The organism is Hoeflea prorocentri, from assembly GCF_027944115.1.
Taxonomy (GTDB): Bacteria; Pseudomonadota; Alphaproteobacteria; order Rhizobiales; family Rhizobiaceae; genus Hoeflea_A; species Hoeflea_A prorocentri.
Map to the genome: position 1 here is coordinate 4,067,955 of NZ_JAPJZI010000001.1, position 56,383 is coordinate 4,124,337.

Here is a 56,383-nt window from a genome sequence, read left to right on the forward strand (position 1 = left end):
TCATGGATTCGCGCGTGGTCGATCAGTCGGCCCTGCAGGCAATCGAAGCGCTGGCCGCCCGTTATTCCGCCGAAGGAATCAAGCTGGAACTCAAGCACCTTTCGCGCGACTGTCACACGCTTTTGTCACGCGCCGGCCAGTTGATGGTGGATTCCGACGACGACCCCGACTACGGCGTTGCCGTTCACTACGGTGTGCGTGTCGGCCGTTTCGGCAAGGCGCACTGAGTGCCTAACGCTCCTGCAGAGCCAACCGGACGCCGAGTGCGCAATAGATTGCGCCGGTGAATTTGCCCTGCCATCGCAGTATGGTGGGGTTGCGCCGCAGGAACCGGCCGACGCCGCCTGCGCAGGCCGCGACCACCATGGTGCTGACAAGCCCCATGGCGACGAACAGCAGACCCAATATCGTCAGTTGCAGCGCGACCGCGCCGTTCTCCGGCTTCACGAATTGCGGCAGGAAAGCGAGAAAGAACATGGCCGATTTCGGATTGAGCACCTCGGCCAGAACGGCCTGACGCATCGCCTGCCTGGCCGTGATCCGCGGAGCGCCTTCCAGCCCCGCGACATGAGGCCTTTCCAGGATCGCGCGGATGCCGAGATAGATCAGATAGGCCGCACCCGCATATTTGATCAGGCTGAAGAGAAAAGCCGATGCGAGGATAATTGCGGAAAGGCCAAGTACGACCATTGCCGTGTGGATGACATCGCCGATGGCGATGCCAAGCCCCGTTGCCATACCAACGCGCGTGCCGGAACTTGATGCCCTCGCAAGCGTCAAAAGAACCGCCGGCCCCGGTATGAAAACGAAGCCAAGCAGAATGGCGAGGTAGGTCAGAAGCGTTGTCTGGTCGATCATCTAGGAAACTGCCGGCTAGACGTGCTGCCCGCCATTGATGTGAATTTCGCTGCCGGTGACGTAAGAAGACGCTTCGGTACACAGAAAATGGATCGTCTCGGCCACCTCCTCGGTCGAACCAAGGCGCCTGAGCGGAATATTCTCGACAATCTTCTCGGTTCCGGGCGACAGGATCGCCGTTTCGATCTCTCCCGGCGCAATCGCATTGACCCTTATGCCATGGGGTCCGAAATCGGCCGCCATCTCACGCGTCAATGATGCCAGCGCAGCCTTTGAGGTCGCATAGGCTGTCCCGGCAAAGGGATGGACACGCGAGCCGGCGATGGAGGTTACATTGACGATCGAGCCGTTTGCTGCGGCCAGTTCCTTGAAGAGGCCACGCGCCAGCAGAATGGGCGCAAAGAAATTCACCTGAAAGACATCGCGCCATGTATGCATCGGCGTTTCCAGCGAATTGAGCCTTTCACCTTCGGCTGTTTTCGGTGATATACCCGCATTGTTGACCAGCGCATGCAGCTGGCCGCCTTCCTTTTCCAGCCGGTGACGGATTTCAGCGACAGCACTGCCAACATCCTCGGGATCGGACAGATCAATCTTGATGTGGTCCTCGGGGCCGGCCGGCCAGGGGCAGTTTTCGGCAAAATCCTGCCGCGAGCAGGTAATGACGCGCCAGCCCGCGGCTGAAAACCGCTTGACGGTCGCGTGACCGATGCCCCGGCTCGCGCCGGTCAGAACCAAGGTCCTGCGGCCCTGCTCCTTACTCATCGTATACCTCCGGACGGAATTGCATTTGATCTTTATGTAACGCAAGCAACCCGCGATAGCGAGGGGCGGTATCAGATTCACCTCACGGCAACGCTTCATTTTTGTCGCCAAAGGCTTTAGAGCGGAGAGCGAAACGATGACCCATATGCTTCCAGAACTCCCCGTCAGCGAAGCCGTTCCGGCGCTGCTTGCCGCGCTTGAGGAGCGCGGCTCTGCCGTCCTTGCCGCACCGCCCGGGGCCGGCAAGACCACCCTTGTGCCGTTACACCTTCTGAATGCATCCTGGCGAAAGGACGGCCGGATCCTGGTGCTTGAACCACGACGGCTTGCAGCGCGGGCAAGCGCCCGGCAAATGGCGCGGCTGATTGGCGAGGAGGTGGGCGAAACCGTCGGCTACCGCACCCGGCTGGATACGCGGGTCAGCGGCAGGACCCGCATTGAGGTCGTGACGGAGGGCATTTTCAGCCGCATGGCGCTTGCCGACCCGGAACTGCCCGGCGTTGCAGCCGTTCTTTTCGACGAGTACCACGAACGGTCCCTTGAGGCCGATTTCGGGCTGGCGCTCGCTCTTGAGGTGAAGTCGGCGCTGCGCGAAGACCTTCGGCTTCTTGTCATGTCGGCAACGCTCGATGTGGCGCGTGTCAGCCAGCTCATGGACGGTGCAACCATTATCGAAAGCCGCGGTCGTGCCTTTCCTGTTGCCATACGATACCGCGAGCGTAAACCGACCGAGCGGATCGAAGCGGTCATGCATGCGGCAATTGTCGAGGCTTTCGGCCGGGAAACCGGATCAATCCTGGCTTTCCTGCCCGGTCAGGGCGAAATCCGCCGCACGGCCGAACTGCTTCAAAATGACAATCTCAAGGCCGTCATCGCGCCGCTCTATGGGGACCTTTCCGCCAAGGAGCAGGATGCCGCCATACGACCGCCGACGAAAGGTCAGCGAAAGATCGTGCTGGCAACGGCAATCGCCGAAACCTCGATTACCATCGATGGCATACGCATTGTCATCGATAGCGGGCTGCAGCGCCTGCCCGTGTTCGAACCGTCGACCGGCATTACCCGGCTGGAAACGGTTCGCGCATCAAGGGCCTCGGCAAACCAACGGGCCGGGCGTGCCGGCCGAACGGAACCCGGCATTGCTGTCCGCCTTTGGCGCGAGGAGCAAACGGCGGCCTTGCCGGAGTTCACCCCGCCGCAAATGCTGGCCAGCGATCTGAGCGGCCTCATCCTCGACTGCGCGGCATGGGGGGTGACGGATCCGGCTTCCATGCGTTTCATCGACCCTCCGCCGGGACCGGCGATTGCCGAAGCACGCAGCCTGCTTCAAACACTCGGTGCACTCGATGAAGCCGGCCATCTGAGCGAAAAAGGCCGGACGATGCGCACACTTGGATTGCCCGTGCGGCTTGCGGCCATGGTCTCGGATGCAGCGCGTCAGGGATCGGCCCATGACGCCGCCGAGCTTGCAGTGCTGATGAGCGAACAGGGCCTTGGCGGCCCGTCCATCGATCTTGACGGGCGCTGGCGGCAATTCCGCCGCGCCAGCGACAAGCGGGCAAAGAGCGCCCGTTCACTGGCAAAACGCATCGCACAAATTGTTGGCGGCAAGAATGAAGGCGAAACCGGGTTTGTGCCGGAGGCCGGGCCCTTTCTTCTGAGCGGATTTTCAGACCGGGTCGCGCGCCGTCGCGGCGATATGGACGGAAAGACGCGGTTTTCGCTCGCCAACGGCAGGGGTGCTTTTGTCGAGGAGCATTCCGGGTTGGCAAAGGAGCCCTATATCGTGGTTGCCGATCTGACGGGAAAGGCTGCTTCGCAACGGATCTTGTCAGCCGCACGGATTGACGCGCAAACCATCGAAACGGAACTCGCCGACAAGATGTCCGAGGCCGAAGAGGTCACCTTCGAGCGGGATACACGCAGCGTACGTGGACGGCGTGTCCGGCGCCTCGGTGCCCTCATTGTCGATCAACAGCCGCTTCAAACGCCCTCGCCCGACGCGGTGGCCGATGCGCTGGCGGACGGCGTGCGCCTTTGCGGCATCGATGCACTCCCCTGGTCATCTTCGGCCAAGCAGTTGCGCGGTCGCCTTGACTGGTTGAGACGAACGCAGGGCGAGCCATGGCCGGACATGTCCGATGGCGCATTGCTTGACTGTCTCGACCAATGGTTCCTGCCCTTCCAACCGGGTTGCATGGCGTTTGGCCGCATTGCGCCGGAAAGCCTTGCCAACGGGCTCATGTCTCTTGTGCCTTTCGACCTGCAGCGCGACATCGACCGATTGGCGCCCAGGCAATTCCAGACACCGGCCGGCTCAAACCTTGCGATCCGATATGAGGAAGACGAGCCGGTGCTGAGCGTGAGGGTCCAGGAGCTTTTCGGCCTGCGTGAACATCCGGCCCTTGCGAACGGCACGGTACCTCTTGTACTGGAACTGCTCTCGCCGGCACAGCGGCCAATCCAGAAAACCCGCGACCTGCCCGGCTTCTGGGCAGGATCCTGGGCAGATGTCAGAGCCGACATGCGGGGCCGGTACCCCAAGCACCCTTGGCCTCAGGACCCGGCAACGGCCGAACCGACACGGCGTGTCAAAAGCAAAAGCAAACAGTAAGATTGCAAAAACCCGAACTGACGGACTGCCATGGACTACTCCGAACACCCCGCTGAAACCCGTTATGCCGACCATTTGAGGATGCGCACGCTCATCCGGTTGCGCACACTGGCCATTATCGGCCAGAGCGTCACCGTTCTGGGCGTTGCCTATGGTTTCGAGTTTCCGCTGCCTGTCGCCTCCTGTTTTCTGCTGATCGCCTGCCTGGCACTGATCAATATCGCGCTGCGCATTCGCTATCCCAAGGCACACCGTCTCAGCCCCACAATGTCGACGGTTGTTCTCGGCCTCGACATGCTGCAACTTTTCGGCCTGCTGTTTTTGACAGGCGGTCTGGTCAATCCATTCTCGGTTCTGGTGTGTGTTCCGGTGATCGTTGCGGCGGCTTCGCTGCCGCCGCGCAACATTGTCGTTCTCGGTGTTATCGCGGTGCTGGCGGTCACGGTGCTTGCGGTCTATCACCGGCCGCTGCCATGGTATCCTGGCCCGCCGTTCGAGCCGCCCTGGGTGCTTATTACGGGAAACTGGATCGCGATCGTATCAATGGCCGCCTTCTCCGCCTTTTACGCCTATCGTGTCTCCGCCGAGGCCGAGGAACTTGCGGACGCGCTGATGGCAACGGAGTTTACGCTGCAGCGCGAACAGCACTTGTCGGCACTGGACGGCCTTGCCGCGGCGGCGGCTCACGAACTCGGAACGCCGCTGGCAACAATTACCGTTGTGGCGCGTGAGATGGAGCGGGCCCTCGGGGACGACGAGCAATATGGCGAAGATGTGCATCTGCTGCGGTCCCAGAGCGAACGGTGCCGTGACATCATGCGCCGGCTTACCACCCTATCCTCGGACGAAGAAGCTCTCATAAGCCGGCTTCCGCTTTCCTCGCTGATTGAGGAAGTCATCGCCCCGCATCGTGAATTCGGCGTCGATATCAAGGTCAGACACACAGCAGACCCGCAGGACGATCCGGTCGGTCAGCGCAACGCAGGCATCCTTTACGGCCTTGGCAATCTTTTGGAGAATGCTGTCGATTTCGCCAAGTCGGAGGTCGAAGTGGAAACCGAATGCACCGCCGACAAGGTCTCCATACGCATCAGCGATGACGGACCGGGTTTCCCCGCCGTTGTGCTGTCGCGGATCGGCGATCCTTATGTAACCCGGCGCAATCACAGCAGCGAGCCAAGCGCAGGCGGGCTGGGGCTTGGCCTCTTCATTGCCAAGACCTTGCTGGAGCGTTCGGGCGCCAGCCTGAAATTCCACAACCGGAATGGCCGCAGCGCAAATGTGACGGTCACCTGGCCGCGAGCGGCGATGGAAGTCGCATAGGGCCGGTGCGAATCCACCTTTGTATATATTGGCTTTTTTTCGCAACAGCTTTATGTGGTAGCCTAGAGCGCGTTTGAGGGATCTCTTCTCAAGATGAACACACAGACTATCAACGAAAGCCAACTCGAACTGATCGGAGACGATCGGTCTCTGCTCATCGTCGATGATGACGGACCGTTTCTGCGCCGCCTCGGGCGGGCGATGGAAATTCGCGGTTTTGCGGTTGAGCTTGCCGAATCGGTTGCCGCCGGCCGTGCCTCGGTCAAAGCGGCGCCACCAAAATACGCGGTTGTCGATCTCAGACTGGGCGACGGCAACGGCCTCGAGCTGATCGAAGATATACGCAAGATGCGCGAAGACACGCGCATCGTCATGCTGACCGGCTACGGCAATATCGCAACGGCCGTGAACGCGGTGAAACTCGGCGCCATCGATTATCTCGCCAAGCCGGCCGATGCCGACGAGGTTTTCGCGGCCCTAACCCGCAAGCCCGGGGAGAAGGCGGAGCCACCGGAAAACCCGATGTCAGCCGATCGCGTGCGCTGGGAGCACATTCAAAGGGTCTATGAAATGTGCGACAGGAACGTTTCGGAGACAGCGCGCCGGCTTAATATGCACCGCCGGACCCTGCAGCGCATTCTCGCCAAGAGAGCCCCTCGCTAGATCGCTTCAGCGTTCCAACTGGCCGTAGGCTGTCTGCTCGGCGATCAGCAGACGATCGGCACCGACGCGTGCAAATCGAAGCGTCAGCGCCTTGCGTGTGGCCGGCGCGAGCTTGTGCTCCGGGGCTTGACGGACAATCTCGGCGCCAAAACCATCCGACAGGATCATGCCGCAATCGGGCGGGAAAATATCCAGCGGCACGTCCGGATGGGTGGCAAAGAACAGCCTGTCGCAATGCTGTCGATAATCCGGCCATTTGCTGTCCGCACGCAAGTCTTCGATCGAGGACTTTATCTCGACTATCCAGATCTCGCCCTTTTCCGACAATGAAATGAGATCCGCGCGCCTGCCGCTTGCAAGACCCAGTTCGGGCAGGACGGCATGTCTCAAGTCGCCGAACAGCCGCTGAACGCCACGGCGTACAAGCAGGGCACGTTCGGACTGGCGCCCATCGACCAGCGTGGGCTCGGGATGCGGCGAGACAATTGGCATTCAAATGACCTGTTTGCTGGTAAGCTGTCATGCGCGGCGGTTCTTGGCAAGGCCGGCAAGGCGTTGCAGGAATGCCATATCCGGCGCCGATCTGGCCGCTCACGAATTATTTACGACGTGACAACTCTTGAAATGGCTGCGGTAATAAAAAATAAACCATAAAAGTAAATTGTCCGTACGGGAATACACCTGTCAAAGGACAGTAGAGGGGCCAAAATGAACTTGCGTAAAGCCATTTCGGGAATTGGTATCGCTGCCATGCTGGCGCTCGCCGGCTGCGTGAGCGGCGGGCCGGAGCTGACCCAGGAAATCTTCACCAGCGAATACGGTTCGGTAAAGGACGGCGGTTACAAGATCCCGGCAGTACCGATCAGTCGGGTGCCAAAACAGTATCACCGTCAGATCGTCACATACTATACGCCTGAAAAACCGGGCACGATCATCGTCAATACGCGCAAGCGTTTCCTTTACTATGTGCTTCCCGGAAACAAGGCGGTACGCTATGGCATCGGTGTCGGACGCGCCGGTTTCGAATGGGAAGGCGAGGCCTATGTCTCATGGAAACAGCCCTGGCCGCGCTGGCATCCGCCGAAAGAAATGATCGAACGCGAACCACGGCTGAAGAAATACGCCAATGGCGGGCAGGCTCCGGGACTGAAAAACCCGCTTGGGGCAAGGGCGCTTTACCTGTTCGACAAGGACGGAAACGACACGCTCTACCGCCTCCACGGCTCACCGGAATGGAATTCCATCGGCACCGCCGCGTCATCCGGCTGCATCCGGCTGATGAACCAGGATGTGATCGACCTCTACAATCGGGTCAAGCCCGGTCGCAGCGCACGGGTCGTCGTGATCCAGTAACAGCCTGAGACCAGTCCAACAAAAAGCCGCCCGGACATACATCCGGGCGGCTTTTTTTTCGGTTCCGTTCGGATCAGGCGGCGGCGGCGTCTACAGCCCGGCGCGCCATGACCTTGACAAGATTTGCACGGTATTCGGACGAGCCGTGCAGATCGGACAGCAGGTTCGACGGGTCCACCGAGACGCTATCGAGCGCGGCGGCAGAGAAGTTGGAGCCAAGCGCCGCCTCCATATCACCGGCGCGGAAAACGCCGTCGCTTCCAGCGCCGGTCACTGCGACCCGCACGCCGCCATTACCGTTCGCCACGAAAACGCCCGTCATCGCATAGCGCGAGGCCGGGTTCGGGAATTTCTGGTAACCCGCCTTTTCGGGCGCATCGAAGGAAATTGCCGTGATGATTTCACCATCGTTCAACGCGGTCTCGAACATGCCGAGGAAAAAATCGTCGGCACTGATTTCGCGGCTGTTGGTGTGGATTGTCGCCTTCAGCCCCAGCATGGCCGCCGGATAGTCGGCGGCCGGATCATTGTTGGCGATCGATCCGCCGATCGTACCCATATTGCGCACATGCGGATCGCCGATACCCGAGGCAAGATGGGCAAGCGCCGGGCAGGCGCCGCGGATATCCGCCGACTCGGCGACTTCGGCATGCGTGGTAGCCGCACCGATCTTCACCTTGCCGCCGTCGACCGATATGCCTTTAAGATCGGCAATGTGTCGCAGATCGACAAGATCGCTTGGTGCGGCCAGCCGCTGCTTCATGGTCGGAATGAGCGTGTGGCCACCGGCCAGCAGCTTGCCGTCGTCGGAACCGGCGATCAGCTTGGCTGCCTCATCGACCGAGGAGGCACGGTGATAGTTTGTCTTATACATGGTTGTGTCCTTTCCTCTCGGTGCTTCAGCGCTTGACCGCCGCCCACACCGCTTGCGGTGTCGCGGGCATGGCCAGATCGTTGTTGCCGATGGCATCCGTAATGGCGTTGATAACCGCTGGCGGAGAGCCGATCGCGCCGGCTTCGCCGCAGCCTTTCAGGCCGAGCGGGTTGGATGGCGACTCCGTCTTGGTGGTTGTGACATTGAACCACGGCAGGTCATCGGCCCGCGGCATGGTGTAATCCATGTAGCTGGCTGTCATGAGCTGGCCGGTCTCCGCGTCATAGGCACAACCCTCAAGCAGTGCCTGGCCGATACCCTGGGCAACACCGCCATGCACCTGTCCGTCGACAATCATCGGGTTGATGATCGTTCCGAAATCGTCGGCGGCGACAAACTGCGTAATCAGTGTGCGACCGGTGTCGGGATCCACTTCCACCTCGCAGATATGGCATCCGGCGGGGAAGCTGAAGTTGGACGGATCGAAGAAGGCGCTCTCCTTCAGGCCCGGCTCCATGCCTTCCGGCAGGTTGTGTGCCGTATAGGCTGCAAGAGCGAGCTGAAACCAGGGCAGCGCCTTGTCCGTACCGGCGACCTTCAGTTCGCCTTCCTCGATCACGATGTCGGCCTCATCGGCTTCCAACTGATGCGCAGCGATCTTCTTGGCCTTGGCTTCGACCTTGTCCAGCGCCACGGAGATGGCGGACATTCCCACCGCGCCGGAACGAGAGCCGTAGGTCCCCATGCCCATCTGCACCTTATCGGTGTCGCCATGGACGATGTTGACGGTATCGACGCTCACACCGAGGCGCTCGGCGACCAGTTGTGCAAAGGTCGTCTCATGGCCCTGGCCGTGACTGTGCGATCCGGTCAGCACTTCAATCGTACCGACCGCATTGACCCGCACCTCTGCCGATTCCCAAAGGCCGACACCAGCGCCAAGCGCTCCGACGGCCTTTGAGGGCGCAATGCCGCAAGCCTCGATGTAACAGCTCATGCCGATGCCGCGCAGCTTGCCGCGTGCTTCGGACTCCGCCTTGCGGGCGGCAAAGCCGTCATAATCCGCCGCCTTCATGGCAGCATCCAGAGAGGCGCCGAAATCGCCGCCGTCATAGGTCATGATGACCGGCGTTTGGTGCGGGAACTCGGTAATGAAGTTCTTGCGGCGCAGTTCGGCGGGGCTGACACCCAGCTCACGCGCGGCGGTCTCCATTGTCCGCTCGAGCAAGTAGCTTGCCTCCGGTCGTCCGGCGCCGCGATAGGCGTCCACCGGCGCTGTGTTGGTGTAGACCGTGCGGACATTGGCGTGGATGTTGGCAATATTGTACTGCCCCGACAACAAGGTTGCATAAAGGTAGGTCGGAACGGACGATGAGAACAACGACATATAGGCGCCGAGATTGGCAACCGTATCGACCTTCAACGCGGTAATCCGATTGTCCGAATCAAACCCGATCTTGATGTTGGAGATATGGTCACGCCCATGGGCATCGCACTGGAAGGATTCGGTGCGGTCGGCAACCCACTTTACCGGTACTCCGGTTCGTTTCGATGCCCACAGGCAAACGATCTCTTCCGGATAGATATAGATTTTCGAACCGAAACCGCCGCCGACATCCGGAGCAATGACCCGTAGCTTGTTTTCCGGCGCGACATTGTAGAAGGCGCTCATCACCAGACGGGCGACATGCGGGTTCTGGGATGTCGTCCAGCAGGTATAATGGTCTTCCGCGGCATCATAGAGGCCAAGCGCTGCGCGCGGCTCCATCGCATTGGGAATCAGCCGGTTGTTGACGATATTCATCTCGGTGACGTGAGCAGCACTCTCAAGCGCGGCATCGGTGGCGGCGCTTTCGCCGATTTCCCAATCATAGATGAGATTGCCCGCCGCTTCGGGATGAATCTGAGGCGCTCCGGACTCAAGCGCATCCATCGCCTCGGTCACAGCCGGCAGTTCGTCATAGTCGACAGCCACCGCTTCCGCGCCTTCACGCGCCTGTGCCCGGCTTTCCGCAACGACGATCGCTACCGCGTCACCGACATAGCGCACCGTGTCTTCGGCCAGCGGACGCCAGGCGCCCATATTCATCGGCGATCCGTCCTTGGAATGGATCATCCAGCCACAGATCAGGTTGCCAATCCCGTCTTCCGTAAGCTGCTTTCCGTCCAGCACGTCGATGACCCCATCGACGGCAAGAGCCGCGGATTTGTCGATACCCTTGATCTTGGCATGCGCATGCGGGCTGCGCACGAAATAGGCATGCTTCATGCCCGGCACAACCATGTCGTCCGTGTAACGACCCTTGCCGGTTATGAAACGCTTGTCTTCCTTGCGCGCAACGCTGGCGCCAATACCTTCAACACCCATCTGATAACTCCTCCGTATGGCGGGTGGCCTTTGCGTCCGCTGCGCGCCCCGTTTTTGAAACGGGTCTCCTCGCGCTCCGACTGATCAGAGGATCAGTGCCCGAACGGCTCCACTCCGCACCAATTGATCTATTCGGCTGCCTGCTGCGCGCCGCCCATTTCCGCCGCCGCGGCAAGAATGGATTTGACGATGTTATGGTAGCCCGTGCAGCGGCAGATATTGCCGTCGAGTTCGGCACGCACCATCTTTTCGTCCAGCGACGCGCCATGCCTGTTGATCATCTCAGTCGCTGCCATGATCATTCCGGGCGTGCAGAAGCCGCATTGCAGGCCGTGATTCTCGTGGAAGGCCTTTTGGACGGGATGAAGTTCCCCACCCCCTGCAAGGCCTTCAATGGTGGTCACATCAGAACCGGCCGCCTGGGCGGCAAGCATGGTGCAGGCTTTGACTGCGGCACCATCGATATGGACGACGCAAGCCCCGCACTGGGACGTATCACAGCCGACATGGGTGCCGGTGAGCCCCAGATTGTCACGCAAAAACTCGACCAGAAGCGTTCGATCCTCGGCGTCTGCGCTGACCTCGCGCCCGTTTACGGTCATCGTTATGCTTGTCATTCAACTCCTCCCAGATACGCTGAAACATATTTGAATATATGTCGGCTTTCTTTTGTCTCAACCGGTGTGCCCGACGGTTTGTTGATCCGCTGACAACCCTGCCGATTTTTAACGGTGGGCACGCGGACCGAAACCCGGTGACCGTTTTGAATTATTCCAGTTCAATGGAGCCAGCCCCGCCATGGACTGTCAAGTCTGAAAGGGGTTGGGAATGATGAAAAGAATGAGAACCGGCCTTCCCCGGGAACGGCTTAGTCGGCCGCTAGACGTGCCTCACGGGCCTTGAGCGCCTCATCCAGAACGGGCGTTGCTGCGAGGAGCTCCCTTGTGTAGCTGTGCTGCGGATTGCGGAACACAGCCTCGGTCGGCCCTTCTTCCACGACCTTGCCGGATTTCATGACGAGCACCCGGTCGGTGATGGCGCGGACCACCGACAAATCATGAGAAATGAAGAGATAGGAGATGGCCAGCCGGTCCGACAGATCGGCCAGAAGATCGAGAATCTGCGCACGAATGGAGACATCCAGCGCGGAGACCGCTTCATCCAAGACAATCAGCGACGGTTCGATGATCAAGGCCCGGGCAATGGCAATCCTCTGCCTCTGCCCGCCGGAAAACTCGTGGATGTATTTGTGCGCATCCGAGGACTGAAGACCGACATTGACCAGCGCGTTGTCGATGCGGCGGTTGCGCTCTTCGCGAGCGGGCTGCTTGTCGAGCAGAAAAAACGGTTCCGAGATAAGCCGGTCGACACGATGGCGCGGATTGAACGAGCTGTAAGGATCCTGAAAGACCACCTGTACCTGGCGGCGCATGTCCCGCCCCGGCCCTTCACCGCCGGTCGAAAAGACGCCGCCATTCAATCTGATCTCTCCACCCTGGACCGGATCGAGGGCAAGGATGGCCCGCGTCAGGGTCGATTTTCCGCAGCCGCTTTCTCCCACAAGACCGACATTTTCGCCGCGCCGGATGGCGAGCGAAACATGATCGACCGCGCGGAAATGACCGGGCGCACGAAACAGCGACCGGCGCGGCAGGGGATAGTCGCGCACGACTTCATGCACATCGACCACCGGCTCGCCCCGCTCCGGCACATGCACCGGATTGCGATTCGGCACGTGGCTGGACGCCTCAAAGAGCGCTTTCGTGTAGGGATGCTCCATGCGGCGAAACAGCGCCAGCGTGTCGCCCGCCTCGACCACGCGGCCGTCTTTCATGATGGTGATATGATCGGCCATCTCAGCGACGACGGCCAGGTCATGGGTGATCAAGATGAGGCCCATCCCGTCTTCATCGACCAGTTGCCTCAGAAGCTTCAGGATCTGCGCCTGCGTGGTCACATCAAGCGCTGTCGTCGGCTCGTCGGCGATCAGCAGCTTGGGGCGAAGCGCGATCGCCATGGCAATCACGACGCGCTGGCGCTGGCCGCCCGAAAGATCGTGCGGGTAACGATCGAGCGGGAAACGGTCCTCCGGCAGACCAACGCGGTTCAAGGCCTCCCTGGCAATGCGCTTGGCCTCACGTCGCGATTTGCCCGAATGAACAAGGATGGTCTCGGCCACCTGATCGCCAATCGTCTGGACCGGGTTCAGCGCCGTCATCGGCTCCTGAAAGACCATGCCGATATCATTGCCGCGCAGGGCACACATGTCCTTCTCTGAAAATGCCTCCAGCGTCTTGCCGTCCAGCCGGATCGAGCCGCCCCACTCGGTGCCGGTCGGCAGGAGCTGCATGATCGCCATGGCGGTCATGGATTTGCCGGATCCGGATTCGCCGACAACGCCGAGAACCTCGCCGGCATCCACCCTGAGATCCACATCATGGAGGATCGGCACGCCCTTGATGGATAAGGTCAGATTTTCCACATCCATCAGCGACATCAGCGTGCCCGCCTGAGCTTGGGATCGAAGATATCACGCAGACCGTCGCCCATCAGATTGAGACCCAGCACCGTGAAAACAATGGCAAGGCCCGGAAAGATCGCCAGATGGGGAGCGATATAGATCATGGTCTGGGCTTCCGAAAGCATACGCCCCCAGCTCGGCAAGGGCGGCTGGGTGCCAAGACCGACATAGGCAAGAGCGGCTTCCGCCAGGATACCAAGCGAAAACTGGATCGTCCCCTGGACGATCAGGAGGTTGGTGATGTTGGGCAGGATATGCTCGGCTGAAATAAGCGTCTTGCCCTTGCCGGCAACGCGAGCGGCCAGAATGTAGTCGCGCTGCCACAGCGACAGCGCGGCGCCGCGCGACAGCCGGGCGAACACCGGAATGTTGAAGATGCCGATCGCGATGATCGCATTGACGGCGCTCGGCCCGAAAACGGCGGTAATCATGATGGCCATGAGCAGGGCCGGAAATGCAAAGACCAGATCGTTGGTCCGCATGACGACCTCGTCGATCAGGCTGCCGTGCCGCGCGGCCGCCAGCAGACCGAGCGGCACGCCGATGACGATGCCGATCCCGACGGCAATGAGGGCGACGGCAATCGAAACACGCGCGCCGACCATCACCATGGAGAAAATGTCCCGGCCGAACGCGTCGGTGCCGAACCAGTGGGTCAAGGACGGCGTCTTCAGTTTGTTGGCAATGTCGAGCTGGGTGACGTCATAGGGTGTCCAGACAAAAGACATCAGCGCCACAAAGACGAACAGCACCGTCAGCACCGACCCGATCATGAAGCTCGGCGAACGCAGCGCGGCACTCACCATGCCGGCGCGCAGGGACGGCTCGACGCGAAGGTCACTCATGCCCGCGCCCTCCGCAGCCTGGGATCGGCAATTGCATAGGTGATGTCGACAATGAATGTGACGAGGATGACCGCGAAGACCAGCAGGAAGATCACGCTTTTAACAACGATCAGATCGCGTTGGGTAATGCTCTGGAACACAAGGCGGCCAAGCCCCGGCAGGAAGAAGACGTTTTCGATGATGATCGCGCCGGCAAGCAGGAAGGAAAACTGCAGACCGATGATGGTCAGGACCGGGATCAGCGCGTTGCGCAGGGCATGGCGCCACAGAGCCTGGCGGCGGGTCAGACCCTTGGCCCGGGCGGTTCGGACAAAATCTTCACTCAGCGTATCGAGCAATGACGAACGCATGACACGCGCAAGGATCGATGCCTGCGGCAGGGCAAGAGCGATTGCCGGCAGGGTCAGCGCCTTCATGCCGGCGAAAAAACCCGCTTCCCAGCCGGGAAATCCGCCAGCGGAAAACCATCTCAGGTTAACGGCAAAAACCAGCACCAGAAGCATGGCGAACCAGAAATTCGGAACCGCAATGCCTAGCTGAGTCACACCCATGATCGAGACATCGGTGGGCGAATTGCGCCGGGCCGCGGCCAGAACGCCGACCGGAAATGCGATCACTGTGGAAAGCAGCAACGCATAGACGGACAGCGGTATCGAGACCCAGATGCGGTCGGCAATGAGCTCACTGACGGGAACGCGGTAGGTATAGCTGGTGCCGAACTCCCCCTGCAGCAGGCCGGTAATCCATTGCCAGTAGCGGACCGGCGCCGAGGCATTGAGGCCAAGGCTTTCGCGCAAGGCGGCAACGGTATCAGGTTCGGCATTGAGCCCCAGCATGAATGAGGCCGGATCACCCGGAACGACTTCGATAACGAAGAAAATCACCAGGCTCGCGGCAAGCAGGCTGAGGGTCAGGGAGACCAGCCGTTTGAATACGAAGGGAAGCATGAAGCCGGCTCAAAATCGCTTCGGTCAGTCGAACTTGCCTGACCTGTTCGGGTTAGCGGGATGCGGGCACCGCAAAAACGGCGCCCGCATCCATGTCGATCAATCTTCCCAGTAGACCGCCGTCATATCGGCTGCCTGTGTCGGTGCATTCTCCCACACACCGCGCAGCTTGGCATTGACGACACCCGTATTTGCGAGCTGGAACAGATAGCCGTTGACATAATCGTCGGCAATCTTCTGCTGTGCGGCCTTCATCAGCTTGTTGCGCTCTTCCGGATCAGTCGAGTTGTTCAGATCCTCGATGATCTTGTTGAAATCGGCATTGTCATACTGAAAGTAATAGTCCGGCCGGGCATAGATGCCGATATCCAGCGGCTCAGTGTGGGAGACGATGGTCAAACCGAAGTCCTTGCCCTTGAACACCTGTTCCAGCCACTGAGCCCATTCCAGATTGCTGATTTCGGTTTCAATACCGACGTTGCGAAGCTGCGAGGCGACAATCTCACCACCACGGCGGGCATAGGACGGCGGCGGCAATTTCAGTGTCGTCGTAAATCCGTCCGGGAAACCGGCCTCTGCCAGAAGCGCCTTGGCTTTCTCCGGATCATGGTTCGATTGCCCGGTCAGGTCGACATAGGCCGGATGATGCGGAGCAAAATGCGTCCCGATGGGCGTGCCGTATCCGAACATTGCGCCGTCGATGATCGCCTGACGGTCAATGGCATGGGCAATCGCCTGACGCACTTTCAGATTGTCGAGCGGCGGCATCTTGTTGTTTGTCGACAGGATGGTTTCGCCTTCCGTCGAACCGGCGATCACGCGGAAACGCGGATCGGCGTCGAACTGCGGCAGGTTCTCCGGTGCGGGAAACGGCATGAAGCTGTCGACATCTTCCGCCATGACGGCTGCAAAGGCCGCATTCGGGTCGGAGATGTACTTGAATGTGACTTTCTCAAGCTTTGCCGGCTCGCCCCAGTAGTCGGGATTGCGCTCAAGCTCGATACGGTCGCCCTGGACCCAGTCCTTGAAGACAAAGGCGCCTGTGCCGACCGGATTGGTTGCGTTGCTGTCCGCCGTCTCCGGCGCAACCATTGCTGCATCACCCCAGGCCAGATTGAACAGCATGTTGCCGTTGGGCTTCGACAGCATCACCTTGACGGTGTGCGGGTCGACGACCTCAACGGAGTCGATATCGGCGTAGAGCGCCTTTTGAGCGTTGGTCGAGCCTTCAGCGCCGATGCGTTCGAGCGAGAACTTGACGTCCTCGGCATCGAAGTCGGAGCCGTCATGGAATTTTACGCCCTTGCGCAGGTTGAATGTGTAGACCTTGCCGTCATCCGATACGGTCCAGGATTCGGCGAGACCGGGATTGATGCTGCCATCCGGACCGAAACGGGTCAGGCCTTCGAAGATATTGGAATAAGTAACCTGATCGATAGCGCCCGCGGCACCCGATGTCGGATCGAGATTTGGCGGCTCAAGCTGCGCGCCGACCGTAATGTCCGTTTTAGCGGCGAAAGCGGGCGACAGAGCGGTGCTTACCGCCAGCGCCCCGGCAATTGCCAGCGCCTTTGCAAATGATTTCATCGTCGTTCCTCCTGTTATGCTTCCCATTTTTATCGGACCTTAATTTTTGCACTGCGGCATATCAAGCGCCGAGCAGGTCCTTTAGCGACAACGCCATGACCTTGGCGCTGTCTATCATGTCATCGACGCCGACATACTCATCGGGCTGATGCGCCAGATCCAGAATACCCGGACCATAGGCGATGCAATCCTTGAGCCGGCCGATACGATCGATGTGCTTCTGGTCGTAGGTTCCCGGCGAAACCACATATTCCGGGCTCTTTTGCAAAACCTGTTCGATCGATCTGGAGACCGAGCGCACGACCGGCGCGTCATTGTCCGTCATGGTCGGGCTGACATGCCACAGCTCCTTGATATCATACGAAAAATCCGGTCGCTGCGCGCTGACCTTTTCGAGAATGTCGACGACTTCCTGGCGCACCTCCTCCGGGTCTTCCTCGATGATGTAACGCCGATCAATGACCATGCGGCAGGAATCGGGCACACAGGCCGACGGAAAGCCAGTGAAATCCTCCTCCGGCTCCGTCTGGCCACCATGCATCGAGTTGATGTTCATTGTCGACTGGCGCGCACCCTCCGGAACAACCGGCATTGCGGTGCGCTTGCCGGCCAGCGCCGGATAGAGACTGGTCTCGAATTCGTGCAGGACCGCGCCCATATGGCGCACCGCGCAATCACCAAGAAACGGCATGGAGCCATGGGCGATATGCCCCTTTGTCTCGATTTCCGCCCACCACACGCCGCGATGGCCAAGGCACACGCGATCCTTGTTCAGCGGCTCGGGAATGATGACATGCTGCACGCGCGACGGGTCGAAATACCCCTTCTCGGCGAGATACGCGACCCCGCCATAGCCGCCGCTTTCCTCGTCCGCCGTCCCGGATATCTCGATAGCCCCGTTAAAATCGGGAAAAGCGTCGATAAAAGCTTCAGCTGCAATGATGGAGGCTGCCAGGCCACCCTTCATATCGCACGAGCCGCGCCCGTAGATCTTACCGTCCTTCAACTCGCCGCCGAAGGGATCGGTCGTCCAGCCGCGGCCGACCTCGACCACATCGGTATGGGAATTGAAATGGACGCAGGCTCCCGGTGCACGCCCCTCCCTGCGCGCGACGATATTCCAGCGCGGATATTTATCGCTGTCGCCGGGCGAGCCATGCGCGCGGATCAGCTCAATCTCGAAATGTCTCGGCCGAAGACGGGCCGCGAGATATTCGCAGATTTCCAGATAAGCTTCACCCGGTGGATTAAGTGTCGGGATGCGGATCAGGTCCTGCGTAAGCGCAATCAGATCGTCGCGACGCGCCTCAATATCTTCAAGCCAAGGCGCCGAGATCATTCCCGCTTCACTCATACAAACCCTACCCTTACGCAAGCTGATGATTTATCAATACTAAAGGGGATTATCCGCGTGCGGCGGCTGACTGCGCAATACCGTAGGACTACGAAGTGAAAGAGGACGGACTCGACAATCGCGCTTTGCGCGACCTGGCATTCGACCATGCGCCCGTCGGGCTGGTTCTCACCGAGAACCGCATCATCAAGGCATGCAACCGCACGTTCGCGGAGATTTTCGGTTATGAGCGCGACGAACTTGTCGGCCAGTCCTTCCGCGTTCTTTATGCTTCAAACGAGGAGTTTCACCAGATCCGCGATGTCGGCCTGACAACGCTGATGGGCGGTAACCGATATACCGATGAGCGCATCATGCCGCGCAAGGACGGAAGCCTTTTCTGGTGCCGGTTCCGCGCCCACAGCCTGACCCCGGACGATCCGCTGCGCCGGGCGATCCTGAGTTATGCGGACATATCGGACCACCGGCCCTATGTCGCGCTCTCACCGAGGGAACGGCAGATCGTGACGCATCTGCTGGGCGGCAAGACAAGCAAGGAGATCGCCCGCCTGATTGATATATCGCCGCGAACGGTTGAATATTACCGCTCGCGGCTTTTAAAGAAATTCGGCGCAAGCAACGTCACCGAACTGCTGGCACAACTCGGAGGCGCGCCAGTTTAAGCCAGATACATCCTAGCGGTTCTCATTGAGCCATTTCAGCGTGGTCGGGATCATCTTGTTATCGAGTGTGGCAGGTCCGGAAAACGCGTCCCAAACGTGATCCGTGTCGAATACGACCAGCTCTTCCTTACCGGAATGATAGTCCATGAGGATCTGACCGGCTGCGGGCTGGGGCGCGACAGTCGTATCGCGCGTTCCGACAATGACCATCAACGGACCCGGATAGGCGGAAACCGCCGCGGCAGCGCTCTTGACGGGCAGTTCCTGGTAAAAGGCACCCTTAAGGGTCGTCTCCACACCCCAGGGAAGCTTGATGGTGTGAGGGGTCTGTGGATCACCGGCGATGGCTTTCATCACCGTTTCCGCGCCAAGCAGGTTGGAGAAGGTAAACATCGGATTGGTGACCGGAGCCCATAATATGGTGGCATTCACCTCGGGCCGCTCCGCCACCGCATGACTCGCCACAAGCCCTCCCTGGCTCCAGCCAAGAACAGAAATCCTGCTGCCATCGACCTGCGTGTTTTGCTTCAACCAGTCAATTGCAGCAACCGCATCCTTGATCTGGCCGCTGAACGTGGTGTCTTCCCAATTGCCGTCGCTTTCGCCCGAACCGCGAAAATCGATCCGAAGGCTGGCATATCCGTTTTTCGACAATTCGCGTGCTGTGCGTGTGAAAACGCCGTCATCGGTATCCTTCACAGCCAGTTCGTCGCGTGTCCCGGTAAACCCGTGCAGCATCAGAACAACCGGGGCCGGAGCGGACGCATTGTCAGGCGTCTCAAGCGTGCCGACAACCGACTGGCCGTCAACCGGAATGGTCACCACCTGTTCCTTGGCCAGCGCATAGCCCGCCGAGGCCGCAACCATGATCAGCGCAGCCGCGCTGCTAAAGGCCTTTGATGCAATTTTCTTCATGTGAACATCCTGTTCTGGTTCATTGCCGGGAGTAGGCGAAGCCGGAATGTTGACACAAAAGGACGCCGGGGGAAAAGCGGAAATACCTGCCGTATCAGCCGCGCCAGGTCTTGTCGCGCCAAAGCGCCGTAAGCGCTGACTGATAGTCAGGGTAACGGAACCGGTATCCGCTTTCCTTGAGTTTTGCATTCGAAACGCGTTTGCATTCGCCGTAAAAGGAGCGCGCCATCGGAGTCAGATCCGCCGTTTCAAAATCCATCTCCGGCGGCGGCTCAACGCCCATGCGCTCCGATGCATAAAGGACGACATCCTGCGGCGGGGCCGGCAGGTCGTCGGTGACGTTCCAAATGCCTGCGGCGCAAGCATTAATAAGATGCGCGGTTGCGCCGGCTATGTCAGCCACATGGATCCGGTTGAAAACCTGGCCCGGTTTGACCAGCCGCCGAGCCCTGCCCTTGTTTATGGTGACAAACGCATTGCGGCCGGGCCCGTAAATGCCAGACAGGCGAAGAACCGCAATCGGAATGCCGCTTGCCTGAGCAGCTTCGAGCCAGGCGCTCTCGGCTTCAACACGCTCAACCGAGCGCTTCGAAACGGGCTTGCAGGACGTTTCCTCATTCACCCAGGCGCCATCATGATTGCCATAGACGCCGACGGTCGACAGATAGGCGGCCCATTGCAGATCGGGCATCACCGACCGCAGATCGGGCCCGGTCAGGCGCAGCAGCGCATCGCCTTCCGCTCCGGGAGCGATTGACTGCACCAGATGCGTAGCGGACGCCAGTTCCTTGCGAACCGGTTCTGACAGGCTTGACCCGTCAAAGATAAAAGGTTGAAGACCGGCATCGACGAGCGCCGGAAAGTTTTCCCGCGACCGGCTGGTGCCGCCGATCCAATCAGCCTTGCCGGCCAGTTCCCGGGCAATCGCCCGGCCGGAAAACCCGGCCCCGAAGATAAAAAGACGCATGTATTTCGATCCCGTTGCTATTGTGGCGCAAGGCCCCACTCTTCGCGAACAGACCGGTCGTCTTCAGCCGCCGCCCTGTCCTTCATCCGCACAAAGTCCGTCTGGTCGAGAAGCCGGGACAGCGCCCAAACCGCTGCCCCGCGCACGAGCGGGTTGGCGTCACCCAGATGCGCCCGGCAGGCCTCGACAAGTGAGCGATCGCCGGAGTTGCCGGTGGCGATCAGCACGTTGCGCATGAAGCGGTCCCGACCGATCCGCTTGACTGGGGAACCGGAAAAAAGCGCCCTGAACGCCGCATCGTCCAATCCCAGCAATTCTTCGAGCGCGGGTTCCTTCAAATCGTCTCTGGCTTTCAATTTTGCTTCCCGCGCAAGGCTTGCGAACTTGTTCCACGGACAGACCGCCAGACAGTCGTCACAGCCGTAGATACGGTTGCCCATGGCAATTCGGAACTCATGCGGGATCGGCTCCTTGTGCTCAATGGTCAGATAGGAGATGCACCGGCGCGCGTCCAGTTGGTAGGGCGCGGGAAAGGCGTCCGTCGGGCAGATATCAAGACAGGCGCGGCACGAGCCGCAATGATCGTCCTCCCCGGCATCGGCGGGCAGCGTCGCCGTCGTAAAGATCGAACCCAGAAAGAGCCAGGAACCGAATTCGCGGCTGACAAGATTGGTGTGCTTGCCCTGCCACCCAAGACCGGCTCTTTCGGCCAACGGTTTTTCCATTATCGGGGCGGTATCGACAAACACCTTGACGTCGGAACCGGCCCTTGACGCAAATCGCCCGGCAATGCCTTTCAGCTTTCCCTTGATCACATCATGATAGTCGCGGTGCCGGGCGTAGACCGATATGGCGGCGCGATCGGGTCTATCCAGAACCTGCAACGGATCGTCTTCGGGACCGTAATTCATGCCGAGCATCAGGATGGAGCGGACGTCGGGCCACAAAACCCGGGGGTCGGCCCGGCGGGCCCTGGTTTCCTCCATCCAGTCCATGGTGCCGTGGCGGCCAGCCTTCAAATAGGCCTCAAGCGCTTCAGGCGCATGTTGCGATATGGCGTCAGGTGCAACGATCCGTGCGACATCGAACCCCGCGGACCGGGCCTCCTGCAGCAGAAAGGCCTTAAGCCGCTCTGCCTTGGAGACCGTTGGCCGGGGCGCGGGCATCGCTCAAAAATCCAGGTCCGCATAGTGCGAGACCGGCGTGACCTTGGCGACGCGGTCGGCAAGAAGCGGACGCATGCTTGGGCGTGACTTGATGCGCTGGTACCAGTCCTTGGCGTTTGGTGTCTCGGACCAGGTGATCTCGCCGAGATAATCCAGGGTCGACAGGGCGCCCGCCGCTGCAAGATCGGCGTAGCTCATCGTGTCGCCGGCAAGCCAGTCGCGGTTTGCGGCAAGCCAGTCCAGATAGCGCATATGCTGGCGGATATTGGCGCGCGCGGCCCGCAGTGCCTTGGAATCGGGCGCACCGCCGCCGGCTTCCTTGGGCATAACCAGCTTGAAGACTCGTTCGCGCATGAGATGCCGCGTGACATCCTGCTCCATCTTGACCAGGAACCACTCGATCAGCCGCCTAACCTCGGCGCGCTCGAACGACTCGTCCGGCAGCAGGCGCCGGTCGCGCTTGAAGACACCGTAAATCTCGTCGATGAATTCGGCGATCACCGATGCGCCGCAGACCGCGTGAAGCGAATCGTCGACATAAACCGGAAGCGTTGCGGCCGGATTGAGCGCCAAAAAGTCGCGGCGGCGCTCCCACGTGCGTTCCTCGGCCAGATCGGTCTGCAGATCGTATTCGTTCAGCATCAGCCGGACAAACCGGGACGCAGCGGACATCGGGTGATGATAAAGGGTTGGCATTCCTGACAAGTCATTTCTATGAAACTGATTCGCCGGATTATTATGGAAAACTCCGACGAATGAGCTATAGGGTTTCGCACGGGCCAAGACAAGCGCGGCACGTTCGGCACAATCGCACACAGGCGGGATACAATACATGGCGGAACAGACGATTACCGGCGCCCTGCTGCTCGGATTGCTGGAGGGGCTAACGGAATTTCTGCCGGTATCGTCAACCGGGCATCTCCTGCTCGCTGGCCATTTCATGGGCTTCGAATCAACCGGCAAGACCTTCGAGGTGCTGATCCAGCTCGGTGCGATCCTGGCGATCCTTTCAGTCTATTTTGCCCGGCTGTGGGCGCTGGCAAAAGCCTTGCCGAACGACGCCAAGGCGCGCCGCTTCGTCCTGTCCATCATCCTTGCCTTCCTTCCTGCGGTGGTGATCGGGGTCCTGGCGTACCAGTTCATCAAGACCGTGCTTTTTGAAACGCCAGTGCTGATATGCATCGTTCTGATAATCGGCGGTTTTGTGCTGATGGCGATCGACCGGCTAAAGCGGGAACCACGCTACACCGATGTCATGGATTTTCCGCCCGGCATGGCTCTCAAAATCGGCATGATACAGTGCCTTGCGATGATCCCGGGAACATCACGGTCAGGCGCGACCATCGCCGGCGCACTGCTTCTTGGCAGCGACAAACGTTCAGCGGCGGAGTTTTCCTTCTTCCTGGCGATGCCGACCATGGCCGGCGCGTTTACCTATGACCTTTATAAAAACTACAGCCGGTTGTCGGCGGACGATTTCACCATCATCGCCGTCGGCTTTGTATCCGCCTTTGTCGCCGGCGTGTTCGTGGTACGCGGGCTGCTGAATTTCGTCTCCCGCCACGGCTTCACCGTGTTTGCATGGTGGCGTATCGTTGTCGGCACCGCAGGGCTCATAGGCCTCTATTTTTATCCATAAGGCATTGTCATGTTTCTCGGGATAGACACCGGCGGCACCTATACCGATGCGGTGCTGTTCAGTCCGGATGACGGCGTGGTCGCCAAGGCGAAAGCGCTGACAACGCGGCACGATCTGACAATCGGCATCGGCGAGGCCGCATCCCGGGTGCTCAAAGACGGGTCGGCTGCGGCAAAATCCATTGAGCTGGTCAGCCTTTCCACGACGCTCGCCACCAATGCACTGGTCGAGGGACAGGGCGACCGGGCCGCGCTCATCATGATCGGGTTCGATGAGAACGATCTTCAAAAAGACGGGCTGGCCGATGCGCTGGGCAGCGATCCGGTGATCTTCCTGCCCGGCGGGCACGACGTACACGGACGGGCAAGAACGCTCGATCTTTCAGCTCTCGAAGAACAGCTCGAAGAGCTTGGTGAAAGTGTCGCGGCCTTTGCGATTGCCGGTTACTTCGCGGTGCGCAATCCCGAACACGAAATTGCCGTGCGCGACCGCGTGCGCACTAAAACCGGATTGCCCGCAACCTGCAGCCACGAACTTTCGTCGCGGCTCGGCGGCCCACGGCGTGCCCTGACGACACTGCTGAATGCGCGGCTCGTCGCCATGATCGACCGGCTAATCGATGCAACACAGGCGCATTTAAGCGCAAGCGGCATTGCGGCACCGCTGATGGTGGTGCGCGGCGACGGCGCGCTGATTGCCTCGGATCTTGCCCGGGCGCGCCCGATCGAGACCATCCTGTCTGGCCCGGCGGCAAGCCTCGTCGGCGCACGATACCTGACGGGCATGAGCGATGCGGTGGTCTCCGATATCGGCGGCACGACGACCGATGTGGCGATCCTTGAAGACGGGCAGCCGAGGCTTGACCCCGACGGGGCTATCGTCGGCGGATACCGGACGATGGTTCAGGCCGTCGCGATGCACACATTCGGACTGGGCGGCGATTCGGAAGTTCATGTCAGCGACACGGGACTTGAAACCCAGATCAGGCTTGGGCCGAGGCGTCTCATGCCTCTCAGCCTCGCTGCACATCTCGATCCGGAGCCAGTGATTGCAGCCCTGAAACGTCAATTGAGCACCGACCAAACGGGAAGACTGGACGGCCGGTTCGCCTGCCGCACCGGTGTGCCGAACCGGCTGGCGGCCGCGTTACAGCCACAGGAAGCCGCACTCTATGAGCGGATCAAGGACAAGCTGCTTCCGCTCGACGAACTGCTCAGCGCGACCCCGCAACGGGCAACGCTCGACCGCCTTGCGGCACGCGGCCTCGTTCACATCGCCGGTTTCACGCCTTCCGATGCCATGCATGTTCTGGGCCGTCAGGACAACTGGAATGGCGAGGCTGCGCGGCTCGGCGCCGGGCTCCTGGCGCGGCGCAAGAACGGTGCCGGCAAGGCGATTGCCCAAGACGCCGAGGACCTGGCAGAACAGACGATCGCCAGACTGACCCGGCAATCCTGCGAGGTCATCCTAACCACCTGCCTCGCGGATGACGGAGAAACGCAGATCGATGCGGCGCGGTCGCGGTCGGTCGGCCGGGCGCTGGACCGGGCGCACGGGGTCGTCAAATTCGCACTGACCCTCGATCGGCCGCTGATCGGCCTGGGTGCATCGGCTGCAAGCTACTATCCGGCCATCGCCCGGATGCTCAACTCGGACAGCGCCGTTCCGCCACATGCCGATGTTGCAAATGCCGTCGGTGCAGTCGCCGGGCATGTGCGCACGAGCGTGATCGTGTTCGTCACGGCACCGCAGGAGGATGTCTTCGCGGTCAATGGCGCGGGTATCAGCGAACAATACCGCAGCGAGGGCGAGGCAATGTCGAGAGCCCGCGAGCTGGCGCGTGAAGCGGCTGAACAGGAAGTTGCCATGGCCGGAGCCGAAGAACCGGTCATTCGCCTTGCTGAAGAGATCAAGGCGCCCGAGGTGGAAGGCATGCGCAGCTTCGTTGAAGCACGCGTCACAGCAACCGCTGACGGAAGACCCAGAATTACCCGCGATGACGGGTCAGACAGATCGGCCGAATAAAAAAGCGGGCCGGTTTACGGCCCGCCTTGAATGCAATTAAAGCCGCTTGTCCTTTAGACCACGACGACGGTCGTTCCGAGCGGCACACGCTGGTACAGATCGATCACGTGTTCATTCACCATGCGAATACAGCCATTGGAGACCGAGCGGCCGATCGTATCGGGCTGATTGGTGCCGTGAATGCGGTAGTAGGTGTCGCGTCCGCCGCGATAAAGATAGAGCGCCCGCGCGCCCAGCGGGTTGTTCGGACCGCCCGGCACACCCTTGGCATAACGGGCGTATTTCTTGGGTTCACGGCGGATCATATTGTCGGTCGGACGCCAGCTCGGCCACTCGGCCTTGCGCTGAATCGACGCCGTTCCCTTGAAGGCAAGGCCCGCCTTGCCCACGCCGACGCCATAGCGCCGGGCCCGGAAAGGCGACAAGACGAGGTAGAGGAAATGATTGCGCGGATCGACAACGATGGTCCCGGGCTTGTGGCCGGAAAAGCGAACGGTTTGCGGCAGGTAACGCCGCTCGATCTTGAAGTTCTTGTATCGCCGGCTGTGGTGAGCAGAGGCAGTGGTTGAATATTGCGTCGCCGCGATAAGGGCTGAGCCAAGCAAAAGATCGCGTCTGCTGATCATGATTTTGCTCCCAGTTTCTTGGTGGTTTCGTTCGATATGACGCATGGAATGCGCCGAGCGGACATCATCATCGGATCGGCGGACGCAATAGTCGTTCATCACCCGTCCGGGACGGCGGACGGAGGCTGTCGCTTGCAGGAATGGATGGTGAACGTGCGAAAGCCGCGTGAGAAACCGCAATAAGATATGCGCAGTCGGTCTTACAGGGCGATGATCGGGTACTGCGCTTCATGAGCGTTTCCATGCAGCAGGCCTTTGCCGATTCTGCAATGGCGTTGTATTTGCCGGACGCGAACGTGACCGTTACCGGCCCACCGGTCTGTGGCGCAGTCTTCATTGCCGCCGCGGCATGGCCGACGCAAAGAACACATGCGATTACTATTACAATAAAGCCCCTCATTACTTGAAAAATAACCCAATAAAGCCGGCAAATCCATGCTCTATCAGTAACACCCGCGTGAGCGTGCCCTTAACCTTAACGCGATTGAACGGGCAGAATCAGCTGCCCGAGGGCACGGCAGCAATACTGTGATGATAGAAACTGACTGCACCGTTCAGAGCCATCTCCACCGCGACCGCCACAAGGATGATGGCCATGATGCGGGTGATCACGCTGATCGCGGTGTTTCCCAGAAGGCGCGATATCGGGTCGGCAAAGAGCAGACCAAGCCAGACAAGCAGCGAAATCAGCACGATGACCGGAAGCATGGTCACCAGTTCCCCGCCATCTCCGAGCAAATGGGCAAAGAGGATGATCGTGACAAAGGAGCCCGGCCCAAGGGTCAATGGTATGGACAGCGGAACGACGGCTATATTTTTGTCCTTTTCATGCCCTTCCTGAGTCGCCTTTTCGTCGCCGGCGCTCGTATTGTCATGCAGCATGGAAAGGCCGATCAGAAGCACGATGATCCCGCCGCCAATCTGAAACGCCGGAACGCTGATCCCGAAAAAATGCAGGATTTCCTCGCCGATGACCGTCGCGATGGTCGCGGCGACAAGGACAGTCGCGGCAATGACATGGGCCGTGCGCCGGCGCTCGGCGGGCGAATAGCCCTTTGTCATACCCAGGAATATGGGGATTCCGTAGAGCGGATTGACAGCGCCACCAGCGCTGCACCGAATTTCAGGAAAAGACCAGAATCAAAGTGTCCGAGTAAGCTGTCCATGACCCTATCCCACTCGCGAATCGCCCTGTGCGCGATAGTAGAGTTTTGCCAGGAAGGTCGATAGTCCTTTGAATGGTTCAGGATCATTCATGATTTTTTCTGTTTTGGAATAAATCTTTCTCACTTTTGATAAATTGACAGTAAATCTCCACCTATGGGATGGAGGCGCCAACTCTCAGCGGATCAAATCAGGAGCGCACAATGTCCATGGTCCCGGCCCACGGCCTGTCGGTCGACAAGGAATTGCATGATTTCATCGTCGAGGAAGCCCTTCCGGGCACCGGCGTCGACGCCGATCATTTCTTCAACGGCCTTGCCAATCTCATTCACGACCTGTCGCCAAGGAACCGCGAGCTGCTTGCCACACGGGAACGGCTGCAGGATCAGATCGATGCCTGGCATCGGGAAAACGGCGCGCCGGCGGATCTCGCCGCCTACAAGGCCTTCCTTGAGGAAATCGGCTATCTGCGGCCGGAGGGCGAGGCTTTCAGTGTCAGCACGGACAATGTCGACCCCGAGATCGCGGCGGTTGCAGGACCGCAGCTTGTCGTGCCCGTTATGAATGCGCGTTACGCGCTCAACGCGGCCAATGCGCGCTGGGGCTCGCTTTACGACGCGCTCTATGGGACCGATGCGATCGCGGAAGACGGCGGCGCGGAAAAGGGCGGCAGCTACAATGCCGTGCGCGGCGCACGCGTCATCGCCTGGGCGCGCGCCTTCCTTGACGATTCGGCCCCGATCGACGGTTCCTGGTCCGACATCAATTCGCTTGCCATCGACAATGGTGAACTGAACATCACCATGGCGGACGGCAGCCGTCAGAGCCTGAAGAACCCCGCTCAATTTGCCGGATATAAGGGCGATCCTGCCTCCCCGGCTTCCGTACTTCTGAAGAAAAACGGCCTGCATTTGGAAATAGTCTTCGACCCTGAACATGCGGTCGGCAAGGACGATCCCGCCGGCATCTGCGACGTCATCCTGGAATCGGCCGTGACAACGATCGTCGACTGCGAGGACTCGGTCGCCGCAGTCGATGCCGAAGACAAGGTGATCGTCTATCGTAACTGGCTCGGATTGATGAGAGGCGACCTGTCCGAAGACGTTTCCAAGGGCAGCAAGTCATTTACCCGCCGTCTCAACCCGGACCGCGAGTATCTTGGCCGCAAGGCAGAGGCGATGACGCTGCCCGGCCGGGCCCTCATGCTGGTGCGCAATGTCGGACACCTGATGACCAATCCGGCAATTTTGGACCGTGACGGCAACGAGGTTCCCGAAGGCCTGATGGATGCGATGATCACCGGCCTGATCGCACTGCACGACATCGGCCCGGAAGGCAAACACAAGAACTCGCGCGAAGGCTCGATGTATGTGGTCAAGCCGAAGATGCACGGCCCCGATGAGGTCGCCTTCGCCTCGGAAATCTTCGCCCGGGTCGAGGACATTCTGGGCATGCCACGAAACACAATGAAAATGGGCATCATGGACGAGGAGCGGCGCACAACCGTCAACCTGAAGGAATGTATCCGCGCAGCCCGCGAGCGGGTGGTGTTCATCAATACGGGCTTCCTCGACCGCACAGGCGATGAAATCCACACCTCCATGGAAGCCGGTGCGATGATCCGCAAGGGCGATATGAAACAAGCGGCCTGGATCACAGCCTATGAGGACTGGAATGTCGATATCGGCCTTGAGTGCGGTCTTTCCGGCCGCGCGCAGATCGGCAAGGGCATGTGGGCGATGCCCGATCTGATGGCTGCCATGCTGGAACAGAAGATCGGCCACCCGAAAGCCGGCGCGAATACGGCCTGGGTTCCCTCCCCGACGGCAGCGACCCTGCATGCCACGCATTACCACAAGGTCAATGTGGCTGAGGTCCAGGCGCAAATCAGGTCCCGGACCAGAGCCAGGCTCGACGATATCCTGTCCATTCCGGTTGCGGAGCGCCCGAACTGGACGCCCGAGGACATCCAGCATGAGCTCGACAACAATGCCCAGGGCATTCTGGGCTATGTCGTCCGCTGGGTCGGACAGGGCGTCGGCTGTTCAAAGGTTCCCGATATCAACGATGTGGGGCTGATGGAGGACCGGGCGACCTTGCGCATTTCGGCCCAGCACATGGCGAACTGGCTGCATAACAGCATTGTCGCCGAAAACCAGATTGTCGAGACCATGAAGCGCATGGCCGCTGTCGTCGATCAGCAGAACGAGGGCGATCCGGCCTATCACAAGATGTCCGATGATTTCGACGGATCCATCGCGTTTCAGGCGGCGCTGGAACTGGTTCTGGAAGGCCGCAGCCAGCCAAGCGGCTATACCGAGCCGATCCTGCACCGCCGCCGCAGGGAGCTGAAAGCGGCGCTGGCCGAATAGACATGCCCATGCTCAACTGTCGGCGACCGGTCGCCGACAGTTGTCGTGTCGGTAACGCTTCTTTGGGCGTCAAGGCGGTTTAAGCTCAATGGCGGGACCGGAGCAAAGCTCCCGTTAAGGACTATAAGCTGAATGACACTTGGCACAGGCGTGAGCCTTTGGTAATCAGGCAATACGGTCGGCAGTAACCGAGGCGTCGCTGCTCCCCGAGGAGTGCTAAACCTGCCGTAGACAAGAACGACATCGTGAAAACAGGGCGTCGTTTCGTTAAGCCAGCGACCGACGATCGGACAAAGCGCCCGTTCTGGATGAACGATGACAAAAAATCCTATTTCAATGTGTGTGAACGATATGACCGTTTTCACACGTGTCCTGTCTCGACAACTTGGTGAAACAAGCCCGTCTCATTTGGCCTTGATGAATATGGTGGCGCGAGCCGCCGGTTTTCAGAATGTCCAGCATATGCGCGCCGCATCAGCAGCGGCAAAGAGGCTGGATAACCAAACCGAGAGCGTCGTTGCGGACGCCCGTTGCGTGGAGCGCACCCTCCATCAATTCGACAATTGCGGACGCCTGCTTCAATGGCCGGCCAAACGCTCTGTCCAGACCCTGGCTCTCTGGGCGCTCTGGGCGACACTGCCGGCAAACAAGGTCCTGGATGAGCAGGCACTAAACGATCATTTGGCGCAAGAGCATCTCTTTAAAGACCCGGCGACTGTGCGAAGAACAATGATCTCGTGCGGTTTGTTATCAAGAAAGAAAGACGGGACCGACTATCGCAGAATCGAGCAACAACCGCCCGTCGAAGCGAAAGCGCTGATCAATGTGTTGAGCATCCGGCGTCGTGCAAGGAATGAAAACGCGCCGGGCAGGGCCTAGCAGATCATGCTCATGCAATGCAGGCGGCGTGCCGGCTAAGCAATGGAGTACGGGATCGGCAGGGGTGTAAGCCGCGCGACGATCGCCTCTTTCTTTTCAGCCTCCATTGCGGCCGGCAGCGTTACCGCCACGGACAGCTTGCCGCCAGCTGACAGGTTCGCATTGGCCTTGGCGCCGTCCGCCCCTGCTTCAGCCAGGAGTTCGCGCACCGTGCGTTCTGCGGCGAGGCGGCGGAGCTCCGGTTTGAAGATCTTGCCGACATTGGTTGTCGGCATTGCCGGCAGGATCGTTACCGATTTGGGCCGTGCCGGAGGCTCATCGACATTGCCGCGCGTCCAATCCAGCAGTTCGTCCTCATTGACTGCGCCGGCACCCGGCATCAGCACGGCGAAGGCGACGGGCAGTTCGCCCGCATAGGCGTCGGGCGCACCGACGGCGGCGCTGAGCTGCACGGCAGGATGGGATTCGAGCGCATCCTCGATTACCTTGGGATCGATGTTGTGACCGCTGCGGATAATCAGATCCTTGGCACGGCCCGTCAGATGAATCCGGCCGTCCTTGTCCACCCAGCCGACATCGCCGGTCACCAGCCAGCCGTCGGACGTAAAGGCCTTTCTTGTCTCCTCTTCGTTGAGAAACCCCGGAAAAACGTTAGGCGCCTTGAACAGGAACATTCCGGCCTCTCCGGGGCCGACGTCCCTATCCGTCGGCCCACCGTCGGCATCAATGGCGACGACCCGCATCTTTGAATAGGGAATGGGGAACCCGACACAGCCGGCAGGTCCGCGCACGCCCGGAGGGCGGATCGACGTGATGCCCGCCATTTCCGTCATGCCGAGGCTTTCATGAACATGCAGGCCGAAAAGTGTCTCGAAACGCGCTGCGAGCTCCGGCGCAAGCGGCGCGGCGCCGGTCCGGCAATAGCGGATCGACGAGATATCGGCACCATCCGTCGGAACATTGGCAAGAGCCGCGAGGACCGTTGGTACGGCGGACAAGGAAGTCGCGCCGTATTTCTCGACAATGCGCCAATAATTGGCGCGAACATCCGGATTGCGCAGGAGCGTGGTCGTCGGAATGATCGTTTCCACGCCCGCCGACAGCGCGGTGAGCGAAGCGGGCAGCACGCCCGCGACATGGAACAGCGGATAGGCGTTGATGCTGACATCGTCGCGCGTCTGGCCCTGGAGCTGGACGCTCGCCCAGGCCGTGAAGACCTGATTGCCGTGGGTGTGCATGGCAAGTTTCGGAGCGCCGGTGGTGCCGCCGGTATGGAAATAGGCGGCGATGTCCTGTGGCGCGATGGTCCTGCCGCTGACAAGGCGGTCTGACGGCTGATCTCGGAGGCCGGCCTGGAAATCTCCGTCGCCCTGATGTTCGGGTGGGCGTTCCTCATCATGGGGCGCGACGCGCAGCACCTTCAAACCGTCTATCCGGCTCCTCAGCGCCATGGCCTTTTGCCAATAATCGGCATCTTCCGGGGCGCCATAGGCGACAAGGATTTTCGACCCGGCCGTTTCAATCAGCGAGGCCAGCTTGTCTAGATCAAGCAGCGGGTTGAGCGGCTGGACCCTGCCCGCCGCCTCCCCGCCCCACAGGACAAGGTGGTATTCAAGACAGGCCGGCAGCAGCGCCGCAACGGCGTCATCCGGCCCAATGCCGAGACCGTGGAACAGATTGGCTGTCGCGGTGATCTTTTCAAAGAGCTCGCGATAACTCCACCGGATCGGCTCATCGTCCGGATTGCCGGTTTGCAAGAAAGTCAGTGCCGGTCTGTCGCCGAATGCCCGCGCGGATTCGGCGAATATGTCATAGGTGCTTACAGCGGTGACTGCCTCCTCAAGCGGGATCGCTTCCAGTCGCCTTATGTCGGCGATGCTGCGGATCGGGTGAGATTGTTCAAACGGCATGCGGGACCGGTAAGACTATGCTGATCAAAAGGGCAGTTTCATGCCGGGCGGTATCGGAAGACCGGCTGTCAGTTCCTGCGTCTTGGCCTGAACGGCCGCTTCAACCTTGCCCTTGGCATCGTTGTGCGCGGCGACAATCAGGTCTTCGAGGATTTCCGCCTCGTCTTCTTTAACAAGCGAAGGATCGACGGAAAGGCCGAGCATGTGGCCCTTGCCGTTCAGCCGAACCGTGACAAGGCCACCGCCCGACGTTCCCTCGATTTCGAGCTTTTCGACTTCTTCCTGCAGGCCGGCCATCTTTTCCTGCATTTCCTTGACCTTGCCCATCATGCCCATCAGGTCGCGCATGCTGCATCTCCATGTTGTTTGCGGCGAAACGGACTGCCTGCCCGCTTCATTTCAAATTTCGGGATCGTCCGGCAGAATATCGCCGTCCTCACTTTGCTGCGAAACCAATGGTTCCGCCTCATCGGCCCGGATGCGCACATCGGTGATGCGGGCTCCGGGAAACTGCTGCAGGATGGCGGCGACATCAGGGTCCTGGCTGGCGTCGCTGACCAGTTCGGCGCGGTGTGCCGCTTCCATCTCCTCAATGGTGCGCCCGCCCTTCTCACGGCTGATTGCAATGATCCAGCGCATGCCGGTCCATTCCTTGAGCTTGCCGTCAAGCTCGCCGATCAGGGATTTCGGCGCATCCTCGTGCAGGGCGATCTCCAGACGCCCCGCCTCCATTTTCACCGGCCGCAGATATTTGCGGATCATGGCCTTGAGTTTGACGTCGCGGTGCTGGCCGGCAAGATCGGCGAGATCGGCTAGGCTTGTCACCGTCACCGTTGGCGCCGACGTGACGGGAGCGGCCTGCATTTGCGGCGCCGGATTTTCGGATTCGACCGGACGCAAGGCGGCGACCGGGCCCGAGCCGGAAGACGCCGGCTGCGCGTCATAGCCGGATGCCGGCGCCTGCGGCGCATCCGTCGCCGGCGATGGCCGATTCTTGCCCGGCGCTGAATGCGCGGGCCGCTCGGAAAACGCCTTCACCGCCTCGCCCGGAGACGGCAGATTGGCGGCATGAGTCAGGCGGATCAGCACCATTTCGCAGGCATTGACCGGCCGGTTCGACTGCTCGGTCTCGGTAATGCCCTTGAGCAGCATCTGCCACAGGCGCGAAAGAACCGGCACGGAAAGCTTTTCGGCGAACTCGCCGCCGCGTACGCGCTCCGTTTCGCTCAAAGATGCATCGCTGGCCGCATCGGGCACAAATTTCAGCCGTGTGACCAGATGCGTGAAGTCGGCGAGATCGGTCAGCACAACGGCAGGGTTTGCACCCGAATCATATTGCTGGCGGAACGTCTGCAGCGCTTCGGCAACATCGCCGCGCGCCACCTGATCGAAGAGTTCCACAACCTGACTGCGGTCGGCAAGGCCGAGCATCGCCCGCACCGCTTCGGCCTCGACATCGCCGCCGCCATGGGCGATTGCCTGATCGAGAAGCGAAAGACCGTCACGCGCCGAGCCCTCGGCTGCACGCGCGATCATCGCGAGCGATTCATCGTCAATGCTGACCTTTTCCTTTTCGGCGATGCCGCGGAACAAATCGACCAGGGTCGCAGCCTCGATGCGCCGCAAATCAAAACGCTGACAGCGCGACAGAACCGTAACGGGCACCTTGCGGATTTCGGTCGTCGCAAAGATGAACTTGACGTGGGCGGGCGGCTCCTCAAGCGTCTTCAACAGGCCGTTGAAAGCCTGCGTGGACAGCATGTGGATTTCGTCAATGATGTAGACCTTGTAGCGTGCGCTCACCGGACGGTAGCGCACCTGCTCTATGATCTCGCGGATATCGTCAATGCCGGTATGAGAGGCGGCATCCATCTCGATCACGTCGACGTGGCTGCCCTGCATGATGGCTTCGCAGTGCTCGCCGGTCGTTGACAGATCGATAGACGGCTTGTCGACTGTGTCGGTGCGGTAGTTGAGGGCGCGGGCAAGAATGCGGGCAGTCGTTGTCTTGCCGACACCGCGCACGCCGGTCAGCATATAGGCCTGTGCGATCCTGCCCGTTTCGAACGCATTGGTCAGCGTGCGCACCATCGGCTCCTGGCCGATGAGATCTGAAAAGTCGCTCGGGCGGTATTTGCGGGCCAGGACCCGGTAGCCGGGATCGTCCGATGTCGTGGCGTCGTTCATCAATGCTCCAACCGGTCGTTGACCCCGCAGAGTGTCGCCTCGGTACCGGCAATTCGTCAATAGCCGGGCCGGCAGCGCCCGGTGCAATGCACGAAAATGACGGTGCAGAAGGTGGGAGGCTGGCACGGTGACCCGTGCCGTGGCTCGTTAGGGCTGCTTCCTTCCGGACCTGACCCGGTTGGCGAGTGGCTCGTCCACCACCAACCTCCCGCCGTTCATATCGTCAATCGCGCGAGGAAAAGCAAGTGCCGGCCGGGAAAAAAGCAGGCCCGTCCGCGCCAGACCGCCACGCAATTCTCCTGTTGATACGCGATGCACCCGTTTGAGGCAGATGCATTTGTACTTATGCTCGCGGCCATGGGGCGATAGTCGCCCACGGGGTCTTGGCATGCAGGAACTGTTTCTCAACCTGATGAACGTGATCGTACCGGTGCTGATCTGCGCTGCGATGGGTTACGGCCTTGCCCGTTTCAACGCTCCGTTCGACAGCAAAACCATCCGGACGATCATCATCAATATCGGCTACCCGGCGCTGATCATCTCGCATCTGTCCGCAGGCCACATCGAGTTTGACAGGTTTCTTATGATGGCCGTCGCGGCGGCCTGCTCGGTCGCTGCTTTCGGTGTCATCGGCTTTGTCTTCCTGACATTGACGGGGCTGCCTGTCAGGGCCTTCCTTTCGCCAATGATGCTCTCGAATGTCGGCAATATCGGCCTGCCGATCGCCCTTCTTGCGTTTGGCGCGGAAGGCATGGCCTACGCGATGGGCTTTGTCGTCGTGGTCGTGATCGGCATTTCGACGGTCGGGATGTGGATTCCATCAGGCCGGTTTTCCCTGCGCGATCTGGCAATGTCACCCATCGTATGGAGCGTCGCGATTGCACTGGGCCTGCTTGGCAGCGGCACATCTCTTCCAAAGCCGATCAATGACACCTTCACGATTTTGGGTGGGCTCTCCATTCCGCTGATGCTGCTGACGCTTGGACACACTCTCGCATCACTCAGGGTCGCAACACTGTGGCAGGCGGTTTATCTGAGCCTTTTCCACGTTGTCATGGCTGCGGCGGTGGCTTTCGGCCTGGTCCACCTGTTCGGATTTGCCGGGGTCGAGCGCGGCGTGGTGATCGTTGCCTGCCTGATGCCGGTTGCGGCCTCGAGCTATTTGTTCATCGAGCAACATATGCCGGAGATCGCCCATGAGGTCGCCGGATTCATCATGGTCTCGACGCTTTTGACGATCCTTGTCCTGCCTTTGGCGCTGACACTCTGGGTCAACTGACGACGGCGTCAGCCGGAAAGGCGAGCCAATCCGCCAAAATGCTGCTAGTCTGCTTACGGGACTGAGCGGAAGACAAATATGAGCGGGTTTGTGTTGAATGAGCGGCTGGAGGCGGAAAGCCGGCTGGTGTGCATTCTGGGCCTGTGCCAATTGCGGCTGATGAACGACAGCCGCTGGCCGTGGCTGCTGCTCGTTCCGCGACGGGCCGAGGCCGAGGAAATCTACCATCTGACCCCGCTGGATCAGACATTGCTGACGTTCGAGGCAGGCGAGACGGCACGCGCACTCAAGCGTGTCACCGGCTGCCGGAAGATCAATGTCGGGGCGCTTGGAAACGTGGTCGCGCAACTGCATGTCCACGTCATCGCCCGCAATCCGGGCGATGCGGGCTGGCCGGGGCCGGTTTGGGGGCTTGGAAAAGCTCAACCTTATGATACCAATAGCGCCGACGCGCTCATCCGGGCAGTCGTCAAGGAGTTGTAACCAAAGCAGGATCTGCCAAAAGTGTCCATTTTCGAAGCGCCCGGCCGTACGGTCGAGCCGAGCAGTCATGTGGCCTTCGCCGGAAATCGTCTCGACCGCCGGTCGGAACATCGCCACGACGGATGTCTTGAGGAAGCGCTCGCCTCGCCACTGGTGCGCGCCTATGCGCTGCGGAACGGGCGGGCTTTTCTGCACAATTCCGGAGACCGTTTCCGGGCGCTGCACAGCCTGGAGGAGTTGCAGGCCTTCGACCCGGATATGGAAAACGCCGTCCTGATGGGGTTTGCCGAAGGCGAAGCGCCGCGCATCGCCGCCCATGCCCGGCTGGAGCCGGAAACGCTGCCGGAAACGATCAAGGCCATCGACCATCGGTCTATCTATATTCAAGGTCTCCTGGATGGCGGCCAGCTTGGCGAACTGGCGCAGGCGGCCAGTCTCGTGACCTGGTCGCAAACACACCTTCATTGCGGGCGCTGCAGCGCGGCGACGCTTCCAAAGGCCGGCGGATACCGACGGGAGTGCTCGCAATGCGGTTTGCAGCTCTTTCCGAGAACGGACCCGGTTGTCATTATGCTGACCGTGGACCTTGAGACCGACCGGTGCCTGCTCGGCCGCAGCCCGCATTTTCCTCCCGGCATGTATTCATGTCTTGCAGGCTTCCTTGAACCCGGTGAAACAATCGAGGAGGCGGTGCGGCGCGAAACGTTCGAGGAATCGGGCATCCGCATCGGCCGGGTGCGTTATCACGCCAGCCAGCCCTGGCCGATGCCGCATACATTGATGGTCGGTTGCTATGGCGAAGCGATCTCGACGGATATCCAGATCGATGCGCGTGAGATCGAAGATTGCCGCTGGTTCAGCCGTGACGAAACGGCATCGCTCATCAGGAAGCAGACGGGTGTCGAGGACCTCCGTTCACCACCGCCGGGCGCGATCGCACATCACCTGATCAGGGATTGGCTTCAGTATCAGCCCTGAGCAGCGGCGCGTTTTGCCTCGATGGCATCCCATAAAAGCGCTGCAATGTCGGCGCCGCCGAATTTGCGCACTTCGCGAAGGCCGGTTGGCGACGTCACGTTGATTTCCGTCATCACATCGCCGATCACATCGATGCCGACGAGCAAAAAGCCGCGCTCACGCAGAGACGGGCCGATGCGGGCACAGATTTCGCGCTCGCGCTCGGTCAGGTCGATCGGTTCGGCGCGCCCGCCCACATGCATGTTCGACCGCGCGTCGGTCTCGGCCGGCACGCGGTTGATGGCTCCGACGGGCTCGCCATCCACCAGAAGGATGCGCTTGTCCCCGGACCGCACGGCAGGCAGATAGCGTTGGGCGATCAGCGGCTCTCGGTACATGTGCTCAAACATCTCCAAAAGCGATGACAGGTTGCGGTCATCTTCGCGCAGGTGAAAGACGCCGTCACCGCCGTTTCCGTAGAGCGGCTTGATGATGATGTCGCCCATATCGCGGCGGAAAGCCGCCACCTCGTCCGGATCGCTGGTAATCAGCGTGTCGGGCATGAGATCGGGAAACTCGGTCACGAAAATCTTTTCAGGCGAGTTGCGCACCCAGGCCGGATCATTGACCACAAGCGTCTGCGGATGGATACGCTCCAGCAGATGCGTCGACGTGATGTAGGACATGTCAAACGGCGGGTCCTGACGCAGCAGCACGACGTCCATTGTCGCCAGATCCGTGCGTTCGCGCGGACCAAGTGTATAGTGATCGCCCTCCTTGTCCTGCAGCGTCATCGGCTCGACCGGCGCATAGACGACCCCGTCGCGCAGCGACAGCTGCGCCGGTGTGTAGTGGTAGATCTCATGACCGCGTTGCTGCGCCTCAAGGCACATGGCGAAGGTTGAATCGCCTTCGATCTGGATCGTCGAAACGTGGTCCATCTGGACCGCTACCTTCAAATTTCCCGACATGCCGGTGTCCTGCCTTTGTGTCTGTGCCCACACACATAAAGTGGCAGATTGGAAATGCAACTGCCGTTGTCCGGGAGGATCGGCCTTGAGGCACCAGGGGCCTGCCATTTTTGCCGAATCGCGCTAAATAGGGCGCATGTCAAAAAGCGTCGCCGGACCCGAAATCGAAAGGCTGATCCAGCTTCTGGCCAAGGTGCCGGGGCTTGGGCCGCGCTCGGCCCGCCGTGCGGCGCTGCACCTGATCAAGAAAAAGGAACAGCTGCTGGGACCACTCGCCGATGCCCTGGCGGCCGCACGCGACAGCGTGACCGTGTGCTCGACCTGCGGCAATGTCGATACGCGCGATCCCTGCACGGTGTGCACCGACCAACGCCGCGACCGGGGCGTGATCATCGTGGTCGAAGACGTTGCCGACCTGTGGGCGCTGGAGCGCGCATCGGCGATGAATTGCCTTTATCACGTTCTCGGCGGCACGCTTTCGCCGCTTGACGGGATCGGGCCGGACGATCTGAACATCAAGCCGCTGGTGGAACGTATCTCGTCCGGCGAAGGCGCGAAGGAAGTCATCATCGCCGTCAATGCGACAGTCGAGGGTCAGACGACGGCGCATTACATCACCGACCGCCTCGATGGGCTGGACGTCACGATCACGCGCCTCGCCCATGGCGTACCGGTGGGCGGTGAACTCGACTATCTGGACGAAGGCACGCTGACGGCGGCGCTCAGATCACGCACGTCGCTTTAAGGCAATGCAAGTCGAATGGCCCTGGCTGTCGGCCTCAGGCAGCCCGTCCCGCATTTGAGCCTAACGCGTCGTCACGCCCCCAGTCTTTCAAACCGGCAGGTGAAATGCCGCATCAGTTTGGGTTGCCGCACGATACGCAGGCCGCGCAGACTGTCTTTCGTCCGCGACAGGTCTTCAAAAACCTCAATCATGTAATCCGCATGGCTTTGCGTATAGGTGCGGCGCGGGATCGCCAGGCGAACCAGGTCCATCGGCGCCGGGGTTTCCGTTCCGTCCGGATGGGCACCAAACATCACTGTTCCGATTTCACAGCCCCTTATGCCGCCGGTTTCATAGAGCGCCACGGACAGGGCCTGCCCCGGATATTCAAGCGGCGGGATATGCGGCAGCCAGGCTCTGGCGTCGACAAACACCGCGTGCCCTCCGGCGGGTTTCACAACGGGAACGCCCAGCGCATCCAGCCGTTCGATTATGTACTCGTTGGTGCGAATGCGATAGCGAAGGTAGTCTTCGTCCACGATCTCGGTCAGCCCCTGCGCGAGCGCGTCCAGATCGCGCCCCGACAAACCGCCATATGTCGGGAACCCCTCGGTCCGGATGAGGTGGTTGCGTGCCTGTTCCGCCAAATCGTCATCGTTTAAGGCCAGCCAGCCGCCAATATTGCCGAATGCGTCCTTCTTGGCGCTCATGGTCATCCCGTCGGCCTCGGCGAAGCAGTCGTTCACGATGTCGGGGATCGAGCGTGCGCCCTGTCCGGCTTCGCGTTGCTTTATGAACCAGGCGTTTTCGGCAAACCGACAGCCGTCGATGATAAAGGGCTTGTTGAACTTGCGCGCCAGGGCGGCCGTCGCCCGGATGTTCGCCAGGCTCACCGGCTGACCGCCGCCTGCATTGTTGGTGATCGTGGTCATGACGCACGGCACGCTGTCACCATGCTCACCCAGATAGAATTCAAGCCTCTCCAGGTCGATATTGCCCTTGAATGGATGCAGGCCGCCCGGGTCCTTGCCTTCGGCAATCACCAGATCGTGCCCGGCAGCGCCTGAAGCCTCTATATTGCCGCGTGTGGTGTCGAAATGCGTATTGTTCGGAATGTTGCGGCCGGGCCCGCCGAAGATAGAAAACAAAATGGCTTCAGCGGCCCGTCCCTGATGGGTCGGGATGATGTGAGTGAAGGGCATGAGAGCCTTGACCGCGGCCTCGAACCTGTAAAATGAAGGCGAACCGGCATAGCTCTCATCGCCGCGCATGACGGCCGCCCATTGGGCGGCACTCATTGCGCCTGTGCCACTATCGGTCAACAGATCGATCAGCACGTCATCAGCATGCAGACCGAACAGATTGTAATGGGCATCCTTGATAAGTCTCTCGCGCTCATCGCGGGTTGTGACACGGATGGGCTCGACGGTTTTGATGCGAAAAGGCTCGAAAATCGTTTTCATCTCAGGGCTCCTGAACTCGGCCCCAAGACGTCGCGGCAACATGTTCACGAAAGGGCCGAAGCGCCGCGGTTGCCCTTTTGGACCGCGCTCAGCGCCCAATCTGTTGCACGTGTTTCTGATCACGGCAGACTTTGGTTGTCAATCGTTCGGGATGTCCCTGCGACATCAGAACCCGTCGTGGATCGACCGTCCAGATTCCCGCTGTTTGTGAGCGGGGCCAGGCCGTGATTGGATCACCGCCCCCTCCTTTCATCCGAGCGGCGCAGGTTAGCCGCCATGTCCTTCAGCACCTGAATGAACTCAGCGCATCTTTCCGGACCGATCGCGTCGTTCAGAGCCGCAAGATGCGCCACGGCCTTGGCCTCCATCCGGGCCTGCATCTCAACGCCCTTTTTTGTGGCGACGCTCAAATGCGCGCGGCGGTCGCGCGCCGATGTGAGACGCGTGATCAGGCCGGTGTCTTCCATCCAGCGCAGAGCCTTGGTTACCGTCGATTTGTCACGGGCCGAGGCCGCGCCAATCTGGGTCTGACTGATGCGCGGATTGTGTACAATCAAGGTCAGGATCGTGAAATAGCCGGGTTTGAGCGCTTCCGGCCCCAGCCTTTTGGTAAAGTCCTCATAGGCCGCCTCGTAAGCCACACGCAAATACATGCCGACAAACTCATGCAGAATACCGTGGTCAATCTGATCGTCGCGTGGCGCCGGGCGGTCTTCATAGGTCAGGGCGATGCTCGTGGCCGGTATTTGCTGTGAGTGCGACATGGCGGTCACCATTCTCCTCGTTCGCATGACCCATTGCTGGGCGTTTGACTGATCGGCAACCTTGGCATGGCACGTTACCGGGCCATCTGAGGCAGGACCAGGACGATCCAGGGCAATGCGATGATCGCAATGATACGCACGACATCGGCCATGACAAATGGCAGAATACCCCGGTAAATCGCGGTGACCGACAGATTGCTGATCACGGATTTGATGACAAAGATATTGAGCCCCACCGGTGGCGTGATGAGCGAAAGCTCCGTTACCATGACGGCAAATATGCCGAACCAGACCGGATCGAAACCCATCTGGGTGACGATCGGGAAAAAGATCGGCACCGTCAGCAAGATCATCGACAGGCTTTCCATGAACATGCCCAGCACGATGTAGACCATGAATATGGTGAGGATCACCGCCACCGGCCCGACGCCGAGCGATGTGATCAGATCGGACAGCGCGGCAGGCAGGCCGATCAGGTTCATGAAGTTGGAAAACACAAGTGCGCCGATCAGCACCAGAAAAAGGCTCGCTGTCGTCAGCACCGTCTCGATCAGTGAAGCGACAAAGTCCTTCAAGGACAGGGCGCGTCGCCACAAAGCGAATGCCAGTGCCCCCGTTGCACCGACCCCCCCGGCCTCGGTGGGCGTGAAGACCCCCTGATAAAGCCCGCCGATGATCGCCACGAAGAGGATCAGGATCGGGCCGATACTGCGAAAGTGGTTGATCCGCTCCGCCCAGGGTACGCGCGGAGCGGATGGCGCACAGGACGGGTCGATACTGGCAGTAATCCGGATTGCCGCCAAATACAGCAGAATTGCCAGCAGGCCGGGAAGCACGCCGGCCAGGAAAAGCGCACCGATATCCGTACCGGTTGCGATGCCGTAAAGGACCAGGATCACGGACGGCGGGATGAGAATGCCCAAGGTGCCGCCGGCCGCCACGGCGGAGGCGGCAAAACCGTCCGCATAGCCGTAGCGACGCATCTCCGGCACAGCGACTTTCGCCATGGTCGCAGCAGTGGCAATGGATGAGCCGCTGAGTGCGGAAAACCCGCCACAGGCAAGGATCGTTGCTGCCGCCAGACCGCCGCGCATATGACCGACAAATCCGTGACAGAGGCGGTAGAGGTCTTCGGACATGCGCGAACGGGTCACGAAAACACCCATCAGGATAAACATCGGAAGAACCGACAACTCATAGGACATGGTGGCGTTGATCGGCAGCTGGCCGATGATCCCCATCGCCGTGCGTTCGGAAATATTGATCCAGATACCTGCGAGGCCGACCAGAAGCATGGCAAAGGCAATCGGCATGCCCGACATCATCAGTACAAACACACCGCCAAAAGAAACAGCCGCTATCTCCCACACGCCCATCACGCGGCTCCGGGCTCATTGGCGGAACGGTGTCGGCGGATCGCCTCCATGGCACAAACAAGAAAAGCAAGAGCGGCAATCGCCAGAAGTGTGGCCATGCCCTGGGCAATCAAGCCTTTGGGAACACGCAGTTCCATTGTCACCTCGCCATAGGTGACCAGACGATCGCCCTGCAACCAAACCCGCCAGGCAATGAAGCCGGTGAGCGCGGCGCCAATGAGATCAGAAAGGGTTGTTGTCACGCGCGCCAGGTTCGGCGGAAACCGGTCCGACAGCAAGGTCACTGAAATGTTGCCACGCCTGCGGATCATCAGGGGCAATGCGGTGAAGACCATCAACCCCATCCCGATCTCGATCATCTCGAAGCCGCCCATGAGCGGGCTGCGAAAGACATAGCGCATCGTCACGCCGACGAAGGTCACGATCATGACACAGGCGGCAATGGTGCCGGAGGCCCACGCCAGCATCAGGCATAATCTGTCGAAATTGGCCGTCAGGCGCATGAGGGCTCCCAATGGATGCATTTGGTTTGACTGTCCGGACAGGACCGGCGGCCGGCCGTCAGGCCTGCCGCCGGGGTCAGTTATTGAGCGACGTTCACAGCGCGCGTGGTGTTGTAGTGATCCACCATGGAGCGGGCGTAATTGAGGATCGCTTCGCCATCAAAGCCTTTCTCACTGGCCTGCGCCAGCCATTCGGCTTCCAAAGGCGCCAGCCGTTCGCGCGCGGCGGCCAGATCTTCATCCGGCAGAGTGATGAATTCGACATTGTTTTCATTGAGGCGTTCTTCGCCGTAGGCGTCACCGTTTGTCCAGGCAAAGCCTGCAAGAAGCGCAATGGCCATGCCTGAGTGTTTTTCGACAGCCGCCTGTTGCTCTGCCGTCAAACTGTCCCAGGTTGCCTGATTGAACGCGATCCAGAACGTATCGGTATAGAGGCCTCCAGGCACTTTGGTGATCGACGTGATAACCGGTGTGATTCCGAAAAAGTCGATGGATTCCAATGGGAATGTGATGCCGTCCGCAACGCCGCGCGACATGGCCGTTTGCGCCTCTGTGGGAGGCAATTGGACCGGCGATGCGCCGAGTTCGGACATGATCCGTCCCGTGACGTTCCCTCCGACGCGGATCGTCTTGCCTTCGAGGTCGGCCAATGTGTCAACCCGGCCATTGGCCATGTTGATGTTGGGGTTGGAATGCACAAACAGGCCTACAAGATGGACACCATCGTGTTCTCCGTATTCCTGACCCCATTTGGCGTAGGTCTGCCACGCGGCAGCAGAACCGGCCCATGGATCAGGTGACATGAACGGAAGATCCATCACCTGGGTCATCGTGAAACGGCCGGCGTTGTGACCGCTTACGCCATAACCGACATCAAATGCCTGATCCAAAAGCAGATCGAATTGTGCCGGCGGAGGCCCGAGGGCCGATGTCATGAATTCGAATTTAAGCGATCCGTCGGTTTCCGATTCAATCGCTTCGGCCCAGGGCTTCAGGATGCCCGAAACGATGAGATGATGGGGTGGCAGCCAGCTGCCGACCCGGATTGTGGTTGTTTCCTGGGCAAGGGCCGGCAGCGAAATCATCGCCGTCGCCACTGCGGCTGTCAGGACCTTGAAAGCATTCATGTTCATCTCCCTTTTTCAGTTTATGCGTGTTGTGGTCGTGTCTTCCTCTTTTAAAACCTGTCCGGTCCGCTCAGTTTGAAGATTTCCAATGCGTCGGCCTCGTCGCCCCGGCGCGCGCTCAGCAAACGAAACTGCTCGGCGGCCATCGCGGTGAAGGGTACGGGCGAGGCCGATTGCCGAGCCAGATCCCTGACGGAATCGAGATCTTTCAGCATTGTGTAGACGTGGCCGAGCGGCGGTTCGTGTTGTCCATTCACCATCCGGGGCACGAATAATTGCAAGGGTTTGCTGTCGGCAAATCCGCCGGTGAGCGCTTCGGGCAGACGTGCCGCGTCGACACCGGCATTGGTGGCAAGCCGCGTGGCTTCAGCCAAAACCGCCATGGTGCATCCCACAATTACCTGATTGCAGAGTTTCGTCGTCTGTCCGGCCCCGATTGGCCCCATCAACGTGAACTGGGCGGCCATCTGCAAGATAAAGGGTTTCACCGCATCGAACGTATCCTGGCTTCCGCCCGCCATGATCGCCAGCGTGCCGGCCTCTGCACCGGGCACACCGCCGGAAACCGGCGCGTCCAGCCAGCGCATGCCGGTGTCCTTTTGCAGCCGTTCGGCAAAGACGCGCGTCGCCTCGGGCTGTATTGACGAAAAATCAACCAGAATGGTGCCGTCGCGGGCGCCGGCGGCAATCCCGTCGGCGCCGAAGACCGCGGCTTCGACTGCCTTTGTATCGGTCAGGCACATAAAAACGATATCTGCCTGACGGGCCACATCAGCGGCACTTTTGCCCATCACCGCACCCTTTGCGACAAGCGGCTCCGCCTTTGCCGCCGTGCGGTTCCAGACGACGACACGGTTGCCTGCCGCCAGGAGCCGCGCACTCATCGGCGCACCCATCAGGCCGATGCCGATATATCCAAGTGTCGGTTGTTCGCTCATAACAATCCTCCTCAACCGCGCGGCGCCGGCCACTGGGCATTGCCCGCATGGGTCACGGCCCCCTCATGCGCCTGCCCCACGGTTGCCGCGTATTTCTGCAGAAGCCCGCCGCGGTGGCGGCTTACCGGCGGTGTCCATGCCGCCCGCCGTTTCTCCAGCTCCGCATCGGACACGTCGAGCTCAATGGTGGCGTTTTCGCCGTCAATTGTAATCCGGTCGCCTTGCTGAACCAAACCCAGAGGCCCGCCGGCAGCTGCCTCGGGTGCGGCATGACCGATACACATTCCGCGCGTTGCTCCGGAAAAACGGCCATCGGTGAGAAGGGCAACCTTCTCACCCATGCCCTGGCCGTAGATGAGCGCTGTCAGTCCGAGCATTTCGCGCATGCCCGGCCCGCCCACAGGCCCTTCATTGCGCACAATCAGCACCTGACCTTCAGAATAGTCGCCGCTGTGCACCGCTTCGACAGCGTCATCCTCGCACTCGAAGACCCGCGCCGTGCCGGAAAACACCTTCGATTTCAGCCCGGCCACCTTCAAAAGCGCGCCGTCCGGGCAAAGATTGCCTTTCAGCACCACAACACCACCCGACGATGCGATTGCATCTTTCACCGGACGGATAACCTCGCCGTCCGGCGCAGGGGCATCAGCCACCTCCTCGGCAAGCGTGCGGCCTGTTACGGTCAGCGTGTCGCCGTGCAGAAACCCATGAGCAATCAATTCCTTGATCACCACGTGCGATCCGCCGATCTCGTAAACATCTTTCGCGTGATACTGGCCACCGGGCCGCAGATTGCCAATAAAGGGCGTGCGATGCAGCACCACGGCGACATCATCGGCGGTAAACGTGATCCCCGCTTCGTGGGCGATGGCCGGAATGTGCAGCGCGGTGTTGGTCGAGCCGCCCGTCGCCGCCACGATGGCGCATGCATTCTCAAGCGCTTTTCTGGTGACGATATCGCGAGGCAGCGGCCCGCCGCGTTCAATCATCTCCATCACCAGTGCGCCTGCACGGTGGCCTACACCCTGCCTTTCGGAATAGACGCCGGGTATCATCGCGGAGTTGGGCACAGTCAGGCCCAGCGCCTCTGCGACCATCGCCATCGTATTGGCGGTGAATTGCCCGGCGCAGGCTCCGATGGTCGGCTTGCAGGCTTCTTCCAGCTGCGTCAGCTCGTCTTGCGTCATCGTCCCGGTCTGCACCGCCCCGACGGCTTCATAGGCGTTCAGGACCGAAACGTCCGCACCATTGTGACGACCGGGTAAGGCGGACCCTCCATAGACAAATACCGAGGGCACATTGCAGCGTACCATACCCATGATGACGCCCGGCAACGTCTTGTCGCAGCCGCCATAGCCGATGAGCCCGTCATAGGCGTGGCCATGAACAACCGCCTCGATGCTGTCGGCAATGATTTCACGGCTGACCAGTGAGAATTTCATGCCCTCGTGATTCATGCCGATGCCATCGGAAACGGAAATCGTCGTGAACTCGCGGGGCGTACCGCCTGCCATGGCCACCCCGGTTTTGGCATATTCCACCTGCGCATAATGGGTCATGTTGCATGGCGTGGTTTCGCCCTTCTGACTGACCACGCCGACCATCGGCTTGGCAATCGCGTCGTCGTCAAGGCCCATCGCCCGCATGAAGGCCCGGTGCGGTGTCCGGTCGATCCCATCCGTCGTGATCCGCGAACGAAGGCGTTTGACAGGGTCGGACGACATATTGGTTTTCCCCCAGATAGTTTCTTGATAGAATTTTTATTCTTGAAATAAAGTGCCAAATCCGGTTGTGATGTCAACACCAATTGTGAAAGGAGGCCCATGCGGCTGATTTCAAATATCTCAATGATGTTCACGGAACTGCCTGTCGCGGAGCGCCTTTCAGCTGCAAAGGAGGCCGGGTTCGAGGGCGTGGAAATTCAGTTTCCCGATGGCGATGACATCCCGCAACTGGCGGCGGCGTCGCGGAGAACAGGCATTCCGATCGTGTTGATCAACGTGCCGCGCGGACCCGGAGACGCCGTCGGCCTGGCGGCCATTCCCGGCGAAGAAGACGCCTACCGTGCGGCGGTCGCCGAATGCGCCCGAAATGCCGGCGCTTTAGGCGCAACAAAGGTGAATGTCCTTTCCGGACGTCCACCTGCGGATGCGGATCCAAATGAATGCGCCTGGGTTCTGCGGCAGAATCTGATCCACACCGCCGATGTGATGCAGGAGATCGGTGTGCGCGTCATGGTCGAGCCGGTGAACCGGATTGATGTTCCGGGATTCTTTCTGTCAGGACTGAAAACGGGGCTGGAGTTGCTGTCTGACATCGAGCACAGCAATCTCTATCTCCAGTTCGATTTTTACCACATGGCGATCACGGAACCGGACCTGTGCGAAGCGATTGGTCGAGCAGGCCCGCATATCGGCCATGTGCAATTCGCAGATACAAGTGGCAGGCACGAACCGGGTACCGGAGACATCGACTTTCGCGCCGCGATCGCCGCCTTGAAGGCGACCGGCTACGATGCTGAAGTTTCCGCCGAATACAATCCCAGAAGCGAAACACAAGCGGGTCTTGATTGGATGGCGCAGTTCAAAGAGTTTCTCAAATGACAGATGATGCGATCGAAAAAATCATGGCGGATGTGGTGAGCCATGCCGCATTTACTTCGTATGACGCCGACCAGACATTAACCCTGGAAGACGGATATCGTTTTCAGGACGCGCTGGCGGACCGGCTTGTCGCGCGCGGGGGCCGTATCGGAACCGCAGGCTGGAAGATTGCCGCAAACGCCCCGCAGCTTCTGGAACGCTTTGGCCTTGAAGAACCGCTCAGCGGACGCGTCTTCAAGAGCCAGGTTCATGAAAGCCCGGCAAATCTTTCGGACACCACGTTCCGGCAATTCGCCTTCGAGCCGGAAATCGCCGCGATTATGAAAACCGGCCTGTCCGGTACAAACATCAGCCGGCAGGAGACCGCGTCCGCAATCGATCGCCTGGTTCCGGCGATCGAGCTGCTGGATATGCGCGAGGTCGACATGCCGTCCGTCAGGATAGCGAATGTCGTGGCGCAGAATATTTCAAACGAAGGCATCGTGATCGGCGGCCCCGGTATCGCTCCGCAGGACTTTGACCCGGATGTCGTTCAAACCGAAGTGAGCGTGGACGGAAAAGTCGAGTTGCAGGTAACCGGTGCCGCCCCACAAAATCCCATTGACGCGGTGGCCTGGCTGGCAGATCACCTGACAAAACGCGGACAACGTCTTGAAGCCGGTCAGGTTGTCCTGTGCGGCACACATTGCCCCATCTGGTATCATGACAAACCGGGTGACATCGTTGTGGAGATGACCGACCTTGGCGAGGTGGCCATGCGCCTCTAGGGTCTTTTCGGCCTTTGTGGACGATCGCCCTAGATCCTGCCGACCAGACCACCTGCCGCGGATCTGATCAGGTCTGGATCGACTCCGCCGATAAGCAGGTAATCATAACCGCCGGCTGTCCAGGAAGCGGCGCTCATGCCCTGCAGTTTACCCGGCTGCAATGATCCTCTGCCCAGAGCCGTCCTTGCATCCGGTCGCGGTCTCGCTGCAAGCCGCCCCTGCCTTAAAGCGGGGCGAAAACCGTTTTGACCAGTGTCCTGTACAACATGATCTGCCGCGATGTCAGTTGCGGGTTACCGATGGCCTTCGAGAGGATGATCCCGCCTTCCACGACACCGGTGAGCATATCGGCAAGGTCTGTCAGATCGACGTCAGCCCTCGGCGAGTAATCGGACGCGATCTGCTCGAACATGGCAAGAAAACGCTCCCGCCAGTTCAGAACCGCTTTGCGGTTCAACTCGCGCACCTCAGTATTGAACAGACGCTCCTGATAACAGGCCGTTGCGACCAGACAACCGGGATGACCCTTCGGAATGTCATCCAGCATTTCAGCCATCAGCTTGAGGCCGATCAGCATTGCATGAAGAGGGTCCTCATTGAGTTCCCTGGCCCTGCTGAAGAGATCATCGAAGAGGCGATCTTCTTCTTCTATGTATCGCTCCAACAAGGCACGCGCGAGGGCATTTTTGTCGCTGAAATGGTAGAAGAAGCCGCCTTTCGTGATCTCCACCGCGGCAACAATCTCGTCAATGGACGTCGCTTCAAAGCCTTTGGAAAGGATGCTCGCCTGCGCGACATCCATGATCCGCTCTCGCGTTTTGCCTTTGTCCGCCATCGAATCCTTCCAAGCTACTGTACCAAGAGTACACTTGAGCGGCCGCCTCGCACGACCCCCAAAAAAATATTATCCCTAATGCTCTGAATATATTCAACAATATTACCTATCACCAACTGTACTGCAAGACTTCTATTTCAGTCGGAAGCAATTTCCTACGTGTAGCCCAGCCAACTACCGGAGTAACATCAATGCGACTGAAACAACTCTTGAATACCGAGAAACCATTTCTTGCGGATGGCGGTCTTGAAACCGTAATGATTTTCGAGAAGGGGCTGGAACTGCCCTACTTCGCGTCCTTCACATTGCTTGACAGCGAACAGGGACACCGCGCGCTTGAGGAGTATTACGAACGCTTCATCGATCTCGCCGCCGAATCCGGACGCGGCTTCCTCCTGGACACGACAACCTGGCGCGCCAGCGTGCCCTGGGGATCCCAGATGGGTCTCGGTGAAAGCGACATTGTCGACATCAACAGAAGGGCCGCCGCGTTTGCGATGACGATGCGCGACCGCCATGAACGCCGGGACCTGCCGATAATGGTCAACGGTGTCGTCGGACCGGCTGCGGACGGCTATGTCGCGTCGCAGACGCTGGCTCCCGATGACGCACAGTCAATACATATGCCGCAGATACGGGCGCTCCGCGAAACCGGTGTTGATCTCGCCAGCGCGATGACAATGACACATTCCGGCGAAGCCATCGGCATCACGCGTGCAGCGCGCGAGGCCAATCTGCCGGTCGTCATTTCTTTCACGGTCGAGACCGACGGAAATCTTCCATCCGGTCAACCGCTCGATCAGGCGATCGAGGAAGTCGACAACACGACCGCAGCCTATCCGCTTTTCTACATGATCAACTGCGCGCATCCCGATCATTTCGCACATGTGATGTCGGCAAGCACACTGACCAGGCGCCTTGGCGGGCTGCGCACAAACGCATCGCGTCTGAGCCATGCGGAACTGGACGCCGCCGAGGAGCTGGATGCCGGCGATCCCGAGGAACTGGGAACGCTCCATGAGCCGCTGCTGACACAACTGCCCAATATCCGGGTGCTCGGCGGCTGCTGCGGAACCGACCATAGACATGTCGGTTGCGTTGCACGCGCCAGCGATACGACATCTGCCGCATATGAGGAATTAGCAAATGCCTAGTCGAAACACTGCCTTCAATCTTCGGAAAGCCGCTGTAGAAGATGCCACGGCTCTGGCGCAGCTTGTCAATATTGCGGGAGAAGGGCTGCCACTGGTCCTTTGGACCTCGATGGCGAAGGCCGATGAAGACCCCTGGGATTTGGGCGCGTCACGGGCGCGCAGAACAGAAGGATCGTTTTCATGGACCAATGCGAGAATTGCCGACATAGACGGAACGGTGGCGGGAGCGATTATTACCTATCTGACCGCTCCGCAGCCGGAACCGATCAATGACGATACGCCTGAGATGTTTCGTCCATTGATCGCACTGGAGAACGACGTCCCGGAAACGAACTACATAAATGTGCTCGCAGTTTTTCCGCAATTCCGGCGCATGGGAATCGCCAGCGCGCTGCTTGAATCTGCTACCGCAAACCCCGGGAAAAACGGGGCTTCGATCATCGTGGCGGACCAAAATACCGGCGCACGGCGCCTCTACGCACGCCATGGCTTCACGGAAGTTGCGAGGGAGCTGATTGTCAAAGGCGACTGGCGGACCAAAAACCGTGAGTGGATCCTTCTCAAAAAGGCTGGCTGACCTTGCCCCGGGGTTTCAAGACGCCCCGGGGAAAGCCGGCGGTCTAGACCGCGCGATTTTCCGCGTCGGCCTGCAGGGCAGCGTCGGGCCTGTGCGCCATTCTTATCCGACAGATTTCTCCCGCATATTCATCAAGCGCCCTTATTCCATTGGGGCTCATGGTATAAATGCCGGTCGCCACACGTTCGAACCAGCCATAGTGGTTATCCGCCATCAGACGACGTGCGCCTGAAACGCCTGAGCCTTCGGCAACCTTTGCGGCCTTGGTCGGACCGTTTTCGTCAAGCAGGATAAGGCAACGCAGCGCATCCTGGCGATAGGCCGTTATCAGCCCGTTGCGGGTGGACCCGCCTGTATTGGGATCACCTTCAAGCCTTGCGAACTCACGCAGCAACCGCGCCGTGCGTCGTGGAACCTTGCGGGGTTGATAAGGTCCCGGATCGATGTGTATCTCGGTATGGCCGTCCCGCAACCGGACCGTGATCAGCCCAAGTCCGAGACGCCGGCACAGCTTCCTATTCCGACGCAGCGCCGCCAAAAAACTGCGACCCGTCAAACGCGGCACCGCCACATAAACCGCATCGCTTACACTCAGACGTTCGACGGCCTGATGAAACAATGCCAGCGAGAAACCTGCCTTCATCTCGACGATGACCGGCTCCTCATCGCCTCGCACGGCGACGACGTCCGCCGCGCCGATCTCGCCCTTGACCTCGTAGCCCTGGGCCTCGAGCATGGATTTAACCGGAGCATAGAGATCCGTTTCACGGATTTTCACCTTAGCCATGCCTTAAGAGATAGCGGCAATTGGTGAACAAACCGCAAGCGACTCAAAGGTGCGATGTCGCTATGATGTCGGGACGGTGTCGTGGTCGTCAGGAATCTTTCCTGCCAACGTGGCGCGGTCGGAAACGACGCAACCAGGAGAAACGGAATGTTCATTCGCAAATTGCGGTTCGACAGAGGCTGGTCGCAGGAAACGCTGGCCGAGCTGAGTGGATTGAGCGTGAGGACGGTCCAACGCATCGAACGCGGCGGAACGGCAAGCCTTGAAACGCTCGGCGCACTGGCAGCGGCGTTTGAGATGGATATTGCCGAACTGACCACGGAGATGGATATGTACAACAAACAAGGCAGCTCGGAGGAAGAGCGCGAGGCCATGGAATATGTTCGCGACATCAAGGGCTTCTATAGTCATCTGGCGCTTTACGTCACCGCGACGGCAGCCATGGGCATCACCAATCTGTTTATCGGCTCCGCATATCCCTGGTTCCTTTGGCCGGCACTCGGCTGGGGCATGGGCGTTGCTGCTCACGGTGTGTCCGTCTTCGAAGTCTTCTCGGTTTTCGGCGTCGACTGGGAAAGGCGCCAGGTTGAAAAAAGGCTGCAGCGCAATCGCGGGTAATGCACAAATGCGATAGACAATCCAGCCTGGCGGCAATAGGGTCCGCCCATGACCACTCCCCAGGCTCTGGATGGCTTCTACGCATGGAAGCGGCTGGCCGTTACGCTCGTAATTGCCATGGTCGCGAATGTCGGCATGTGGGCGATCGTCGTCATCATGCCGGCTGTCCAGCAGGAATTCGATATCGATCGGGCGGACACATCCCTGCCCTACACGGTCACGATGATCGGCTTTGCCCTCGGCAGCGTCTTCATCGGCCGCGCCGTCGACCGCGTCGGCATTACATTGTCTCTGATCGGGGCTGCATTGTGTGTTGCTGCCGGGTACACGCTCGCTGCCGTCAGTACATCGGTCTACATGCTGTGCGCCTGCCAGTTGCTGATTGGGCTTGGCACCGCCGCCGGCTTCGGACCGCTGATCGCCGACATATCCCACTGGTTCATGAAGCGGCGCGGTATCGCGGTCGCCATAACGGCGAGCGGAAATTACCTGTCGGGAGCGATCTGGCCGATCCTGCTCAGCCCGGTGCTTGCCGCCGATGGCTGGCGCTCCGTCTATCTGATCCTTGCCGCCGTCACGCTCGTCACCCTTATTCCCCTGTCGCTGCTTTTGCGCCGCCGCATATCGTTTGAAGCAACACAGAGCGCTGATGCCGTTGCGTCAGCCAACGCGCATTCGGTGCAGTTTTCCCCGCGCGCGCTGCAATGGATGCTGGTTGCCGCCGGTCTTGGCTGCTGCGTGGCCATGGCAATGCCGCAGGTCCATATCGTCTCGCTGTGCGTGGACCTGGGTTACGGGCCCGCCGCCGGCGCGGAAATGCTGTCGCTCATGCTGCTTGGCGGTGTCGGATCGCGCATTGTGTTCGGGCTGATTGCCGATCGCCTGGGCGGGGTGCCGACACTGCTGATCGGCTCAACGCTGCAATGTATTGCGCTGTTTTTCTACCTGCCCTTCGACGGGCTGGCCTCGCTCTATGTCGTCAGCCTCGTCTTCGGGCTGTCGCAGGGCGGCATCGTTCCGAGTTATGCGCTGATCGTGCGTGAATACATGCCGGCCCGCGAGGCCGGCCAGCGGGTCGGAATCGTCCTGATGGCGACGATTGTCGGCATGGCGATCGGCGGCTGGATGTCCGGCTGGATTTACGATCTGACCGGCTCTTACCAGATGGCTTTCATCAACGGCATTTTGTGGAATGTGATGAATATCGCCATCATGGCGACGATTTTCATGAAATCCCGCAGCCGCGCTCAGCCGGCCTGATCAGCCGGCTTTGCACGTTTTAAACCAGTGCCCGATTGACGTCGCCGGCACTACCGAAGCAGGTCTAGTTTGCCGAGGCCTTGCCCGTCAGGTTCTTCAGTGCGCCGGTCATCAGGCCAACGCTTGGATGATCGGCCGGCAGGCCATGCGACTCGGCCATGGCGGCAGGAGAACGGTAAACCAGAACCGAACCATCATCCGCCTCGACAACGACAACACGAAGCGGCAAATCAAGACCGACCGCCGGCATGTCCCGTATCACCGGCGTTCCGAGTTTGGGGTTGCCGAAAATCAGAACTTCGTTGGCCGGAATATCCATTCCGATGTTGCGGCCGCCGGCGGCATGGTCGATGCGCGCGAAAACAGTGGCGCCGGCCGCTTCGACAGCCTGTTGAAGCCGGTCCATCGTATCTGCAACGGAGTGGGGGCTGGGCACTTTCATAAGATCATCCGCCGCCGTCGCCGCGCCGGTTGCCGCAATTGCCATGCCCGCGGCCAAAATGCCGGATTTTAAAAGCTTGCTCATCAGTTTTTTCGCTCTTTCCATTTGTTCGTTGCCGATCCATCCGGCGCTGCCATTTCGGGGAGCGATTGTGGCGGAACTTCGTTGCGGCAGGCAATTCTTCCTGATAGGCAACCGGCATCGCGCGATATAACGAAAAGTTGAAGCGGAGGGCATCATGCACACGGGTTCATGCCTTTGCGGAAAGGTCACTTTCAAGGTTTCCGGAGACCTGCCCGCGCCGAGCGCCTGTCATTGTTCGCAATGCCGCAAACACTCCGGGCATTTCGAGGCATCGACGGATGTTCCGCGTTCGGCGGTCACCGTTCAGGGCGAAGACCACGTCACCTGGTTTCACTCCTCTGAGAAGGTGCGGCGCGGGTTTTGTTCACATTGCGGTTCGTCGCTGTTCTGGGATCCGCTTGACCGCGAAAAGCACGACTGGACGGCCATTGCCATGGGTGCCTTCGACACGCCCACGGGTACACACTTGGAACGCCATATATTTGTTGCCGACAAGGGCGACTATTACGACATCGCGGACGGCCTGCCTCAAAATGAAAAATAGGCCGGCTGGCTAATCGCCCCGCGCCTGTTCGCTGCGGAACGGGTGCGCATGATAAACGCCGAGAACCCGGACCTTGGTTGAGAAGAACTGAAGCTCCTCAAGCGCGAGCGCAACTCCTTTGTCGTCCGGATGACCCTCGATGTCGGCATAAAACTGTGTGGCCGTGAACTTGCCCTCGAGCTGATAGCTCTCCAGCTTGGTCATGTTCACGCCGTTCGTGGCAAAGCCGCCCATCGCCTTGTAAAGGGCGGCAGGCATATTGCGCACGTTGAAAACAAAGGTCGTGACGATCAGGTCATCTATGCTGCGTCTTTTTGCCCAGTCATTGTCCCGCGACAGGACTACAAAGCGGGTCACATTGGTGTCCGTGTCCTCGACATTTTCTTGCAGTGTCTCAAGGCCGTAAAGCTCCGAGGCCAGGCGCGGCGCAAGTGCCGCCATCGAGGGATCACCCAGTTCCGCAACCTGCCGCGCCGCCCCCGCCGTATCGCCGGCAACCACCGGCTGCCAACCGTTCTTGCGCACCACATTGCGACACTGACCGAGCGCGTGAATATGGCTGTGCACGGTGCGGATACCCGCAGGGTCGGCGCCGGGCAGGATCAGAAGCTGAAAATGGATCGGCATGAAATACTCGCCGACAATGTGCAGGTTCGATTCCGGCAGCATGTAGTGGATGTCGGCAACCCTGCCGGCGATCGTGTTTTCGATCGGCATCATCGCCAGGTCGGTCTGGCCGCTGGTCACGGCATTGAAAGCGTCTTCAAATGTCGGGCACGGCACCGGCTCCAGATCGGGAAACATATCCCGGCTGGCCATATCGGAATTGGCGCCGAATTCGCCCTGAAAGGCGATCTTGCTTTTGTTTTCAGCCATTTATGGAACCGTCCAGCATGCTGTGTTGCACAAACCCGGCGCGTTAGCGCGACAGAATGCGTCGTGCCCGCTCCAGATCGGCGGGAGTATCGACACCGAGGGGAACGGAGTCAACGATCGCGACATCGATCCGCATGCCGGCTTCCAGCGCGCGCAGTTGCTCGAGCTTTTCGCGCTGTTCGAGCGTCGACGGCGCAAGAGCGACAAAACGAGACAAAGCGTCGCGGCGATAGGCATAAAGGCCGATATGGTGGTAGAGTGGCCCCTCACCATGGGGTGCCGTCGCGCGGGTGAAATAGAGCGCCCTCATGCGGTCGGCAGACAGCGGTGAACCGACGACCTTGGTCACGTTCGGATCGAACTTTTCCCGCTCCTCGGTTATTTCGACGGCAAGCGTCGCGATGTCCGTGTCGGAGTTTTCGAGGGGCGCAAGCGCAGCCTGCACCACATGCGGTTCGATCGTCGGCAAATCCCCCTGGACATTGATAACAACGTCGAATTTGCCTTCCGAATCAATAATTTCGAGAGCCTCGTGTATTCGGTCCGAACCCGATGCATGGTCCGTGCGGGTCATCACCGCCTCAAATCCTGCCGCCCCGACGGCGCTCGCGACCTCGGGACTGTCCGTTGCGATGACCACCGGCCCGACCTGCGCTTCACCGGCCCG

General features: G+C 60.0%; 55 protein-coding genes and 1 other RNA gene (2 of these 56 only partly in view). 21 read left to right on the forward strand and 35 right to left on the reverse strand.

Annotated features, from left to right (window positions below; genetic code table 11):
- Positions 1–227, forward strand: the end of a protein-coding gene (locus OQ273_RS19140) for a SulP family inorganic anion transporter (RefSeq protein ID WP_267993154.1). 1,306 nt of this gene lie to the left of the window's left edge; 227 of the gene's 1,533 nt are visible here — the last part of the coding sequence; the start codon falls outside the window, past its left edge; it ends in the stop codon at positions 225–227.
- A 4-nt stretch (positions 228–231) separates the two neighbouring features.
- Here the strand turns inward: OQ273_RS19140 and OQ273_RS19145 are convergent, their stop codons facing one another.
- Both OQ273_RS19145 and OQ273_RS19150 read right to left on the reverse strand, forming a co-directional pair.
- The gene (locus OQ273_RS19145) at positions 232–858 is read right to left on the reverse strand and encodes a LysE family translocator (protein ID WP_267992449.1); all 627 of its coding nucleotides are present in this window, start codon (positions 856–858) and stop codon (positions 232–234) included.
- 15 nt (positions 859–873) lie between these two features.
- Positions 874–1,623: an SDR family NAD(P)-dependent oxidoreductase gene (locus tag OQ273_RS19150; protein ID WP_267992451.1), complete on the reverse strand. Its 750-nt coding sequence runs from the start codon at positions 1,621–1,623 to the stop codon at positions 874–876.
- A 136-nt stretch (positions 1,624–1,759) separates the two neighbouring features.
- Here OQ273_RS19150 and hrpB point away from each other — a divergent pair, with 136 nt between their 5' ends.
- From hrpB to OQ273_RS19165, 3 genes are all read left to right on the forward strand, one after another.
- Positions 1,760–4,237: an ATP-dependent helicase HrpB gene (gene hrpB / locus OQ273_RS19155; protein ID WP_267992453.1), complete on the forward strand. Its 2,478-nt coding sequence runs from the start codon at positions 1,760–1,762 to the stop codon at positions 4,235–4,237.
- A 30-nt stretch (positions 4,238–4,267) separates the two neighbouring features.
- Positions 4,268–5,560 carry an ActS/PrrB/RegB family redox-sensitive histidine kinase gene (locus tag OQ273_RS19160; protein ID WP_267992455.1) on the forward strand — a complete coding sequence of 431 codons (1,293 nt, stop codon included), beginning with the start codon at positions 4,268–4,270 and terminating at the stop codon, positions 5,558–5,560.
- Between the two features lie 93 nt (positions 5,561–5,653).
- Positions 5,654–6,223 carry an ActR/PrrA/RegA family redox response regulator transcription factor gene (locus OQ273_RS19165; protein WP_267992457.1) on the forward strand — a complete coding sequence of 190 codons (570 nt, stop codon included), beginning with the start codon at positions 5,654–5,656 and terminating at the stop codon, positions 6,221–6,223.
- Between the two features lie 6 nt (positions 6,224–6,229).
- Here the strand turns inward: OQ273_RS19165 and OQ273_RS19170 are convergent, their stop codons facing one another.
- Entirely contained in the window at positions 6,230–6,715 is a 486-nt protein-coding gene (locus tag OQ273_RS19170; protein ID WP_267992459.1) for an MmcB family DNA repair protein, read from the reverse strand.
- Between the two features lie 216 nt (positions 6,716–6,931).
- Here OQ273_RS19170 and OQ273_RS19175 point away from each other — a divergent pair, with 216 nt between their 5' ends.
- The gene (locus OQ273_RS19175) at positions 6,932–7,576 is read left to right on the forward strand and encodes a L,D-transpeptidase (RefSeq protein ID WP_267992461.1); all 645 of its coding nucleotides are present in this window, start codon (positions 6,932–6,934) and stop codon (positions 7,574–7,576) included.
- Between the two features lie 73 nt (positions 7,577–7,649).
- On the opposite strand, the gene OQ273_RS19180 is transcribed toward OQ273_RS19175, so the two are convergent.
- The 8 genes from OQ273_RS19180 to OQ273_RS19215 all read right to left on the reverse strand — a co-directional run bounded on the left by OQ273_RS19180 (position 7,650) and on the right by OQ273_RS19215 (position 18,072).
- Positions 7,650–8,450 (reverse strand): FAD binding domain-containing protein, encoded by an 801-nt coding sequence (locus tag OQ273_RS19180; RefSeq protein ID WP_267992463.1) that lies wholly within the window; start codon positions 8,448–8,450, stop codon positions 7,650–7,652.
- 25 nt (positions 8,451–8,475) lie between these two features.
- Positions 8,476–10,818, reverse strand: a complete 2,343-nt coding sequence (locus OQ273_RS19185; protein ID WP_267992465.1) for a xanthine dehydrogenase family protein molybdopterin-binding subunit — start codon at positions 10,816–10,818, stop codon at positions 8,476–8,478.
- A gap of 128 nt (positions 10,819–10,946) precedes the next feature.
- A complete protein-coding gene (locus OQ273_RS19190) occupies positions 10,947–11,435 on the reverse strand; it encodes a (2Fe-2S)-binding protein (RefSeq protein ID WP_267992467.1) in 489 nt (162 codons plus the stop codon).
- A gap of 251 nt (positions 11,436–11,686) precedes the next feature.
- Positions 11,687–13,315 (reverse strand): ABC transporter ATP-binding protein, encoded by a 1,629-nt coding sequence (locus OQ273_RS19195; RefSeq protein WP_267992469.1) that lies wholly within the window; start codon positions 13,313–13,315, stop codon positions 11,687–11,689.
- Positions 13,315–14,112 (reverse strand): ABC transporter permease, encoded by a 798-nt coding sequence (locus OQ273_RS19200; protein WP_425493428.1) that lies wholly within the window; start codon positions 14,110–14,112, stop codon positions 13,315–13,317. Before OQ273_RS19200 ends, OQ273_RS19195 begins: the two co-directional genes overlap by 1 nt.
- A gap of 68 nt (positions 14,113–14,180) precedes the next feature.
- On the reverse strand, positions 14,181–15,131 hold the full coding sequence (locus tag OQ273_RS19205; protein WP_267992471.1) for an ABC transporter permease: 951 nt from the start codon (positions 15,129–15,131) through the stop codon (positions 14,181–14,183).
- A 99-nt stretch (positions 15,132–15,230) separates the two neighbouring features.
- The gene (locus tag OQ273_RS19210) at positions 15,231–16,718 is read right to left on the reverse strand and encodes an ABC transporter substrate-binding protein (protein WP_267992472.1); all 1,488 of its coding nucleotides are present in this window, start codon (positions 16,716–16,718) and stop codon (positions 15,231–15,233) included.
- Positions 16,719–16,779: 61 nt separating this feature from the next.
- Complete coding sequence (locus tag OQ273_RS19215; RefSeq protein ID WP_267992474.1) at positions 16,780–18,072, reverse strand: acetylornithine deacetylase/succinyl-diaminopimelate desuccinylase family protein; 1,293 nt, start codon at positions 18,070–18,072, stop codon at positions 16,780–16,782.
- Between the two features lie 95 nt (positions 18,073–18,167).
- Between OQ273_RS19215 and OQ273_RS19220 the strand changes: the two genes are divergently transcribed.
- A complete protein-coding gene (locus OQ273_RS19220) occupies positions 18,168–18,734 on the forward strand; it encodes a LuxR C-terminal-related transcriptional regulator (protein ID WP_267992476.1) in 567 nt (188 codons plus the stop codon).
- Positions 18,735–18,746: 12 nt separating this feature from the next.
- Here the strand turns inward: OQ273_RS19220 and OQ273_RS19225 are convergent, their stop codons facing one another.
- From OQ273_RS19225 to OQ273_RS19240, 4 genes are all read right to left on the reverse strand, one after another.
- Entirely contained in the window at positions 18,747–19,649 is a 903-nt protein-coding gene (locus OQ273_RS19225; RefSeq protein WP_267992478.1) for an alpha/beta hydrolase, read from the reverse strand.
- A 94-nt stretch (positions 19,650–19,743) separates the two neighbouring features.
- The gene (locus OQ273_RS19230; RefSeq protein ID WP_267992480.1) at positions 19,744–20,616 is read right to left on the reverse strand and encodes an SDR family NAD(P)-dependent oxidoreductase; all 873 of its coding nucleotides are present in this window, start codon (positions 20,614–20,616) and stop codon (positions 19,744–19,746) included.
- 17 nt (positions 20,617–20,633) lie between these two features.
- Entirely contained in the window at positions 20,634–21,782 is a 1,149-nt protein-coding gene (gene queG / locus OQ273_RS19235; RefSeq protein WP_267992482.1) for a tRNA epoxyqueuosine(34) reductase QueG, read from the reverse strand.
- A 3-nt stretch (positions 21,783–21,785) separates the two neighbouring features.
- Complete coding sequence (locus OQ273_RS19240; RefSeq protein ID WP_267992484.1) at positions 21,786–22,478, reverse strand: glutathione S-transferase family protein; 693 nt, start codon at positions 22,476–22,478, stop codon at positions 21,786–21,788.
- A 136-nt stretch (positions 22,479–22,614) separates the two neighbouring features.
- Between OQ273_RS19240 and OQ273_RS19245 the strand changes: the two genes are divergently transcribed.
- Positions 22,615–23,421 (forward strand): undecaprenyl-diphosphate phosphatase, encoded by an 807-nt coding sequence (locus OQ273_RS19245; RefSeq protein WP_267992486.1) that lies wholly within the window; start codon positions 22,615–22,617, stop codon positions 23,419–23,421.
- A gap of 9 nt (positions 23,422–23,430) precedes the next feature.
- A complete protein-coding gene (locus OQ273_RS19250) occupies positions 23,431–25,446 on the forward strand; it encodes a hydantoinase/oxoprolinase family protein (protein WP_267992488.1) in 2,016 nt (671 codons plus the stop codon).
- Between the two features lie 53 nt (positions 25,447–25,499).
- Here OQ273_RS19250 and OQ273_RS19255 read toward each other — a convergent pair whose 3' ends face one another.
- Together OQ273_RS19255 and OQ273_RS19260 are read right to left on the reverse strand one after the other, a co-directional pair.
- Complete coding sequence (locus OQ273_RS19255; RefSeq protein WP_267992490.1) at positions 25,500–26,072, reverse strand: L,D-transpeptidase; 573 nt, start codon at positions 26,070–26,072, stop codon at positions 25,500–25,502.
- Between the two features lie 498 nt (positions 26,073–26,570).
- On the reverse strand, positions 26,571–27,194 hold the full coding sequence (locus OQ273_RS19260; protein ID WP_267993155.1) for a MarC family protein: 624 nt from the start codon (positions 27,192–27,194) through the stop codon (positions 26,571–26,573).
- 245 nt (positions 27,195–27,439) lie between these two features.
- On the opposite strand from OQ273_RS19260, the gene OQ273_RS19265 reads away from it, so the two are divergent.
- Positions 27,440–29,608, forward strand: a complete 2,169-nt coding sequence (locus OQ273_RS19265; protein ID WP_267992492.1) for a malate synthase G — start codon at positions 27,440–27,442, stop codon at positions 29,606–29,608.
- A gap of 315 nt (positions 29,609–29,923) precedes the next feature.
- Complete coding sequence (locus OQ273_RS19270) at positions 29,924–30,487, forward strand: DUF2087 domain-containing protein (protein WP_267992493.1); 564 nt, start codon at positions 29,924–29,926, stop codon at positions 30,485–30,487.
- A gap of 35 nt (positions 30,488–30,522) precedes the next feature.
- Here the strand turns inward: OQ273_RS19270 and OQ273_RS19275 are convergent, their stop codons facing one another.
- The 4 genes from OQ273_RS19275 to ffs all read right to left on the reverse strand — a co-directional run bounded on the left by OQ273_RS19275 (position 30,523) and on the right by ffs (position 34,793).
- Positions 30,523–32,397: an acyl-CoA synthetase gene (locus OQ273_RS19275; RefSeq protein ID WP_267992494.1), complete on the reverse strand. Its 1,875-nt coding sequence runs from the start codon at positions 32,395–32,397 to the stop codon at positions 30,523–30,525.
- Between the two features lie 24 nt (positions 32,398–32,421).
- Positions 32,422–32,745 (reverse strand): YbaB/EbfC family nucleoid-associated protein, encoded by a 324-nt coding sequence (locus OQ273_RS19280; RefSeq protein ID WP_267992495.1) that lies wholly within the window; start codon positions 32,743–32,745, stop codon positions 32,422–32,424.
- 51 nt (positions 32,746–32,796) lie between these two features.
- Positions 32,797–34,584, reverse strand: coding sequence for a DNA polymerase III subunit gamma/tau (locus OQ273_RS19285; RefSeq protein ID WP_267992496.1), 1,788 nt, complete (start codon positions 34,582–34,584; stop codon positions 32,797–32,799).
- Positions 34,585–34,695: 111 nt separating this feature from the next.
- Positions 34,696–34,793: signal recognition particle sRNA small type (ffs, locus tag OQ273_RS19290), an RNA gene on the reverse strand.
- A gap of 179 nt (positions 34,794–34,972) precedes the next feature.
- Between ffs and OQ273_RS19295 the strand changes: the two genes are divergently transcribed.
- The 3 genes from OQ273_RS19295 to nudC all read left to right on the forward strand — a co-directional run bounded on the left by OQ273_RS19295 (position 34,973) and on the right by nudC (position 37,324).
- Entirely contained in the window at positions 34,973–35,863 is an 891-nt protein-coding gene (locus tag OQ273_RS19295) for an AEC family transporter (protein ID WP_267992498.1), read from the forward strand.
- 78 nt (positions 35,864–35,941) lie between these two features.
- A complete protein-coding gene (locus OQ273_RS19300; RefSeq protein ID WP_267992500.1) occupies positions 35,942–36,346 on the forward strand; it encodes an HIT domain-containing protein in 405 nt (134 codons plus the stop codon).
- Between the two features lie 21 nt (positions 36,347–36,367).
- Positions 36,368–37,324, forward strand: coding sequence for an NAD(+) diphosphatase (gene nudC / locus OQ273_RS19305; protein ID WP_267992502.1), 957 nt, complete (start codon positions 36,368–36,370; stop codon positions 37,322–37,324).
- On the opposite strand, the gene gshB is transcribed toward nudC, so the two are convergent.
- On the reverse strand, positions 37,315–38,274 hold the full coding sequence (gene gshB, locus OQ273_RS19310; RefSeq protein ID WP_267992504.1) for a glutathione synthase: 960 nt from the start codon (positions 38,272–38,274) through the stop codon (positions 37,315–37,317). The genes nudC and gshB overlap by 10 nt on opposite strands.
- 136 nt (positions 38,275–38,410) lie before the next feature.
- Between gshB and recR the strand changes: the two genes are divergently transcribed.
- Positions 38,411–39,019, forward strand: a complete 609-nt coding sequence (gene recR, locus OQ273_RS19315; protein WP_267992506.1) for a recombination mediator RecR — start codon at positions 38,411–38,413, stop codon at positions 39,017–39,019.
- A 71-nt stretch (positions 39,020–39,090) separates the two neighbouring features.
- On the opposite strand, the gene OQ273_RS19320 is transcribed toward recR, so the two are convergent.
- The 7 genes from OQ273_RS19320 to ilvD form a co-directional block, all read right to left on the reverse strand.
- Positions 39,091–40,461, reverse strand: coding sequence for a tryptophanase (locus OQ273_RS19320; protein ID WP_267992508.1), 1,371 nt, complete (start codon positions 40,459–40,461; stop codon positions 39,091–39,093).
- A 233-nt stretch (positions 40,462–40,694) separates the two neighbouring features.
- A complete protein-coding gene (locus OQ273_RS19325; RefSeq protein ID WP_271292122.1) occupies positions 40,695–41,225 on the reverse strand; it encodes a MarR family winged helix-turn-helix transcriptional regulator in 531 nt (176 codons plus the stop codon).
- Positions 41,226–41,299: 74 nt separating this feature from the next.
- Positions 41,300–42,601, reverse strand: a complete 1,302-nt coding sequence (locus OQ273_RS19330) for a TRAP transporter large permease (RefSeq protein WP_267992512.1) — start codon at positions 42,599–42,601, stop codon at positions 41,300–41,302.
- On the reverse strand, positions 42,601–43,104 hold the full coding sequence (locus OQ273_RS19335; RefSeq protein WP_267992514.1) for a TRAP transporter small permease: 504 nt from the start codon (positions 43,102–43,104) through the stop codon (positions 42,601–42,603). The genes OQ273_RS19330 and OQ273_RS19335 overlap by 1 nt, the downstream gene beginning before the upstream one ends.
- Before the next feature lie 80 nt (positions 43,105–43,184).
- Complete coding sequence (locus tag OQ273_RS19340) at positions 43,185–44,231, reverse strand: TRAP transporter substrate-binding protein (protein ID WP_267992515.1); 1,047 nt, start codon at positions 44,229–44,231, stop codon at positions 43,185–43,187.
- Positions 44,232–44,281: 50 nt separating this feature from the next.
- Complete coding sequence (locus tag OQ273_RS19345) at positions 44,282–45,169, reverse strand: NAD(P)-dependent oxidoreductase (protein WP_267992516.1); 888 nt, start codon at positions 45,167–45,169, stop codon at positions 44,282–44,284.
- An 11-nt stretch (positions 45,170–45,180) separates the two neighbouring features.
- Positions 45,181–46,893: a dihydroxy-acid dehydratase gene (ilvD, locus tag OQ273_RS19350; RefSeq protein ID WP_267992517.1), complete on the reverse strand. Its 1,713-nt coding sequence runs from the start codon at positions 46,891–46,893 to the stop codon at positions 45,181–45,183.
- A gap of 99 nt (positions 46,894–46,992) precedes the next feature.
- Here ilvD and OQ273_RS19355 point away from each other — a divergent pair, with 99 nt between their 5' ends.
- Both OQ273_RS19355 and OQ273_RS19360 read left to right on the forward strand, forming a co-directional pair.
- Positions 46,993–47,772 (forward strand): hydroxypyruvate isomerase family protein, encoded by a 780-nt coding sequence (locus tag OQ273_RS19355; RefSeq protein WP_267992518.1) that lies wholly within the window; start codon positions 46,993–46,995, stop codon positions 47,770–47,772.
- Complete coding sequence (locus OQ273_RS19360; RefSeq protein WP_267992520.1) at positions 47,769–48,539, forward strand: 2-keto-4-pentenoate hydratase; 771 nt, start codon at positions 47,769–47,771, stop codon at positions 48,537–48,539. Before OQ273_RS19355 ends, OQ273_RS19360 begins: the two co-directional genes overlap by 4 nt.
- 29 nt (positions 48,540–48,568) lie before the next feature.
- On the opposite strand, the gene OQ273_RS19365 is transcribed toward OQ273_RS19360, so the two are convergent.
- Entirely contained in the window at positions 48,569–48,700 is a 132-nt protein-coding gene (locus OQ273_RS19365; RefSeq protein WP_267992522.1) for a hypothetical protein, read from the reverse strand.
- 62 nt (positions 48,701–48,762) lie between these two features.
- Positions 48,763–49,374: a TetR/AcrR family transcriptional regulator gene (locus OQ273_RS19370; protein WP_267992524.1), complete on the reverse strand. Its 612-nt coding sequence runs from the start codon at positions 49,372–49,374 to the stop codon at positions 48,763–48,765.
- Between the two features lie 191 nt (positions 49,375–49,565).
- Between OQ273_RS19370 and OQ273_RS19375 the strand changes: the two genes are divergently transcribed.
- Positions 49,566–50,528: a homocysteine S-methyltransferase family protein gene (locus tag OQ273_RS19375; protein WP_267992526.1), complete on the forward strand. Its 963-nt coding sequence runs from the start codon at positions 49,566–49,568 to the stop codon at positions 50,526–50,528.
- A complete protein-coding gene (locus OQ273_RS19380; protein ID WP_267992529.1) occupies positions 50,521–51,105 on the forward strand; it encodes a GNAT family N-acetyltransferase in 585 nt (194 codons plus the stop codon). Before OQ273_RS19375 ends, OQ273_RS19380 begins: the two co-directional genes overlap by 8 nt.
- Positions 51,106–51,148: 43 nt before the next feature.
- On the opposite strand, the gene OQ273_RS19385 is transcribed toward OQ273_RS19380, so the two are convergent.
- On the reverse strand, positions 51,149–51,892 hold the full coding sequence (locus OQ273_RS19385) for a DUF2161 domain-containing phosphodiesterase (protein ID WP_267992531.1): 744 nt from the start codon (positions 51,890–51,892) through the stop codon (positions 51,149–51,151).
- Between the two features lie 147 nt (positions 51,893–52,039).
- On the opposite strand from OQ273_RS19385, the gene OQ273_RS19390 reads away from it, so the two are divergent.
- Together OQ273_RS19390 and OQ273_RS19395 are read left to right on the forward strand one after the other, a co-directional pair.
- Entirely contained in the window at positions 52,040–52,510 is a 471-nt protein-coding gene (locus OQ273_RS19390) for a 2TM domain-containing protein (RefSeq protein WP_267992533.1), read from the forward strand.
- Positions 52,511–52,558: 48 nt separating this feature from the next.
- Positions 52,559–53,770, forward strand: a complete 1,212-nt coding sequence (locus OQ273_RS19395; protein ID WP_267992535.1) for an MFS transporter — start codon at positions 52,559–52,561, stop codon at positions 53,768–53,770.
- A 64-nt stretch (positions 53,771–53,834) separates the two neighbouring features.
- Here the strand turns inward: OQ273_RS19395 and OQ273_RS19400 are convergent, their stop codons facing one another.
- The gene (locus tag OQ273_RS19400; RefSeq protein ID WP_267992537.1) at positions 53,835–54,296 is read right to left on the reverse strand and encodes a DUF302 domain-containing protein; all 462 of its coding nucleotides are present in this window, start codon (positions 54,294–54,296) and stop codon (positions 53,835–53,837) included.
- A 154-nt stretch (positions 54,297–54,450) separates the two neighbouring features.
- Between OQ273_RS19400 and OQ273_RS19405 the strand changes: the two genes are divergently transcribed.
- Positions 54,451–54,840, forward strand: coding sequence for a GFA family protein (locus tag OQ273_RS19405; protein ID WP_267992539.1), 390 nt, complete (start codon positions 54,451–54,453; stop codon positions 54,838–54,840).
- 9 nt (positions 54,841–54,849) lie between these two features.
- On the opposite strand, the gene OQ273_RS19410 is transcribed toward OQ273_RS19405, so the two are convergent.
- Both OQ273_RS19410 and OQ273_RS19415 read right to left on the reverse strand, forming a co-directional pair.
- Positions 54,850–55,716, reverse strand: coding sequence for a prephenate dehydratase (locus OQ273_RS19410; RefSeq protein WP_267992541.1), 867 nt, complete (start codon positions 55,714–55,716; stop codon positions 54,850–54,852).
- Between the two features lie 43 nt (positions 55,717–55,759).
- On the reverse strand, positions 55,760–56,383 hold the 3' portion of the coding sequence (locus OQ273_RS19415; RefSeq protein ID WP_267992543.1) for a 3-deoxy-manno-octulosonate cytidylyltransferase. The gene runs 114 nt beyond the window's last position; 624 of the gene's 738 nt are visible here — the last part of the coding sequence; its start codon lies beyond the right edge, outside the window; the stop codon is at positions 55,760–55,762.

Bases quoted from the DNA above. Each gene is read 5' to 3' on its own strand.
- OQ273_RS19200 (WP_425493428.1), bottom strand. From the start codon at position 14,112: ATGATCGGGTCGGTGCTGACGGTGCTGTTCGTCTTTGTGGCGCTGATG.
- OQ273_RS19180 (WP_267992463.1), bottom strand. From the start codon at position 8,450: ATGTATAAGACAAACTATCACCGTGCCTCCTCGGTCGATGAGGCAGCC.
- hrpB (WP_267992453.1), top strand. From the start codon at position 1,760: ATGACCCATATGCTTCCAGAACTCCCCGTCAGCGAAGCCGTTCCGGCG.
- OQ273_RS19270 (WP_267992493.1), top strand. From the start codon at position 29,924: ATGACAAAAAATCCTATTTCAATGTGTGTGAACGATATGACCGTTTTC.
- ilvD (WP_267992517.1), bottom strand. From the start codon at position 46,893: ATGTCGTCCGACCCTGTCAAACGCCTTCGTTCGCGGATCACGACGGAT.
- OQ273_RS19175 (WP_267992461.1), top strand. From the start codon at position 6,932: ATGAACTTGCGTAAAGCCATTTCGGGAATTGGTATCGCTGCCATGCTG.
- OQ273_RS19360 (WP_267992520.1), top strand. From the start codon at position 47,769: ATGACAGATGATGCGATCGAAAAAATCATGGCGGATGTGGTGAGCCAT.
- OQ273_RS19295 (WP_267992498.1), top strand. From the start codon at position 34,973: ATGCAGGAACTGTTTCTCAACCTGATGAACGTGATCGTACCGGTGCTG.
- gshB (WP_267992504.1), bottom strand. From the start codon at position 38,274: ATGTCGGGAAATTTGAAGGTAGCGGTCCAGATGGACCACGTTTCGACG.
- OQ273_RS19335 (WP_267992514.1), bottom strand. From the start codon at position 43,104: ATGCGCCTGACGGCCAATTTCGACAGATTATGCCTGATGCTGGCGTGG.
- OQ273_RS19205 (WP_267992471.1), bottom strand. From the start codon at position 15,131: ATGCTTCCCTTCGTATTCAAACGGCTGGTCTCCCTGACCCTCAGCCTG.
- OQ273_RS19385 (WP_267992531.1), bottom strand. From the start codon at position 51,892: ATGGCTAAGGTGAAAATCCGTGAAACGGATCTCTATGCTCCGGTTAAA.
- OQ273_RS19210 (WP_267992472.1), bottom strand. From the start codon at position 16,718: ATGAAATCATTTGCAAAGGCGCTGGCAATTGCCGGGGCGCTGGCGGTA.
- OQ273_RS19240 (WP_267992484.1), bottom strand. From the start codon at position 22,478: ATGCCAACCCTTTATCATCACCCGATGTCCGCTGCGTCCCGGTTTGTC.
- OQ273_RS19245 (WP_267992486.1), top strand. From the start codon at position 22,615: ATGGCGGAACAGACGATTACCGGCGCCCTGCTGCTCGGATTGCTGGAG.
- OQ273_RS19225 (WP_267992478.1), bottom strand. From the start codon at position 19,649: ATGAAGAAAATTGCATCAAAGGCCTTTAGCAGCGCGGCTGCGCTGATC.
- OQ273_RS19265 (WP_267992492.1), top strand. From the start codon at position 27,440: ATGTCCATGGTCCCGGCCCACGGCCTGTCGGTCGACAAGGAATTGCAT.
- OQ273_RS19380 (WP_267992529.1), top strand. From the start codon at position 50,521: ATGCCTAGTCGAAACACTGCCTTCAATCTTCGGAAAGCCGCTGTAGAA.
- OQ273_RS19275 (WP_267992494.1), bottom strand. From the start codon at position 32,397: ATGCCGTTTGAACAATCTCACCCGATCCGCAGCATCGCCGACATAAGG.
- OQ273_RS19355 (WP_267992518.1), top strand. From the start codon at position 46,993: ATGCGGCTGATTTCAAATATCTCAATGATGTTCACGGAACTGCCTGTC.
- OQ273_RS19190 (WP_267992467.1), bottom strand. From the start codon at position 11,435: ATGACAAGCATAACGATGACCGTAAACGGGCGCGAGGTCAGCGCAGAC.
- OQ273_RS19285 (WP_267992496.1), bottom strand. From the start codon at position 34,584: ATGAACGACGCCACGACATCGGACGATCCCGGCTACCGGGTCCTGGCC.
- OQ273_RS19170 (WP_267992459.1), bottom strand. From the start codon at position 6,715: ATGCCAATTGTCTCGCCGCATCCCGAGCCCACGCTGGTCGATGGGCGC.
- OQ273_RS19280 (WP_267992495.1), bottom strand. From the start codon at position 32,745: ATGCGCGACCTGATGGGCATGATGGGCAAGGTCAAGGAAATGCAGGAA.
- OQ273_RS19395 (WP_267992535.1), top strand. From the start codon at position 52,559: ATGACCACTCCCCAGGCTCTGGATGGCTTCTACGCATGGAAGCGGCTG.
- OQ273_RS19255 (WP_267992490.1), bottom strand. From the start codon at position 26,072: ATGATCAGCAGACGCGATCTTTTGCTTGGCTCAGCCCTTATCGCGGCG.
- OQ273_RS19165 (WP_267992457.1), top strand. From the start codon at position 5,654: ATGAACACACAGACTATCAACGAAAGCCAACTCGAACTGATCGGAGAC.
- OQ273_RS19400 (WP_267992537.1), bottom strand. From the start codon at position 54,296: ATGAGCAAGCTTTTAAAATCCGGCATTTTGGCCGCGGGCATGGCAATT.
- OQ273_RS19250 (WP_267992488.1), top strand. From the start codon at position 23,431: ATGTTTCTCGGGATAGACACCGGCGGCACCTATACCGATGCGGTGCTG.
- OQ273_RS19405 (WP_267992539.1), top strand. From the start codon at position 54,451: ATGCACACGGGTTCATGCCTTTGCGGAAAGGTCACTTTCAAGGTTTCC.
- OQ273_RS19320 (WP_267992508.1), bottom strand. From the start codon at position 40,461: ATGAAAACGATTTTCGAGCCTTTTCGCATCAAAACCGTCGAGCCCATC.
- OQ273_RS19340 (WP_267992515.1), bottom strand. From the start codon at position 44,231: ATGAATGCTTTCAAGGTCCTGACAGCCGCAGTGGCGACGGCGATGATT.
- OQ273_RS19410 (WP_267992541.1), bottom strand. From the start codon at position 55,716: ATGGCTGAAAACAAAAGCAAGATCGCCTTTCAGGGCGAATTCGGCGCC.
- OQ273_RS19375 (WP_267992526.1), top strand. From the start codon at position 49,566: ATGCGACTGAAACAACTCTTGAATACCGAGAAACCATTTCTTGCGGAT.
- OQ273_RS19215 (WP_267992474.1), bottom strand. From the start codon at position 18,072: ATGAGTGAAGCGGGAATGATCTCGGCGCCTTGGCTTGAAGATATTGAG.
- OQ273_RS19390 (WP_267992533.1), top strand. From the start codon at position 52,040: ATGTTCATTCGCAAATTGCGGTTCGACAGAGGCTGGTCGCAGGAAACG.
- OQ273_RS19370 (WP_267992524.1), bottom strand. From the start codon at position 49,374: ATGGCGGACAAAGGCAAAACGCGAGAGCGGATCATGGATGTCGCGCAG.
- OQ273_RS19345 (WP_267992516.1), bottom strand. From the start codon at position 45,169: ATGAGCGAACAACCGACACTTGGATATATCGGCATCGGCCTGATGGGT.
- recR (WP_267992506.1), top strand. From the start codon at position 38,411: ATGTCAAAAAGCGTCGCCGGACCCGAAATCGAAAGGCTGATCCAGCTT.
- OQ273_RS19300 (WP_267992500.1), top strand. From the start codon at position 35,942: ATGAGCGGGTTTGTGTTGAATGAGCGGCTGGAGGCGGAAAGCCGGCTG.
- OQ273_RS19230 (WP_267992480.1), bottom strand. From the start codon at position 20,616: ATGCGTCTTTTTATCTTCGGGGCCGGGTTTTCCGGCCGGGCGATTGCC.
- OQ273_RS19185 (WP_267992465.1), bottom strand. From the start codon at position 10,818: ATGGGTGTTGAAGGTATTGGCGCCAGCGTTGCGCGCAAGGAAGACAAG.
- OQ273_RS19195 (WP_267992469.1), bottom strand. From the start codon at position 13,315: ATGTCGCTGATGGATGTGGAAAATCTGACCTTATCCATCAAGGGCGTG.
- OQ273_RS19160 (WP_267992455.1), top strand. From the start codon at position 4,268: ATGGACTACTCCGAACACCCCGCTGAAACCCGTTATGCCGACCATTTG.
- OQ273_RS19325 (WP_271292122.1), bottom strand. From the start codon at position 41,225: ATGTCGCACTCACAGCAAATACCGGCCACGAGCATCGCCCTGACCTAT.
- OQ273_RS19145 (WP_267992449.1), bottom strand. From the start codon at position 858: ATGATCGACCAGACAACGCTTCTGACCTACCTCGCCATTCTGCTTGGC.
- OQ273_RS19330 (WP_267992512.1), bottom strand. From the start codon at position 42,601: ATGGGCGTGTGGGAGATAGCGGCTGTTTCTTTTGGCGGTGTGTTTGTA.
- OQ273_RS19150 (WP_267992451.1), bottom strand. From the start codon at position 1,623: ATGAGTAAGGAGCAGGGCCGCAGGACCTTGGTTCTGACCGGCGCGAGC.
- queG (WP_267992482.1), bottom strand. From the start codon at position 21,782: ATGCCCGCGCCCCGGCCAACGGTCTCCAAGGCAGAGCGGCTTAAGGCC.